The following is a 57,671-nucleotide window of genomic DNA, read 5'->3' on the forward strand; positions in this document are numbered from 1 at the left end:
CGCACCGGACAAACCCTCGATGGCAAGAATAAACTCAAGCAACCAAGCGGAGTTCTATCGACGGCCGAAGCGATTTCCGTATTGGCCGGCAGCATGGCACTCGCTGGCAGTTTTGGTAACGGCAAAGTCTCCGATGCCGATTTAGCGTCGGGAATCGAAGGCGCGATTGTCAAGGATGAAGAAAAAGACAAGGCGACTTGGCACGAATACTTGACCAACGTCATGAAAAAGCGTGGCGCTGAATGGCGAGGACTCTTTAACGCTTGTTCGGAATAGAGCCATGAGCTGGTCAATCGATGTGTTTGGCGTACGGCACTTGTCTCCCATGGGAGCATGGCACCTAGTGCAGTTTCTGGAGGAAAAGCGGCCCGATCTCATTCTGATCGAAGGTCTAGACGATGCTACGGACTTGATTCCAGATATAAGTCGCCAAGAAACCCGACCGCCAATTGCCATCTTGGCCTATACCGCCGATTTGCCTGTGCGAACCATCGTCTATCCTTTTGCAACTTACAGTCCCGAATATCAAGCGATCCAGTGGGGGCATGATCACGATGTCGCCGTCGAATTTTTTGACTTGCCGTCGTCAATCTTCCTAGGGCTTTATGATCGCGAACAGCAACAGATCGAAGCTGAGATCGTTCGACGACGTACGGAAACCTTTTCGGAATCCGACGCGGGGAAGTCTGATGAAGGTTGTAGCTTGCCCGAGACCAATGCCGATTCTTGGTTCGATCGCGATGAGTCGAGTTCGTCTGTGCGGCCACAAGTCACCTCGTCACATACACCCGAGCCGCCTCGTTCACTATTTGTTCAGATCGCCGATCGCGCGGGCGAGCGCGATTACGATACTTACTGGGAACGCAATTTCGAACATACACTCGGCTTAGGCACCTATCGCCATACAGCATTCCAACTTGGCGAGACCATCCGAGAACTTGAGGAAGATTCCCCCAAGTGGCGAGCCGAGAATCTCGTACGCGAAGCGTACATGCGTCGGCGTGTTGAGCAGTGCATCGCTCGTGGGATCAAGCCGGAGAAGATTGTGGCCGTTGTAGGAGCTTTTCATGCCAGTGTGTTAAGCGGCCAGCATCCGGCGATGTCCGATGCCGAGTTAACTCTGCTGCCTCGGCGTGAGAGCAAGCTGACGTTGATGCCATATTCGTATTACAAGCTCTCGTCGCAATCCGGATATGGTGCTGGGAATCATGCGCCTGCTTACTTTGAAATGCTCTGGAGAACGTTGGTCGAAGTGCAGGCGACGGGCGACTTATCGCGTCGTTACATGACTTGCGTAGCGCGAGAGTTGCGATCATCTGGTACGCACCGATCAACTGCGGAAGTCATCGAAGCAGTCCGCCTAGCAGAAACACTTTCGGCACTCAAAGGGGGAACGGCTCCCACTTTAAGCGATCTGCGCGACGCAGCCATTACCTTGCTTGGCCATGGAGAGCCCGCAACGGTTCGCGAGTCGTTAGCCAAGGTGGATGTTGGTACCGATATCGGGCAATTGCCCAGGGGAGTAAGCCAGACGTCGATTCAAGAGGACTTTGAACGCGAGCTGCGAACACTAAAGCTTGAGAAGTATCGCAAGACTATCGCAGAAATGCTCGACTTGGATCTGCGTGAGAATCGCCGCGTGCAATCTCGAGAAGCTGCCTTTCTTGATCTACATCGCTCCAGCTTCTTTCATCGCCTGCGCGTACTGAAGATTCCTTTTGCAATGCCGGAATCGATTCGCCAGGACAGTGCGACGTGGGCTGAGCGCTGGCGCTTGCAGTGGAGTCCCGAAAGTGAGATTGCGCTGGTGGAAGCGGTGTTGCTGGGAGAAACCGTCGAGCTAGCCACAGCCTACAAGATCAATAGCTTATTGAATGAATGTGAACGCATTCCTGATGCTTCAACGTTGGTCGGGGATGCTTGTCAATGTAATTTGATCGATTCCATGAATCAAGCTCGACGGAGATTGCAAGAATTGGCTGTTCACAGTCGCGATTTCGCTTTGCTGGCTTTTGCCGTTCATAACTTGAGTTCGGCGGTGCGTTATGGAGATGTCAGGCAGATTGATGCTCGACCATTACTCCCTTTAGTGCAAGAACTGTTCGCTCAAGCCACCTTGAATCTTATTTCTTCGTCGACTTGCGATGACAAAACGGCACCTCAATTGACTCGAGCCATAGACCTGATGAATCGGGTGGCTCTGGAGCTGCACGATCTTATTGAGGAGAGGCTTTGGATTACTGAATTGAGGAAGCTCTCGGATGCTGACGATCGAAATCCGATCTTATCAGGCTATGCGTGTGCTTTGCTATTGGAACGTGGGGAACTGGATAGCGACAATCTGTCGCGGGAAGTATCGCGGCGGTTATCACCTGGCATTGCGGCCGATTTGGGTGCGGGATGGTTTGAGGGGTTAGCCCAACGAAATCGATATTCGTTGCTGGCGAGGCAATCGCTGTGGGAACAGTTGGCCCAGTACATTGCAGAGCTCGAAGAAGATCAGTTTCGCCGAGCGGTCGTTTTCTTGAGACGTGCATTCGGCAGTTTCTCGGCTCGTGAGAAGCGCACGATTGCCGAAAACTTGGGCGAGATTTGGGGCATGAATACAGATACTACTGCCGAACTCCTAGAGAAGTCGCTGTCGGAGACGGAGGAAACGAAGTTAGCTGAACTTGATGAATTTGGATTCGATGATCTATGACGACGATGAAGTTTACTGCCGAACAGGCCGCTCGCTGGCGACTCATCCTAGGCAAACAAGCCGAGGAATCACTGCCCGGCTTCAGCGCAGCTTCGTGCGCACTCAGCGCCGATCAACAGGAGATGGATGAAGCACTTGAAGCCATCTATGGTGGCGAATCGGACGAGGAGATTTCCAAAGACGAATGGTTGCGCAAAGAGCATGGTATGCCCCATGGCTCTGCCAAGGGACGATCCAAGCCGCGCGTGGCCCGATGGCTCGATCAAGTGCGCAACTTCTTTCCAAAAGACATAGTGGTATTGTTGCAGCATGATGCTATCGAACGTAAAGGGATGAAGGAGCTATTGTTCGAACCGGAGATCATGGCCAACGTCGAACCATCGATCGACTTGGCAAGTGCCGTCTTGGAGCTTAAGCATTTGGTGCCTGAAAAAGCCAAAGACGCCGCTCGTGATCTCGTGCGACGTGTTGTCGAAGAGTTGCGAAAGAAACTTGAGTCGAGATTTGCTGCGGCAATTCGCGGCTCTATCGACCGCAATCAGCATTCCCCATTTCGATCGATGGCCAACCTCGATTGGCCCCGCACGATTCGTCGAAACTTGAAGAACTACAATCAGGACTTGAAGACCATTATTCCAGTCGACATTTCGTTCTTCATGCGAAAACGCCGGCAAAATGATTGGAATGTAATTATCGCCATGGACCAGTCGGGCTCTATGCACTCGTCGCTGATCTATGGCGGAGTCATGGGAGCGATTCTGGCGAGCATGCCCGCGGTTGAAACGCATGTGGTCGCATTCAATCATGAAGATGTTGTCGATCTTACCGAGTTATGCCACGATCCCGTCGACTTGTTGTTTGGAGTGCAACTGGGTGGTGCCGAAGATTATTGGAAGGCGACTTCGTACTGCGAACGCTTTATGCATACTCCGTCGAAAACGCTTTATATCTTGTTGGCCGACTTGCACGATACAAGTCCCAACGAAAGTCGTTTCGTCAAAAAAATGGAGTATCTGCTCGAGAGTGGTATTAAAGCCGTAACGTTGCTCGCAATCAGTGATTCGGGCAAACCCTCTCACAACGAAAATTTAGCCAACAAGCTTGCGAAGCTTGGCATGCCCTGTTTCGGCTGCATTCCTGATCGTCTACCGGATCTATTAGCTGAAGTACTAAGAGGAAACTCACTGGCCGAGTTCGCCACGCAAGCGTCCGACAAACGATAAAAACTTACTTGTTTTGTAAATAGCTCAATGCTCTTGCAAGATTGGTTATGCCTAATGGATAACAAACACTGCGAAGAATAAAACAGTACCAGATGCTTCCGTGAATTGAGCCAACCATGAATGGACACCGCGACAAGATCGAAGAAAATCTGCGACTGCATGTCGATCGGCTTGCGGGATTAATCGGTCCACGCACTTTGAGCAAACCTAAAACCATCCAAGCTACGATCGGCTACATCGAAGGCCAGTGGGCCAATATGGGGTACCAACACACTCGCGAGTGCTACGACGCATTGGGCGACGAGGCCACTAATTTGATCGTCGAACGTCTTGGCTCAAAACGATCGAATGAGATTGTCTTGCTCGGTGCCCACTACGACACAGTGTTTAGCACTCCTGGTGCCGATGACAATGCATCCGCAGTGGCGGTCTTGATAGAAGTCAGTCGACTACTCCGCGAGCACAACGGTCGCCGGACTGCACGATATGTCGCTTTCGCATGCGAAGAGCCACCCTACTTCAACCTCGGTTTGATGGGCAGCCAACATCACGCCCTTCTATCGCGCCAACGCGGCGACAAAATAGTTGGCATGTTATGCTTGGAAATGGTCGGGTACTACAGCCTGCTCAAAGGCTCCCAAAGTATTCCGCCTGGGATTCCACAGTTTCTGCATCGCTTCTTCCCGCAACGTGGCAATTTCCTTGCCGCCGTCGGCAACATGCCGTCGTGGAAACTATGTTGGCAGTTCCGTCGAGGTTTCAAACGCGGCACCCGGCGGATGCCACTGTTCTCAATTTGCTTGCCCGAAAAGATCAACGAAATTCGACTCAGCGACAACAGTTCGTTCTGGGACCAAGGCTATCCCGCTTTGATGCTGACCGACACCAGTTTCCTTCGCAATCCGAACTACCACCAAGCAACCGACACGCCTGAAACGCTCGACTACTCTCGTATGACCGAAATCACACTAGGGGTCGCGTCTGCCATACGCAAACTACTCGGTTAAAGTGAAGCAATCAAGTTCAGAAACCGTTCGGAAAAAACTTTTGGATTCCACCATGCCGCTGACAAAGGCTTTATGAAACTTTGGTTTGCGACGAACACAATTTGGCTAGGCAGGGTTCTGCGTTCGCGCAGAAGTTGACGGTTTAAAGCAACGAACGCGATTAAATCAATAAAACCTGATGAGCCTCCAGGGAACTCGGCGGCTCGACTTTAGATGCAAGCTTTCGGATGACGCTTTCTGGAACGGATTCATCTCGATCACGGTTCTGCTTGAGCAAGCATTTCCACGGCGGTTCGGTATAGACCAGTTCTACCCTGGCCTTGTAATCGTCGAAAAGTAAAAGCCATCGGCTACGTGTTTGGCCCATCAAATTCGTTGCGTTAAACGCGAATGACGTGCCGGTGCGAAGATATTGACGACAGCGCTCGGTAGCGATTTGGATAACTCTGCCTTGGTCATCCGTCGGATCGACCTTCATTTCCACGCGGATGCTGTCTAGAGACACTACGGGCAGATCCTGCCGATGTGTTGCCAGCCAGGTATCTTTACCACTGCCGGGAAGTCCGGACATCATTGTAACTTGGCATGAAAAATTGTCGTGCGGAACGTAGTGCAGATTGGGTTCGGCTTGGCGGAAGTATTCAAGTCGTGCATGGTCTGTTGTGAACGGATAGGGTGCGTCAAAGCAACGAATTTCCTCGGCAAGGATCTTGTAACAATGGAGGTTGTCTTCGGGGCGGTTCATCGTGTCGGTGTGCCGACCGCGAGTGTCGGCCAGCGCGAACAAGTACAGCAATCGGTTCTCGCTCAACCAAGACAAACGAACCACTTCTCGAGTCGTGTCTTCTCGCTCCAGCACAAACGCTGGCCGACCGTGGTTGCGAACCAGCGCACAGATTCGCTCGCGTTCTCCAAGTGGACACTCCAGTTCTCGAAGCACACTACGAACCAACTTTTCACCCTTCACGGCATGATTCGGCGAACGCACATGCCCGGTTTCGGGATCTAAGACCGTCGTCAATGGCTTAGCGGAATCGTGGAACAGCGCCGTGAGCAGCAAGGCTCGCCGGTCGACTTCAGCCAGCGAATCCCACTCATCGAGCCGCGTCAATTCACTGCAAACCATCCTGGTGTGCGTCCACACGTCCCCCTCAGCATGCCATAGTGCGTCTTGCTGGCAAGCCGCCATCGCTCGAGCCCAAGGCTGCGTTTCTGCCCACGCGATAATCGCGTCGTGGCTCTCTCGTGTCAACTCGTCCCAGTTCATTGCCAAATGTCCGCGTCATTAACTAATTCGTTCGGTGTCATCACTTGCTGCTGCCAATGTGTACTTTGCTTAATCTTCTCGACAAACTCCGGCCGCACGATCTTGGCTCGCCCAGTCACTTGTGTCTCGTTTTCAGTACGAAGATACAGCCCCTCAGCCAGATCATCTTGCTGGCCGGTGACCGGATTATCGAACTCGGCGCCGAACACCGACGGCCGAATCAATCCCTCCAACTCCGACCTTTTCAGTATCCCACGATGCACGATTGGAACCGACTCGATCCCGGTGCCGTCGAGCAGTTGCATTCGTCGCTCAAGCGTCAGGAAGACGTCCGCATGCTTGTCGTAGACATCAAACTCAAAGAAGTAGTGCGGCAAAGTCCGGTAGTGGATCGAATGCTTCGCATACATCCACTCGCCGTACAGAATAAACCGCTCCTCGAGCCGTTTTTCTAATATATCACGCTTGACCGTCGCCCACTGTTTGAAAAGATCGTACTGGGGGTGCATGCCCTCCGTGATCAGATGCCCTCGACACTGCAGCATCAACGCGCCACCGGCAAAATGGATACCCACGTTTGTTCCATCGATCTTCTCTTCGACAATCAACGACGCATCGGCCAGAAATTGAACCGATTCCCGCTCGCCGAGATGTTTGTCGTCGGAAGTCCCACGCGAACCAAACAGATGCGGTGTCCGCGGATACTTCACAAAATCCCCCCGCGAAGCGCCCATGATTGTTCTCCAGTCTACATTGAATAAAAAGAACCTACCGGAAACCATTCTCGACATATTGGTGTCAATTGGCTGTCAGTTTGCGTTTGAAACAGTACACAACCAATCACGGTGTGGGTCAAAAAAGTTAAGATCGTTATAGGCATGGACGCTTGGTTTCTGGCTACACAAGATTGTGAGCAATATACCACCGGTACTCGAAGCCGAAATGACGCCCGCCGTTAAAGCCTTCATGATCTGATTGCTTGAAGAAATTGACTCACTTACCCAACAAGTAAATACTCTCATACAAAAAGTTCAGCTACTTACCCCTCGCAATTCTTCGCTTCCGCCTAGCTCCGAGGATTCGCGCGCCAAGCCCACACGTCCGAAAAACAAGGTACCCAACGCGACGTCAAGCTTGGGAACTGCCGCCAATCTTCGCGATTTGACGACTGTCGTCGATCAATTGGTCGTAGCGGGAATTTCCGTTTCGTTGATTGAAACGTTCAGCAAGCTTGGCTGTTTCCGTTTGAAACCAGTGAGCTAATTCCGCGAGATCGTAGGTATCATCTTCGCGATGGCATGCAAGCTCGACGGGTACCTTGATCTTCTTCTTGCCTTGCTTTTCTTTGCTGTATGCCTCTAGCAAGAGTGCTACTGCCAGAAAAAATCGAAACTTCAATTCTCCAGCAACTGATTCGGAAGCCCAAGGCAGATGCTTCACCGCTCGACGCATGCCTCTATCCAAATCGCGGTTTCGTACTGATATCAGCAACAGATCGCCGATGGTTCCTAGATACTTGCGCTCACCCTTGATTTGGCCGTAGCCTTTTTCGGCTCTTGCGATGGCAGCCTCCTCTTGTCCCAAGCGCACCATCGATTTTACGATATGTCCATTCGTGAACTGGGGAACTTCGCCACACCTCATCTTCCCAGCGATCACCGGTTCCGCAAATTTCAATGCTTGTTCATCAGAATGAATGCGCGTGAGCAATTCGATTTGGCGATCTCGCTCGCAGGCCAAACAATCAGACATGCTATCGCGTTTCATTGCCAAGTACTTTTCCTGATAATCCATCGCTTGATCGTAGTCTCCCATACGCATCAAATTCCACGAGCGATAATAGTGCGCGGTTCGTTCCGAGCAGTTCATGCCTGCCAGCCGCTTCGCCATATCTTCTTGCAAGCGTACGATCTGTTCCCGTGAGACAGTGTCAAAAATAGGAATCAGCTCCAGCACGACCTTGTACTGCCAAATCAGCCCGTGCGGATCATCAAGTTCTTGGTTTTTGTCGAACTGAGCCAAGCACCAAGAAAAGCTGACGATTCCTTTCTCAGGAAACCCTTGTTCGCAAGCCGACGCGACATATTCTCGCCGAACTTCGTAGGCGATATCAATGTCGTTGTTTGAGTCGGCCAAACGAATCAATTCTTCATAGAACGCCAACTGTTCACGTGGACCAGCGGCGTTATAAATCGCTTGATATAGTCGACGATATTCTGCTTCCATCATAGGTCCCTGATAAAGTAGTCAATCAGCCCCGATAAGCCATTGCTTAATATTAGTCGTTCGTCTGCCGACAGCGGATAGTGCCCTAATAACAATGACTGTAAGTACGTGATTTCGATAATCTGCTTGAGCAGCTTCTGGTCGTGCAACTTCGAGAGCTTTTGAATAAGCCCATTGTTAAAATTCAGCACCAGTTGTGCATACGCGTCACCTTTTACTGCCGCTGAAACGCTCTCCAAAATACCACTCCACATTTCGTCAGCTACCTCCGTTGACTGATCAACGTAGCGGAAGAATCTGGCTGATTCGTTCGTGGTATACAGCGTTGGTAGTTCGATCGGCACAAAGCGTCTGACTTCAACTCGACATTTGTATTTCTGAAGCACCAAGTCCGCAAGCTTCACTAAGTCGAAGACCTGTTGACTCTCCTCAAAGGTCAGCTCTTTAAACTCCTTCACTAAATCATCGGCTTCGATGGGTTTGACATTTCGGTCAAGGAACTCAATGGCCACTCGATCGAGCAAATCCGAATCGTAAGTGTATCCACCGTTGAACAAGCAAAGGTTCTGAGCGCTAGCTACGCTGGAAATCTGGCGGAATTGATCAAGATCCTTCACATAGCGCAGCGAACTGTGTGTTCGAAAGTACTCTTCCAGCGTCGTTGTTCCATGGGATGTCTCAAACGGAAGCCATCGTATGAATAATCGAAAGAACTCTTCATCCTGAACGGCCAGCGATTTTATTGGCAAGTAGTGCAGTTGGATGACCTTATCCAATCTCGGCCGATCGAATTCTGCTAAGTTCGTCAGGTAGCTTTTCAGTTGACTTCCGATTTCACGTTGAGCGTCCAGCAGCGCGTCGTCGCTGTAGAAGGCATCTCTAGCTGCGTTAGGACGTAGCCGATTTGAGTTGACCACGCAACGAACAAAGAATGCCCACTCAGGGAGAAGGCCATCCATCGACTCCGACAGCAACATGTTTTTCAAATAAACTCGATGCGATTGACGTGTTGCAGGATTGACTGCGTGCGGCAAAATAAACGCAACGCCATCTAATTCGCCCGACTGGCTGCAGAAACCGACCGCATCCAGAAAGTCTACTCCAAAAACCGCACGACCGTATTCCAACCAGTTTGATTTCCGTTCCGACTCACTCGCAAATTTTTGACGCCATGGCGCAACTTCATTGATCTCATCAATCTGCTCTCCAATTTGGAACGTGATGACATACGGCAAATGATTGCCGAAGTGCTGTACCAACTGCCGTACACGCTCCGGTTCGAAATATTCCGCCTTCCCCTGCTTGGGTTGCAAGTAGACTCGAGTTCCCGGAGGAAGCTTTGAATCCAACTTGCGAATTGAGTAGGTACCGTTTGATCGACCCGTCCATTGCAGCGTCGGTGAATCCTGGTCAATGGATTGGGTGATTACGGTGATACTATCCGCGACAACAAACGCCGACAGCAGCCCAATACCAAACTGACCAATAAAGTCGTCACGTGAAAACTCGCCAGACTTGGAAGACTGACCGATGGTTGCAAGAAACTGATGAATCTCGGTCTCGGTCAATCCAATACCGTCCTCTTCGACCGTGATCGTGTTGTCCTGATCGTTTTGCACCACCTCAATGCGAATCTTTCCGACAAATTCGGGGTCATGTTGCCGACGCGCCGTGATCGCATCTACAGCATTTTGAAGCAGCTCCCGCACGAATACTTCCGGTCCAGAATACAAATGATCGGACAACAGGCGAATGACGCCATTGAGGTTGACTTGAAAGTTTTGTTCTGAGCTCATGCCAGTTTGATGCTTACGTTGAAATTGTTTTTATGAATCGCTAGAAGGCAACATACCAGCGGTGCATTAAAAACTAGGTTCCGGAGAGTAACGGGCAGCCTTCCAGGCAGGTGCCGATAGTATACCGTAGCTTGACATGCCAAGTAATCCACCATCCGCTTCAGTTCAGATTTCGCTTATCGCTTGGCAACGCGAGCGAACTATCCTGTGCAGAGTCACTTGTAAATCGTCGAGTGTAGTTCGCTTGCACCCAAGTCCTGGTGACAACGGCGATCAGCAGCAGTAGCAGAACGGAGCCGCCGATCGACTCAACGTTCGTAATGAGAAAAAGAAACGACGTATTGATGCCTTGATGATAAATCATCGCCACCAACAGATTGTGCCTTGATAGCAGAAAGTAGCTATCGATCAGCAGCGAATGTCCTACAAGGGCAAGGAACATGTGCACATTCAATTCGACCCCCAAGACAGCGAACAGTGGCAAATGCCAAATCCACCACAGCGTGGCAACCAATCCTGATGCAGTCAAACCGTGCCCTTGCCGTGCGAGTCGATCTAGGATGTATCCTCGCCATCCCGGCTCCTCCCCCAGCGGGCTGCCAATCATTCCAAGTACAAATTGAAGCGGAATCACCGCCAGCAGTCCCCAGCCAAGCTCATCCAGTGGCTCTGGACGCATCACCACTAAATACCCCCCCGAAACAAGTCCTGCGAAAACGGTGCTCAATACGGTGATTGCAATGGGAGTCAACGCAGCCACGAGATACCAATAGACAGAAAGCTCCTTGAATCGAATCTGATTGAAGACCTGCGCAACTAGCGTTGGATAGTTCGATACTCTGCCAATGACAAACAACGACAGCAACGGCGCAAAAGCACCCAGAGACTGACCGATAAACAAGGTGATTACGAAAGGGATGGGAAGCTGCAGTACTTCCAGTTTATGGAGCAATAAAGGCGTCCAGGCAATCCAAGCAATGGCGAACGCAATGAAATAGAACAACACAGGCCTCACTAAAAGTCGGTCGTTCTCGGGAGACAGAGATTCTCCAAACTTATCGTACATGGGACTTGAGTTTCCGCTACGTTCAACCCTCGGTCTGAAATGCAAAGTCTGCCTAACGATTCAAACTCGGATCAGCCATGTTTACATGGCTGTTTTTGATCCGCCAATCACCATAAACCTCGCATTCAGCGGGACCTAGTACCCCGAATAGATCGATTAAGTTCCAAGTCCGCTTAGGAACTAGGATGCACTTTCCAACTCGAACGTCGGTAACATCAACATCCACCTTGGATGGTAAGTACTTTTCGTCGTTCCAATAAAAAATCACGGTGTGCATACGAAATTTCTTGTCGAACGGAGGATACGTGATGGTGAACCTATCTCGCCCATTCTCGTAGTAGCTTTTCTCGGATGTCTCTTGGGTTGCGAAGCAAACATCTCGTCCAAGATATTCCGCAACCATTGCCTGGGCTGAATACGTATGCCAAAACAATACTGCCTGCAATACAAGGAAGAAAGCAAGCACAGTGATTGTCAGTATTGTACCAAATCTCAGTAGTCGACGCTTCATGATGGCATAGCCCTGCCTTTATGACATTGCAGTGCACAGTTCTACCAAGCAACCATCCATGTCTCGCACGTAGGCCACCGTCTGGCCCCAAGGTTTCGTTTCGGGAGCGCTGACTTGAGTTGCTCCAGCTTCGATTGCTCGGGCGTAAGACGCCGAGACGTCCGCGGTCACGAGTGCGATCTCGAAACCAAGCGGTGCTTTGTCAGGTGATGCCACAACAATTTCCTGGTTCAAGTGACTCTTGGCCAGTTCGACACTCGCGAAGGCAAGTCGAACTGATCCGGTCTCCAACTCGCCATAGGCCTTACCACCCTCCTCGCTGAGAAAACGCGTAGTTAGACCGAATGCACGCTCGTAGAAGGCGAGCGTTGCTTTCACATCATTGACGTACAAAATCACATAACCAAGCGACACGTCTGGTGCAGCCATTTCCTTCTCCAATCAGTCCTGAAACTGTGCTCCGCGAGTCGAATGTGACGACCACGTTCACACTCGACGAAATCTTGCGGGCCTGCATACGCACCTAATTTTCGCCCAGGACTTCAGGAAAGCAAGGCCGGGTACTTCGGCCTATCAAAAGTCACTTGACCAGATGTAGGCTCGACCTGTTGACTTATCATAGGCAATATGCTCCGTCTGATCTCGATCGGCAGGATTGATCCATTCGTATAGGTACCCATCTTCTACATTGACGGACGCTTCGTCGTTACTGTCCTCCGAGTGCTTGTTGTATCGATAAACGATGAACGCCGATTTCGCGCTCTTTGAGACTTTTGTCTGCGTCTCAATCCATTTCAAGAAGGCATCTTCCGATATGCTGAACTCGACGTAGGAGTTTGGGTTTCTGATACCTGGATTAATTGCAAACGCTACAGCAGTAGACTCAACTGGAAGCTGCCACTTCTTTACGTCGCTTGCCGACACATCATATCCCACTTCCCTACTGCAGCCACCTAGCATGATAAGCATGATGCTGAGCACAAATCGCAGCTTCAAAGTTTTCACGAAAGTCAATGCCTCACATAACTTGCCGTTTGCTCCGGCTGACATCCGGCTGGTGCCTAGCTTGAAAACACTACCAATCCCTTGGCTCGCGTCGTCCGGTGCACATCAATGTTCTTCGTCTTTACTTGAGCCCATAATCCAGTCTGTGCATACTCGCGCAACAGCACCAGAGAATAGCATCGAGTTGTGCGTATGCATTGTAGCCGAGGACTGCTCGACGTCGCTATGGTGCGTGCATGAAATCGGAACTGACAAGTCAAACCGCCCAGCAATTGTTCGTATCCTACATCCGGCAAGCGATGGTAATCGATATCCTGGCGTGGACATGAGGTACCGATGATCCAGCAGCGGAGCAAATGGCCATCGCATGAATCGAGGTATGAAACGCGTCGATGGCAATGCAGTTAATGGAGGAGCCAACAGAACAATTGGACCACGCCAGCCGGTATTTTCAATTGCGAGCCAAGCTGCAACGCAGCCGAGGCTGTGCGCGACGATTCCATTCGGACGGCGCGCAGTTAGGCTTTCTGAAAGACGGTCGACGATGCAGTCGAGTCCCAAGCCAACGCTTGGGTAGCGAAAAAGTGTCGCGTCAATAGAATCGCGACGCATTCGCCAAAGAAGTGGCCAAAACACATGCGAAGTTACTGCAAAACCATGAACGAGATGGATAGAAGTTTTTTTCAAAGAATTCAGTCGGTGTAGGAAGCGCAACTCGCACTCAAAGGTCAGTTTAGCGCGCGATGGATTGATTGCTATTGAATGCCTTTGAATCCGAATATAACTATGAGCAGGACGCCAAGGACCGCAAATTGGATCGGAAGAAGGCAAATTGTTGCGATGATCAAGCCGACTTTCTGGCTTGCACTTTGTTTGGTTGCGATCGCACCCACAACGCCGATAATTGGCCCCACAATCAACGCAACGTAAATCAACCTTCCGGGTAAGGTTCTCCCCCCGTCAACACGTCAGTGAAAACAAGCAGTGACAAGAGGAATGTACCAAACCCCCACATGCTATATGCAAGTGCAGGTCGGATAGACGATTGCAATCGCAACGGATTCGGAGGCCTTACATTGCTGTCGACTGAACTTGGCGACTGATACGGATTCATCTTGATATAAATTCAGCAGATGTCACGCACAAGAACCATCGTCCCGTTATCCGCCTTCACCAGCGTTTAACTTGGGGCCAGTCAATGCGTCTTTCATCAGCCATGCGAAGACTAGGCCAATTGGCAAGATCGAAATACATGCACCGAGGAAGGACTGTCGCTTCGCATAGTAGTCCCACAATCGCTCCGGATGTCCCGTAGCGCCCGTGACACCATCGAACGCTGCGTTGCTGTAATGTGGAAGCCAATATTGGACAGCGGCCGCAGGAGCAAAATAGTGCCCTCCTTCATAGGCGCAGCCTGACACTAACGCATAGCATGAATGGGCGATGTGGGTTGTACACGTCATGAGAGCGATCAACGAGTAACGCATATGCATTCCGAATTAAACAAGTTTGCGGTTTGAACTTTGAACAAGTCGAATCACCAAGCCAACCTGGGAGCGGGGTGAACGATCGCTTTGCTAACTACAAAACTTTGGCTCCTGCATGTCAAGCGGACTGTTGATTTAATCAGCCGGAACGCGTTAGGGGGCTGTTGATTTAGTGACTGTCGCCTTTCGCTCCGCGAAAGCAGCGTCCGTTAACGCTACTTTTGCGGAGCAGAAGGTGACGATATCTTGCCGAATCGGTGTAAATCATCAGCCTGTTAGCGTCTGGTTCATTCCCGTTAACCGGTGCTAATGCACTGCAGCCAGCAGGGGGGCCGCACCTCGCCTCGTATCAGTATGTCCGACTCGAGCGTTAGTTTTGAATTAGGACCAGTGCACATCGCCATTAAACGTGAATCCATAATCGCACCCATAGTACGCCAACGATAAGCGATCCGAGTAATATTGCCAGCAGTGAGAACCCAAGCACTGCATACATTCGCATGATGCGAAGACAGCGATTGCAGAAGAACTGTCTAGCGACTGGCGAAGCGGGAAACCGCGCCATCAGGCTATAAAACATTAACTTCGATCGTCCTTCGCGATACTCTCCACAACGTTCGCAAGTGCCAATGCTACCTGGCGCAGATGATTCACCCTCGATCACGACTATATATCCTTCCTCATCAAGAATGGTATCGGGAACCACAACGCCATCGATTAGCTATAGTTTCACGATCCGCGTTTCCGGTGCCTAAGTTCGCCGACGTATTGTCTGACCAAAGAATAGAAGGTCACTGCCATCGAAATCCCAGCAATCACTAACAGATGCCAGTGTACTTCATCCACCCTCGTCGTATACCGACCGACGAAAATTAGGCTCAATCCGTAGACAACCCCATAAAACCAAGGATTGCAGATGGCGAGTTTGCGATCGAAAGTAGCCGGAAATCACCATTCCCAAATTCCGCTTGCGCTACGGGAGAGTCCATAAGTTTTCAATCGGAAAATGTGCTCATGTAAGTCGGAGGTCTCGGGTGCGATCAATTTTATAAATTAGTCCGGCGGATCGAACCCGTGCGTTTCGGGTCGTACGACACAACCACCAGCACAGTCTTCTAAAAAGAAAACTTTCCCTCCAGTTGGCCAAGCTAACCTGGGATGTGGATACGGGTGGAACGAGTCGATTAGCTAACTACAAAAATCTGGTACCTGCTGGGTAAGCCAATCGGGAACCGAACCTCGCCTCGTGTCAGCCTTCCCACCGAGAACGTTAGGTTTGCAGTTAGCCAACGAATCTTTGCGCGAACTTCGTTCTCATAGGTGACACGACACGTAAGTACGGCCAACTAGGTTGACGAGCAGAGTAAAACTGCGTTTTGCAAGCTTGTTGAAATTTCTAATCTGTGCGAACCGCAGTGCGATCAGTTCGTTTTGCCGATCAATACGCTAGTCGCATTTTACCGAAAGCGTTCGCCGCCGTGTTGCGTCCCGACGCGGGACAATGGCTCTTTCAAGAAACAGTTTGCAACTCGAATGCCATTACCTTGTAATATACCTCCCGCAGCGGTCGTAGTGTGCAACCGACATTGCTGAAGAAGGTACCAACGTCGATGAAATAGTCGTGTATAGTGGAGACAGTGAGAACGCAGTCCAACCTAGTTAACTGCTAGACGAAGATTTGGATACTAAGACGAAGGCGACCTCTTCACCGCAGTTAAGTTGCAATCAGACAAGAACCCAGCCAAGCGTTATGCTAGAGCAAGCTGTTCAGTTCTTGAACACAAACGATAATCTACTACGCAACCCACGGTGAGCGATAGAAAAATGTCTCGATGCCTGATTATCTGCGTGGTGTTGACAAGTGGTTCGGGTTCCTTGTCAAAAGTAGAGCAAGTTAGCGATCATGCGGACGTCAGCTTGACACCCACTTCGTTTGCCGAGCTTCAATCAAGAACATTCAATGCGATCCCGCATATGCTCGACGAGCACACATTCTCAACAACTGAAACAGCGGAAGGCGGGCAAAGCACCATATTCACCAAATATCGAATTGGGAGAGACAGTGGTTCAATTGGGATTTGGGAATCAAAAATCATCCCACAGACATTCGCCGATGTAGCATACCTTCCTTTGAAGGGCTTGTACCTGGGCATCAAGGAAGTCCGTTTCGGGCCAATGGAAGCCTACTTGCTAGACGCAATTGGTAACCAAAGACAAATCCCCATAACTCATCCGATGGGATCACTTTTAGGAGTTTTCCCACAGTCAAGCGCTTTTGCAATATACGACTATGGAAGGCCTCCAGCGGGCCACAAGCTGACTGTACATCACGTCGGTAAAGACAAAGGAACAGCAGCTAGAGTTACTAAAACCGAGCTAGATGTTTACGCAGGCGGAGGCAACTGGCTGCTTTCCGTGGGCACCTTTGCTGACGAATCAAGAGGTGTTGTTGGATTGGTTTCTATAGATGGATACCCTCGATTGTGGAGGGTTTTGCCATCAGGTTGCGAGCCACTGGAGAAAGTTGCGCTGGATTACGCGTCGCAACTGTCGAAAAAAAATGGCTCAAGCAAAGCGGCCGTGTCGCCAAGGTTTGGATTTATAGCTGTGTTGTTGGATAACTTCTATGACAATGGTGCCAATGGAGCAACCCTCTGCCAGCTAACTGTATGGAGTCTCGAAAGCGGGAAGATAGTCTTGCAGATTCCTGATATTAACAAGGAGAAGGCAAGTTCATTTGAATTCATAGATGACAATCGATTAGTCTTGTTTGGATCAAGAAGTCGCACGATTGTCAACTTGACTGCCGGGGCGGATGGATTGATTGAACTTCCCACAACGATCAGCTTCGATTTCGACGAGACGATGCGGATTTCAGAAAGCTTGTATTTGTTAGTCCAAGGAGCCAGCGGAGGGAAAGCGACGATCCAATTCGATCGATTCGACAACAAGCTTCAAGAAGTAGAAGACAGTGACGAGTGAGTGCGACGGTTTTGAAACTATACCTAGAACCAAGCGTCAATGAGGCCGCGTTCAGTTGAACGCGGAAAGGTGATGTCAACGAGCAGATAAATTTGACCCACTTACGAGCATTTAGTTTTGACCCGGGGTTTTGATAGCGTTGCTTTTCGGGATTGCTCCTGTTCTTCGAGTTTCGTTGTTTTTGCTAGAGGTTATTTGTGCTCGACCAACGCGGGGCGTTTACCGCTCGCGAGCAGTTAGTTGCGATCCGCTTCGGAACAGCTACTGGCTGCTCCGCTCTTGCGCTTTTCCCGCAAGCGATAGCTCTCGCCGCGAATGTTCACCACCGTGCTGCGGTGAAGTAATCGGTCCAACGCCGCACTGGCCATCACTGAATCTTCTGCGAATACACTGGCCCATTCACCGAACGCCTTATTGCTCGTCAAGATGATCGGCTGGTTGCGTTCATAGCGATAACAGATCACTTGAAACAGCAAGCTCGCTTGCACCTTATCCAACTGCAAGTATCCCACTTCATCAATCAGCAACACCTTGGGCTGCATCAGCATGTTCAACTGACGATGCAACTGATTTCGTTCCATCGCCTTGCTCAGCTTACTGGCCAGGTCACTTGCCGATGTAAAGTACACGCGATGTCCCAACTCAGCGACCATCACCGTCAGCGATACTGCGAGCATCGTCTTACCAACTCCGGGTGGGCCCAAGAACACCACGTTACGTCCTTCGCTGATATAACGACAGGTCGCCAGTTCATCGATTAAGCGTTTATCCAGACCTGGCTGCGCCGTGAAGTCGAATTCACTCAATCGCTTGATGAAGGGGAACTTCGCGAACTGAAGGTTCAGTTGCACTCGTTTGCGATGTCGCTCTTTGAGTTCTCCATCAAGCAGATACCCTAAGAAGTGCGTGTATGACCAGTCTTGGGCTGCCGCCCTTTGGCTAGTCGCATCCAGATGCCCCCTAGCGACAGTTAAGCCAAGTAGCTCAAGTGCTTCGCTGGCTCGCTCCTGGTAGACTCTCGCACCGTCGCCTTCAGCGTGTAACTCTGGTGCAGTTCTTTGTTCTGTAATCTTAGTGCTCATGCGCATGCCTCCTCAAAGCTGTTTAAACTGCGAACTTCTACCGACTCATCAAGCTTTACATTGCAGTGCCGCTGGCCCACCACGGGGTGTTGATCCAGCGTGCATCGCCATAACTCTTCGATATGCTGGTCATTGGCCACACTCTGTCCGATACCCTCGGCCAATGGATGTTCGGCAATAATCGTGTCGTTGCACCGAATGATAATCTGCGTGCCTTGCATTTGAAGTTGCACGCATTGACCAATGTATTGCGGTGGCACACTGTATCGCGCACGGTTGTAAGATACGAACGTATCTTTGCTGACCTTGCGTTCGACTCTAATGCTCGACACATATGGCCTATTGGGATCAAGCTGTAGAAGTTGGTCTTTCTCTTGCTTCCAGAGTTGCACAGGCTGTTGACCAGTCGTGCCATGGGTACGTACGTTGGCTGTTTCATCAAGCCATTGCTGACCTTGCAGATTGAGCTCGTCAAGGCCCGTAAACTCGCGAGCGTTGAGGAAGTTGCCTTTGATGTAATCGACCATGCGTTCGACCTTGCCTTTGGTGCGAGGTCTGTAGGGGCGATGCGTTTTGACTTCGAAGCCGTGATGATCAGCGAAGTCCGCGAAAGTGCTGTTAAGTCGACCAGCACCCGAACGCACTTGGGCCATGTTGTCGTAGAGGATCGACTGCGGTACTCCTTGAAAGTACTCGAAGGCTTTCTGGTGACACTCGATGAGCGTGGGAATCTTCATGCTCGTTGTAAAGCGAATGAACATCTGCCGTGAGTAGCTCAAGACAATCACAAAGACGTAGATGTTGATGAGCTTACCGGTGGCGTCAGGGAATTTGCCCACGTGGCCCCAGTCGCATTGAGCTTGCTTGGCAGGCGGCGTTTCGAAACGCACGGTGGCAGAGGCAAGCTGCTTGGAGCGAGCCTTCAGCTTATTGATGTAGCGTCGCAAGGAGTGAATCCCACCGCTGTAGCCCATGGCTTCAATTTCTGGGAGTACGCGCGTCGCATCCAGATCGAATTGCTCGACCCGCGAGCGAATATACTCGCAGAAAGGGTCAATCTTTTTTGCTCGTGGCTTTCGCGGTTTGCGAGCATTTGCTGTTTGCAAGGGATGCTCGCCGCGAGCAATTGCGCGGACTGTGTTTCGTGAAAGGTTTGTATCTTTGGCAATAGAGCGAATAGATTGCTTATTGGCCAATCGTGATTTAACATCCATGTATTGATCCACCAAGATCATAGGAATGAAGACCTCCTGTCGAAGTTGCCTGAAACCAAATCAGGCGACCTAGGAAGCCGTGGTAAGCTGGGTGGTCTGGGTCGCCCTAGCTGCTGCGCAGCAGCTAGGGCAAATTCCTTCTCTAATCCCAGCTTGGTGGGTCAATTCCTAATTGCTCGCTACTGGGTCATTTCTTCATGCTCGATGACAGGTGATACTTCAGTGGATAAATTGAGCGGCGATATGGACCGTGGACGTTCGCAAAATCGTTGTCCTCGTTTCGCTGGGATCCATCAGAAAATCGTGAGTACGCTCTCCAGTCGGGGAATCCAAGCTAAGAGGGTTGTCCAACGCCAATCGGCGTGAATCGGCTAGCGTTGGAGGCATTGCCTTTGTATCCAACGATGCCTGGCCCCCGCGGTTTGGAAACGGTAGGCTTCATAAAAGCGTCGAGAGGAAAAGATGCCGAGTTTCGCTGGCCGATTTGGGATATACCAATAACAGTTGATGCGATCCGTTCGCTTTTGACATGTTCATTGCTGTTCGCTGCGGACAACATGACGCAGCAATTACGGGCCATGGGCGTTGCAGCCGTATTCTGCTCGCGGCAAATCAAACCAAATCCGTACTACCGAAATTTTTCGCCAAGCTTCCAAGTGTAGGCAAAGTCTTCCTAGCATATCTAAAACTACTCGCCAACAGCCACGATTGAGTGGTCATGTCTCGAGGTTTGCTGCAGGATAAATCAGAAGTTCAAAGTATGTTCTCGCAAAGGCGCAATGCTCGCCAAGTCTGCGAGTTATTCTACTTTGCGAGCTTCGCGCCTTTGCGTGCAACTCCGTTGTATCATCGTACGTTGCTGCTTTGTCGTCGCTAAGGTTTGCTTGCACTGATCCTTCGCATGCAGTGATCATGCTGCAGATTTACTTGACGATCAAGGCGAGCGTCTCTGCAAATAGACTTCGCCGTCTCTGATGCCGACAAATTCTAGGGCCTGCGCGGGGTTGACGCGGTCACGGTCTATCTCATCGGCAATAAAGAACTTTGGTTCACGCGATTCCTCATTGTTCACAAAAACCGTTGCACTCATCGAGACCGTTAGCACGCCGTCGGAATCAGTCTGCATCGAAGAGCGAATGGAAACGTCGTTACCAGATTGATTGCCTATCAAAATCTCCCTGTCCCTTAGCGGATTACCAAAGACATCAATACAATGTATCCGCAATTGCGGGATCTTTTCCAAAGCGAAATCGCCTAAGTTGATTGGCTCTGCGCCAGGTTCCACTTGGATCGGCCGCTTGATTTGATCAGGTCGCGTATAACCAGTGGTAGATGATCCCATATGAATCAACTGGAGGTTCGCCTTGCCCGGTGAAACATACACGGTGAAAACTCCAGCCTCATCGGTCTCACACCGGGAATACACTCTGGAGCTATCACTGCCGGCCGATACTAATGCTCCTACGACCGGCTTGCGATCGTCTTCTTTGATGATGCGCCCTCGCAGTTCCACGGAACTTACAAGTGGAATGGGCAACTCAAGCAGATCGCCAGTTGGTATTGTCAGGTCTGATGGCATCAAAGGAATGACCTCCTTTTCAAAGCCCCATCGCATGAAGTAAATTGTCAGACGTCCAGCAGCAATGGCTTCAATAGCAAACTCGCCATTCTCGTCAATCTCCACTTGGGCAAAACCCGAATAAGATCGATGGTGATCGCCATCAGGCAAACTTCTGAAAAGGTCCTCTGTTCGCAATGATAACAATGCGCCTTTATATCTTCCCGGTTCTGCTGTTTCCAGCCGACCGTAGATCCCTCCTATGGGAGCCAGTTCTGCGGTCATCTTCTTTTCCATGAGCCCGATGACTTGGTTGCCGTAGGCCGTCGACTTGGTAGCGATACTGCCCATCAAGTTATCGTTGTAAGCACTCCAGGTTACAGTACCTGATGCATTCGTCGTTGTACGAAGCATACCAAGGATCGGCTCGGGAGGCGTGCCCACCATCCCTTGATCTTGGTCTGCCGAAAATGATCCGTTGGGCATGTTGTAATGGAAGGGCTCAATTTCCATTCCGCCTATAGGGACTCCATCGGTATCTACAATAGTGACCTCAACATCGATGGTATCGAGCAACACGATCTTTGCATCGAGCCACTGGTTGCGTTTCCGAAGCTCATGTCCGAACGCGACGGGACGTAGACTGTAACCCGGCTTGTACAGCCATGCATGATACATAGCAGGAAAAGGTACATCTCCCGGAAAGGTGATTGCGTAGTTCCCTTGTGCGTCGGTGCGAGTAACAATCTTTTCGATAGTTCCATCCGACTTGCCAACTTCCGACACAATCAAGCAATCGTCGACGGGCTGTCCATTCTTGTCAACGACAGTGCCAGCCGCTTGGCGAGACGAAGTGTCCTGTTGCGATTCGTGACGTTGCTGCTGTGCAAGCAAGAGGTTGACTGGTAAGCAGCACCACATGAACGCCGCAAGCATGCAACAGATAGCTACCGAAGCTCGCATGGTGTGTAAGGCGAGACTCGCTCTAACCGGTAGCATGAAATGCACGGATATGCTTAAGCGAACATTCTCTGGTTGCAAGTCGAGAAGACTGGACGAAGCGGCACGACTCATGCGTTGGCCTTTAGATGAAGAGTGAGGTAAGCTGTGCGTGTTGGATGAGATTATACATGATAAGCTTCAGGTTGTTGGGCGGTGTTGGCAGTATCCGTTTGTCGTACCGTGTTTGGGTGGTTGATTAGCCGCTAGGGTAACGCCGCGAAATGAGTGTGCCATGGAACTGTAACGCGGCCCGATGGGAACGCGGTTAAACGAAGTTGATGCGAGATGATATGGCGAGTGTGCGTTGTAATGGTGCTCCCTCCCCGGTCGCTCGCGGTACTCGCGACCGACCCTCCCGAATCGGGAGGGTGAAGAAGAAACGCGTACGCCTACGGCTGACGGTTAAACGAAAACGATGCTGGATCAATTGGCGAGTGGGCGTTGTAATGATGCTCCCTCCCCGGTCGATCGCGGTACTCGCGGCCGACCCTCCCGCATCGGGAGGGTGAAGAGGAACGCGTACGCCTACGGCTGACGGTTAAACGAAAACGATGCTGGATCAATTGGCGAGTGGGCGTTGTAATGATGCTCCCTCCCCGGTCGATCGCGGTACTCGCGGCCGACCCTCCCGCATCGGGAGGGTGAAGAGGAACGCGTACGCCTACGGCTGACGGTTAAACGAAAACGATGCTGGATCAATTGGCGAGTGGGCGTTGTAATGGTGCTCCCTCCCCGGTCGCTCTCGGTACTCGCGGCCGACCCTCCCGAACCGGGAGGGTGAAGATGAAACGCGTACGCCTACGGCTGACGGTTAAACGAAAACGATGCGAGATCACATGGCGATTGTGCGTTGTAATGGTGCTCCCTCCCCGGTCGCTCGCGGTACTCGCGGCCGACCCTCCCGAATCGGGAGGGTGAAGAAGAAACGCGTACGCCTACGGCTGACGGTTAAACGAAAACGATGCGAGATCACATGGCGAGTGTGCGTTGTAATGGTGCTCCCTCCCCGGTCGCTCTCGGTACTCGCGGCCGACCCTCCCGAACCGGGAGGGTGAAGATGAAACGCGTACGCCTACGGCTGACGGTTAAACGAAAACGATGCGAGATCACATGGCGAGTGTGCGTTGTAACGATGCCCCCCTCCCCGGTCGCTCGCGGCACTCGCGGCCGACCCTCCCGAACCGGGAGGGTGAAGAAGAACGGAGTGTGCCTACTACCTTGGCGGCTAATCGAAGAGGCCCCGACGACTGACAACAAACCGCTATAATGATCACGGCGTGGAGTTTGATATGCGATAGCACCGCTCAGAAGCGTTATACAAATGAACTTGATTGAATTCCTTTTTAGCGGACCTCTCTTGGTTCCCTCGCTGTTCTTGATTACGGCTACAGTTTGGGGACTGGTGGCTTCGTTTCTTTCGTTCGACTCACACAGTCCAGCAGGTGGGCTGGATGATCTTACAGGCCAACTCCCGCATGGCTCTGCTGTGGATGGCCACATTGGCGATGCGGTTGATCCCAGCTCCATGCACGGTTCCGATCATGGCGGCGTCTTCGCATCGCTCACGCAGTGGCTGAATGTTCGCGAAATGCCGCTGATGTTTTGGCTGGCTACCTTCGCTTTGGTCTGGTGGTGCGTCTCGGTCGCTTGGTGGCTCTTGGTCGATCGCTGGTTTTTAGAGAAGCCCGGCATTCTCTGGTCAAGCGTGTTGATGCTGCGAAATGTGCTGTGTACCCTACCCATGACCAAAGTGGCGACTATCCCAATGAAAGGCTGGGAGACCAGCACTCATTTTGACGCTCGATCACTCGTTGGACGCGAATGCATTATCAGTAGCACAGAGGCGAATCCCAGTTTTGGTCAAGTGAAATTCAAGACCGACGGCGCTCCCCTGCTGCTGGACGTGCGAACCGATGGTAGCTTTCTTGCCCGCGGAGCTCGCGTTTGGATTACGCATTACGATCCTAAACGCCGGATTTATCAAGTTTCACCGATCGAACCGCCAAAGATTTTCCCCCCGGAATCGAATTCGAATTAAACTGATTCCGCAGTTCGCTTCAAAAGTACTTCTATCTTTAACTTACACCACTTGTTTTAGGCCGCGCAGATGGAATTCTTGATCACAGTTATTGTCGGTATCGTGGCGATTATCGCGGTGCTCGCAGGCATCCTCGGAATCGCCAGTCGCTTTTATGAAAAGGTGGGGCCAGACGAAGCGATTGTGCGTACCGGTGGCGGTACCATGAGAGTCACGACTGCTGGCGGTGCGTTCATCTTGCCGATTGTCCATCGTTCGGAACGGATGGATTTGACGCTGAAGAGTTTTGAGATCGCTCGCGAAGGTGCCGAAGGCTTGATCTGCAAGGACAACATCCGTGCCGATATTCGAGTTGCATTCTTTATTCGCATCGACAAGACGGATGACGAGATCAAAGAGGTCGCGCAATCGATCGGTCCGCGTCGGGCCAGTCAAATGGAAACGTTGCGTGAACTGTTCGATGCGAAATTCTCTGAGGCGTTGAAGACAGTGGGCAAGCAGTTTGAGTTTATCGAACTGTACGACAAACGTGAAAAGTTCAAGGAAGAAATCCTCAAAGTGATCGGGACCGACCTAAATGGTTATCGATTGGACGATGCTGCGATTGACTACCTCGAACAAACTCGACTCGAACTTCTGAATCCGAACAACATCTTAGATGCAGAGGGTATCAAGAAGATTACTGAACTGACATCGCTGGAGAAGATCAAGGAAAATTTCTTTACTCGCGAACGTGAGAAGACGCTGAAGAAGCAAGACGTCGAAGCGCAAGAGGCAATCCTTGAACTTGAACGTCAAAGGATCGAAGCGACCGAACGTCAGAAGCGTGAAGTTGCGGAGATCGAAGCTCGCGAGAATGCCGCTGCGGCGAAAGTGCGCGAGGAAAATCGGCTGCAATCAGAACGCGCGAGAATCACGACTGAAGAAGAAATCGGCGTGGCCGAAGAAAACAAGCAACGCCAGATCCTGGTCGCTCAACGTAACAAAGAACGCACCGACGCAGTGGAACAAGAACGCGTCGAGCGAGATCGCGCTTTAGAAGCCACTGAACGAATGCGATTGGTCGGCGTGGCGGATATCGAGAAAGAGAAAGCGATCGAAATCGAGAAACGCAACATTCAAGATGTCATTCGCGAACGAGTGAATGTTGAACGCGCGGTGGTTGAAGAAAAAGAGAAGATCAAAGACACCGAACAGTTTGCTGAAGCGGATCGTCGTCGTAAAGTCGAAGTGACCGCTGCAGAAATGCGAGCCGAACAGGAATTGGTGAAAGAGATCAAGGCGGCTGAAGCATCGAAGAAGGCAGCCGAGTTCGAAGGTGAGAAGGTCAAGATTAAGGCGGAGGCCAATCGCGAAGCAGCCGAACGTAACGCGGCTGCGATGAAGATCGTCGCCGATGCAACTACCGCGGAATATGCCGCTGAGGGACTTGCGAAGGCCCGCGTATTGGAAGCCAATGCCGCCGCGACAGAGAAGCAAGGTTTGGCCGAGGCTCTCGTGCTGAAACAAAAATTCTTGAGCGAAGCCGAAGGGATCTCCGAGAAAGCGTCTGCAATGAAGGAGCTGGACGGCATCGGACGCGAACACGAGGAGTTCAAGCTGCGTTTGGAGAAAGAAAAGCAAATCGAGATGACTGCCATCGCGGCTCAACAACAGATCGCTCAAGGGCAAGCAACCGTGTTGTCGGAAGCACTCAAGTCGGCGAACATCGATATCGTGGGGGGGGATGGCGACTTCTTCCGTCAAATATCGGCAGCCGTTCGTGGTGGCAAGACGCTCGATAGCTTTGTCGGAAACTCGAAAGTCGCATCAGATATCAAGAACACGTTCTTCACTGGCGATCCGGAACAGTTCCGCAATGGTGTGCAGCAGTTGATGGATCAATTTGGTGTCGGTTCAGATGACGTGCGAAATCTGAGTATTGCGGCCTTGGCCGGTAAACTGCTGACCAAAGAATCCTCTGCGCCGCTTCAGCAGAAATTGATCGACCTGCTGAGCACTGCGAGCCGATTGGGGATCACCAATCAAAAACTCTCGGAAGTGATTGCGCCGCAGGATTCGTCAGCCAGTTAACGAGGGACGGCTATGACGGATAATCAGCAACTTGCTGCGGGAACTTATGAAGTTCTGCGAAGCCGCCTGCGCGATGCTGCAGATGACTTGCGCGAGCGTTTCGAGAAGCTAAACCACGCTCGCAGCGAGGTGTTTGGTAACATCGAGACGCGGTTGATCTCGACCACGCATGTGACCACTGGCAACAACTGTATCGCTCGCGATCTGACGGCGATAAATGAAACGTTGCTGCTGGGAGTCAACGTGCAGTTTGGGTTGCGGACAGACATCACGCCCAGCGATGTGTTCGCGCACTTTCGCGTGGGCAAAGAACATGCGCACGAACTGTCGCTGGAGCCCATCTCGAACCAACAATTCTTGCGCGACTTTGCGGAACTATTTCGCTACTACAAGACGACGACTTTTGCGAGATTCTTTCACTCCGGTCCGCTGCTGTATATGGTCTTCCAAGTTGGGAAGACGGTAGACGATATCAAGGCGTTTAAGTGGTCGGTAGAAGCGGACGGTGTGGTCTATATCGACAATCGCAGTGCAAGTGAAGTGCGGTATCCGCCGCAGACCTCGTTCCAGTGGCGACGCGTGACACGTGATCAACACCGCACCGGCCAGCACCCGCATATTTCGATCGACGATATTATCTTTGTCGAGTGCGTGGGGGGGGACCTCACGATCAAGATCGAAGACAACACGACAGATGGTTCCGGGATCTACAACGAACCGGTAGACAATGCTGACCAAACGCTGGACGATGCGGAAATTTCGTATGCGATACTCGGCAACCTGGTGCTGCTGAAGGTTCGTCCATATCAAGAGCAAGCCTTTCGTCATTTCGTCTACAGTATTAAGCAACGCACGGTCATTCGATTGGACGCGATCGCTGACAGTTGCATTCTATTGCCCGACGATCACGGAATCATCTTCCCCCGCGGCTTTGTGTTACAGACAGGGGCACATAAATCGTTTGATCATGGCTTCGAGAACTTGCGTTTCGATCGCACCATCGCGGCTCCTAACGGCGAAGACTACTTGTACCTGTTTCTGGACCCGAACACGGGCACTTACGTACATTTGCGATACAACCTGATTCGTCAACAAGTGGACACGCCGCTGATCTGTCATGGTCAAGCGTTCTATGATGATGGGCGAATGATCACGATACGATCCAGTGACCAACCGGCTAAGCATCATGCGGTGCAGATCTGGCAAACTCCGTTCGTTGGTCCTAATTTTCAAGTGGCAGTTGCGACCGATTCGTTGTTATACAAGATCGGTAATCGCGAGTTGGTCAGAGCGATGGCCGAATGCCAAGAACTGTTGCAAGTCATTGACAAAGACGAAGCGTACTCTGATTTGTACGCCGATTTGCAAAAACGAGCGACCGATATGCTCGATAGCTACTTTTGGATAAGTCGCGAAGAAGCTTACTCGCTGTCGGATCCGTTGCGACAGATTCGTTCCGCGGCGGAAGCCGCCATTGAAGAGTACGAGAAGGTCACGCGAGTTCGCCAAGAAACCCAAGTTGCCTTTCAAGTGGTCGAAGCGAAATCTAAGGAAGTTCGCTCACGTATCGATCGCGAAAGATTTGAGTCGGTTGAAGCGTTCGTCAAGGCACTGAGTGAACTGCGCACATTGCGCGGTGAGATGATCGCGTTGCGAGATCGCAAGTACATTGACTTGGCGAGCGTTGAAGCACTGGAGCGGGGCGTGGTCGAGGCCAACGAGAATCTTGGCCGAAGAACGGTCGAATTCTTGTTGCGAGAATCTTCGCTGGTTCCGTACGCTCGCAAGATCGACGCTGCAGCACAGTTGACTTCAAAGATTCAAGGTGGCAAGGAAGGGCGCGAGTTGCAGAAACAACTCGACGAAATCAACTCCGATTTGAACTTGTTGGTGGAAACGGTTTCGCAACTGCAGATTGACGATGTGACTCAACGGACCAAGATTGTCGATCCGATCGGCGATCTTTTCGGTTCGCTGAACAAGGTCCGCGCTCAACTGGCGAATCGGACGCGGGAATTGTTGAGCGGGGAGATGGAAGCGGACTTCGCTTCGCAAACGAAACTGCTGGACCAAGCCGTAGCGGCTGCGATTGATTCTGCTGATTCACCTCAGCGGATCGACGAACTGCTGGCTGGCGTCATTTTGCAGATCGAGGAATTGGAAAGCCGATTTGCGGAATACGATGAGCTCTTGTCTCGCATGGAGCTCAAACGCCATGAAATCATAGCTGCGTTTGATGTCAAACGATCTGCCTTGATCGAACAGCGTTCACAGAAAGCCGAGCGTATTTCTGCTGCTGCAGGGCGCATCTTGGACAGTATTTTTGCACGAGCACTACGTACCGATAACGAGCAAGCGTTGCAGTCATTCTTGGCGGCGGACCCGATGGTCGCCAAGGTTCGGCAATTGGCGGAACAACTGCATGCACTGGGCGATACAGTCCGCATGGAAGATGTGCTTTCCAAACTCAAGTCGATCGGCGATGATGCGGTCCGTCAACTGCGAGATCGTCGCGATTTGTTCGGTGCTGGCGGTGATACGATCCGTCTGGGCAAACATGCCTTTAGCGTTAATCGTCAACCGATCGAGTTGACGATGGTCACGCGAGATGACGCTTTGTATTTGCATTTAACGGGCACTCAATTCTACGAAGCGTTGCATATACCCGAATTTGATGCCGCTCGCGATTTATGGAATCAGCCTTATAGGAGCGAATCGGAATCGATCTATCGAGCGGAATTTCTGGCGTTTGATATTTTCGAGACCTTGATCACTCGCGGTCAAAGCCTGCGGACTATCGGAAGCGACCATGATGTGACGGTCGTCGAGTATCAGAAGTTGGACGCTGCCGAGCAGACTCGCTTCATTCGCGAGTTGATGCAGTCCCGACACAGCGAAGGCTATCAACGTGGCGTGCATGATGCCGATACTGTTCAGATCTTGAACGCGCTTTTACGAATGCATGGTGATTTAGGCATCTTGCGATTCCCACCTGCAGTGCGTGGCAGTGCGGATTATGCTTGGTTTGATGCGATTCCCGCGATCGATCGTTTGCCTATCGAGCGTTGGATTCATTCGCATCGCCGGGTGAGTGATGTGTTAAAGCGGACTCCCAAATCGATACACTACGCCCGGTCCGTCGCGATCTTATTGAGAAAGTATGCGTCGCAGATAGTGCCCGCTGGTATGCGGAAGGATGCTGCACGGTATCTATTTACGCGTTTGTTTGATGCCGATCGAGCGACCGGCGATCTTCATGCTCCCTTGCCTTTTGTACCGCTGGCCAGTTTGCAGGCCAGTCGGATTGTGCGACAGATGAGCGACCATTTGCCCAGCGACGATTATGCGCAGCTTCGTCAAGCGATTGCGACAGCGCATGAGCAGCCGTATCGATCGTGGATCACCGCGCTAGCGGCAATCGATGGCTTTCTTGCGGAGCGCGCCGGGGACGAAGCATCCGGGCTTGAAGACCTGGGCCAGTACCGCTGTGAAGTAGCTGCGCTGCTACTGCTGGGAACGCCAAGTACGTTGTTGCCGGTCAATCAAGCTGTTTCGGCGGTGGAAGTGACCCATATGTTGGGTGACCATGCGCAGCTGCAGGGGGGGCGATTGAAGCTGCGATACCACGAGTTTATGAAGCGGTTGAGCAAGTATCGTAAACAAGACTTGAATCGCTTTGATGAGCTAGCCAAGTCGAAGATTGTGACACTGGCCCAGAAGTCGCGCGAGTTTGGCGTCGAGGACTTTCGCAGCAAAGTGCTGACTTCTTTCGTTCGCAATCGGTTGATCGATTCGGTCTATCTGCCGTTGATCGGCGACAATTTGGCCAAGCAAATGGGGGCTGCGGGCGAAAACAAACGCTCGGACCGCATGGGGCTGTTGTTGCTGGTCAGTCCACCAGGCTATGGAAAAACGACCTTAATGGAATATGTCGCGAATCGCTTGGGATTGGTCTTTATGAAAATCAACGGACCAGCGATTGGCCATGCGGTCACATCGTTAGATCCGTCAGAGGCCAAGAACGCGGCGGCTCGAGAGGAAGTTGAGCGGATGAATCTTGCGTTCGAGATGGGTGACAACGTGATGTTGTATCTGGATGACATCCAGCACTGCCATTCGGAATTATTGCAAAAGTTCATTTCGTTATGTGATGGATCGCGGCGGATTGAAGGCGTCTGGAGAGGGCAAGCGAAGACATATGACTTGCGAGGCAGAAAGTTCGTGGTTGTCATGGCGGGCAATCCTTATACCGAAAGCGGCGAGCGCTTTCAGATTCCCGACATGTTGGCCAATCGTGCAGACGTGTACAACTTGGGTGAGATGATCGGTAACTCCTCAGATGTCTTCGAACTGAGTTACTTGGAGAATGCCTTGACTAGCAACGCTGCATTGCAACCTTTGACGCGAGCGACTGCCTCTGATCAGTTGAAGGTTTACAATGCAGCGATACGCAATTCCGACGAACCGTTGGATCTAGAGTCAAATATCGGGCCGGATCAGTTGCGTGATATCCTTGCAATCTTACGCAAGTTAGTTGTGGTGCGGGATATTGTGCTGAAAGTGAATCGGCAGTACATACGCAGTGCTGCGCAAGCCGACGCGTATCGGACAGAGCCTCCGTTTAAGTTACAAGGCAGTTATCGCAACATGAATCGGATCACGGAAAAGCTGATGCCGATTATGAACGACGATGAACTGATGGCAACAATCCTGGCGACGTATGAGCAAGACGTGCAAACGTTGACTAGCGATGCGGAAGCGAACTGGTTGAAGTTCAAGGAGTTGCTGGGGATTCAGACGTCGGAAGACAAGCTGCGTTGGTCGGACATCAAGTATGCTTTCACTGAGAGTACAAAGTTAGCCGGAATCGAAGGTGACGACCGTGCCGCGCAGGTTTTAAAATCATTGCAGGGTTTACGTGACGGTTTGGAGTCGATCAGGCGAGTGATTTCGGACGGATTGGATTTGGGTGAGCGGAAGTAGGCCGGTAACAAGCAAAACTAGCTCAGCGCCGGAACATCGGTCGCTTGAGCTGAGCGACGTTGAGGGACACATCGGACTGTGGCTGATTGGCTTGGCGCAGTTCCGGCGATTGGTGGCTGTGATGTCGAAGAGGGGCGTTTGACCGCGTTGGGTATCGCCCCGCGTTGGGGATGTTGTGAGGCGATAACGCGGCCCGCTGGGCACGCGGTTAAACGAAGGAACGCGTACGCCTTCGGCTGACGGTTAAACGAAAACGATGTTGGATCAATTGGTGTGTGGGCGTTGAAATGACGCACCCTCCCCGGTCGCTCGTGGAACTCGCGGCCGACCCTCCCGCATCGGGAGGGTGAAGAAGAACGCGTACGCCTGCTGTTTGTAGTACCGCCTTTAGGCGGAATGGCATTGTGTTTTCAACGAGCATCCGGCTAAAGCCGGGACTACGAACTAAGACCGGCTAAAGCCGGGACTACGAACAGCGCTCGCTCCCCGGTCGCTCGTGGAACTCGCGGCCGACCCTCCCGTATCGGGTGGGTGAAGAAGACACGCTAGTTGATAAAATCCTGTTCGGCTTCCACATGGACTTCCGCTTCGCCGACATCGTCCAAGTCCACATGGATCACCATCGGCTCGCAACAGACCGGGCAGTCCTCGGTGTAATCCTGATGGTGGCCAGCCGACACGTCGATCGGAATAATTATTTCTTCGCCACAGTGGCTGCAGATATAGGTAACTTCGTCACGCATTAGAACACCTTCGTGGTTTGATACGGGAGGATCGACACACCTATCCCAATTATATGCCTTGCCGGCCACCGGAGACAGAGAATCGCACGTTTTAGGAAAATCTTTCGCGAAAAACAATCCATCACTGCATTGAAATCCGCGTTGATGGCCTACCGCATAACTCGTGCCGAATGCAACCAGCCGATTTGCTGTTTTCGCTGGAATTTCTCAAGCTAGAATGCTGTCGCATCAGTACATATTTATACGTTCCAAATATCGAGTAGTATCTGCGATGAGATTGGGTTTAGCATTCCGAGCGTTTTTTGGCGCACTGTTCAATCAAGAGAAGGCGACTGCGATCGACAGCGCACTGGCCGATCCCCAGGGTACACAGAAGAAGATCGCCGTGGCTCCCACCGATTCCTCTGATATACGCAAGGAACAAAGCATTGCACCGAAGACCATGGAGCTTGCAAGCGCTAGAAGTGATGCACTGACCTTGTTGTCGGTACTGCAACGCGAAGCACGATTGATCGATTTGGTCCAAGAGCCGTTGAACAATTATAGTGACGCTCAAGTCGGAGCGGCCGCACGGGAAGTGCTGCAGCAAACCCACAAGGTTTTGCAACGCATGTTTGATATTCAGCCATTGTGTGAGCAATCGGAAGGTTCACAAATCGATCGCCCACAAGATTTTGCCGCCACTCGTTGGAAGGCGATCGGCGATGCTAGTTCCAAGGCAAAGGTCACGGTCGTGCATCCAGGCTGGATTGCCAAATCTGTTCAAATACCGGTTTGGAATGGCCCCAAGGACGATCGGCTGGTACTTATGCCTACCGAGGTAGAATAGTTAAACGTGCCGGAGTTTGGCGGATCGCATTTTATTGCGTGTAATTCTCGGCCCCGTTCCTTTCGCTTATACTGATGCGATATGCAACCCGATAGTCACTTTTCCAGCCAGCATGTCTGAACAGATCCACGACGAAATCGAACAGCTTCGTGATCAAATACGCCAGCACGATCATAGCTATTACGTTTTGGCTACCCCGACTATCAGCGACACGCAGTACGACCAGCTTCTGCAGCGGCTGGTTGAACTGGAACGGCAGCATCCTCAATATGCCGATCCGAATAGTCCTTCGGTTCGCATCGGCGACCAGCCAGTGGCGCATTTGAAGCAAGTTGAACATCGGCTGCCGATGCTCTCGATTGAGAACACTTATAACGAGGGCGAGCTGCGCGATTTCATTCGTCGCACCATGCAGATGTTGCCCAATCAGACAATTGTCTGGGTTGTTGAATGGAAGATTGACGGCGTTGCGGCTTCGCTGGTTTATGAGCAAGGCCAACTGAAGATAGGAGTGACGCGGGGAAATGGTGTGATTGGAGATGACATCACACACAATATGCGTACCGTTCGGAATTTGCCTATTGTCGTCAAATCAGCCGAGGTGCCTGATTACTTTGAGGTGCGTGGCGAGATCTACATGAACAACGAAGATCTCGTGTCGCTCAATCAAGCGCGAGCGGCTGCGGGTGAGCCCATCTTCAAGAATACGCGCAATGTCACTGCTGGCACGGTCCGTCTGTTAGATCCGAAGATCGCTGCGCAGCGCAATTTACGCTTCTTGGTACACGGTATCGGCTATTGCAGCCAACTGCCAACGGCGACATATCAAGACTTTCTAAGTTTGGCGCAGCAGTGGGGCTTCACCACAACGCCAGAGCCGATTGCGTTCACGGATGTTGATCGCATGATCGAGCATTGTGCATTGCGTATGGAGCGAATGCATGAGTTGGACTTTGAAGTTGATGGGATTGTGATCAAAGTCAACAGTTTTGCGCAGCGTGAAGAGCTGGGCATGCGCTCGAAAAGTCCGCGATGGGTGATCGCTTATAAGATCGAAAAGTATGAAGCGGAAACGCTGGTTGAAGACATTACCGTACAAGTTGGAAAGACCGGCGCGATTACTCCAGTGGCTGCGCTGAAGCCTGTGGAGCTTGCGGGGACGACCGTATCACGCTGCTCGCTGCATAACTTTGATGAGATTCACCGCAAAGATATTCGGATCGGGGACTGGGTCACCGTCGAGAAAGCGGGGAAGATCATTCCTCACATTGTGCGAGTCGAGAAGCATCGTCGCCAAACGGAGCTCGCTCAATTGCCCGTGCCCAGCCATTGCCCTTCGTGCGGCGAACCGTTGGTGCGTGACGAAGGCGGCGTTTATGTACGATGTCCTGCATTAAGCTGCCCAGAGCAGTGGCGACAGAAGCTGCGTTACTTTGCCACGCGAGATTGCATGGATATCGAAGGGCTTGGTGACAAGCTGATAGATATGTTGGTCAGCCATCGGATGGTTTTGAACTACCGTGACTTGTACCAGTTGACGGCCGAGCGTGTCGCGAAACTACCTCGGATGGGAATGACGTCAGCCAGCAAACTGGTGGAACAAATTGCGGCGAGTCGTCAGCGAGAATTGGCTCAGGTGTTGAACGCCATTTCCATTCGCCATGTGGGCAAGCGCACGGCAGAGATTTTGGCTCATCAGTTCCGATCCATGGATGCACTTATGTCCGCTTCGATGGAAGAATTGACGCAGACCAATGAAGTCGGTTCCATTATTGCAGCCAGTATCTACGATTATTTGCACAGCGAGGGTGGGCAGTCGGTGATTGAACAATTGCGTTCCAGCGGCGTCAATCTGCAACAATCGGTCGATGAGTCCGCTGATGGCGATGCTCGTTTTGAAGGTCTGACGTTTGTGTTGACGGGAACATTATCCAAACCGCGTCGCGACGTGCAAAAGGCGATAGAATCTGCAGGTGGGAAAGTCAGTGGGAGCGTGTCGAAGAATACCAACTTCGTGGTCGCTGGCGAGGAAGCTGGCAGCAAGTTGCAGCAGGCTCAAAAGTTGAATGTTCGAGTGCTGAGTGAAACCGAATTGGAAGAGATGCTGAAATGATCGAGCTGAAAGACTTCGGAAAAGACTACGGCGAGTTTACGGCGGTCGATTGTGTGAATCTGAAAATCGACGAAGGCGAGTTGTTTGGGTTTATTGGCCCCAACGGTGCAGGCAAGAGCACTTCGATTCGCTTTTTGGCAACGCTACTGCGGGCGACGCGGGGCGATGGAACGGTGAATGGCTACAGTGTCAGTAAATCACCGTTGGACGTTCGGCGCAGCATTGGATACATGCCGGATGATTTCGGCGTGTATGATGGCATGAAGGTCTGGGAGTTCTTGGATTTCTTTGCAGTGGCCTACAAGATTCCTCGCTCGCAGCGCAAGAAGACGATTCTCGATGTGCTTGAGTTGTTGGATTTGGGACATAAACGCGATGACTATGTCAATGGATTGTCGCGGGGGATGAAGCAGCGGTTATGTCTAGCCAAGACGCTTGTGCATGACCCTCCGGTATTGATCCTTGACGAACCTACCAGCGGTTTGGATCCCAGGGCGCGGGTGGAGGTCAAGTTGTTATTGAAAGAGTTGAAGCGGATGGGCAAGACGATCTTGATCAGCAGCCACATTCTTGCCGAGCTTGCGGACTTCTGTTCTTCGATTGGGATCATTGAACGAGGCAAGCTGTTGATGCATGGCACGATTGAATCGGTGTACAAGCAGATTCAGCGGAATCATATGGTTGACATTCGATTGAACGAGGACACAGAGCGAGCGGCATCTTTGTTGCGATCCAATCCGCTGCTTCGATCGTTGACCAACATTCCCGAGGGCTTGCGAGTCGAGTTAGAGACGGATGAAGTAGGTGTCGCGCAGGTCTTGCGAAGTTTGATGGAAGCCAATATTGCCGTCCGTTCGTATCACGACAAAGACCCAACATTGGAAGATGTCTTCATGATGGTCACCAAAGGCTTGGTAAATTGAGAGAGTGTCTGCGGAACGATTAGCGATCTGCTGTCTGCGATTTGCAGTCGCTTAAAATCCGCGGAACGGTTGACTGTACGAGGCAGGTCGATCATGATGTCGTGAATTCTTATTTCCCAATAAGTTACCGGATCATCGCCATGAAAGCCCCTCAAAAGGAAACGACTCCATTGCCGACGAGGCAAATTGTTGTCGATCTGTATGGTGATTTACGAGCGATCGCAAAGCGGTGTTTGGCTCATCGGCGTCCAGATCGGCTGTTGCAGACAACCGGTCTGGTCCATGAGGCATACTTGCGTTTATCCGAGCGTGGGCAGCGGAGCGAAGGGACTCGCCAGGGCACTTTATTTCCGCTGCGACCGAAGCGATGCGGCGTCTAGTGATTGATAGATTCCGGCACGACACCTGTAAAAAGCGCGGTGGCGAATTTAGGCGGTTGCCTTTGGAATTGGACCATCTGGTTCCTGCCCAACGAGGTCTGGATGAAGGTCAGTGGCAAGACTTTCTAGAGTTGTTGGAGGCGTTGGAAGTGGAAGATCCTATTACGGCTGGGCTAGTGCGTTTACGGGTCTTTGGCTATCACAGCGTCGAGGAGGCTGGTAAGACTTTAGGGCTATCGCGATCGACGGCGTATGAACATTGGGTCTTCGCATGCCGTTGGTTCAAGACGAACGGTGGCGAGTCGCAGGCACTATCGGCTCACGAAGATTAGGCGAGACAGTGGAAGCATTTGATTCGCAGAAGCCGATCGAACAAGATGCGCGTCGTACACTAAGAGAGCTGTTCATTGAAGCGAACAGAATCACTGATCAGCAAGCCCAGGCCGCTTGGCTGGATCATGCATGCTTAGGGGATCATAAGCTGCGCGAAAGACTTCAGAAGCTGTTGCATCCGACCGAAATTAGCAATGTAGATCTGTTACATGCCGCAATTGAAAACAAGCGGCCGCCCAACAACCGCTCAGACAACACGGATGTCGAGCAGACTCAGCACCGGGTCGCTGGCGAAATGATCCTTACGATAAGCGCGGACCGAGTGGGCCCGTATCGTTTGATCCGCCGAATCGGTCAAGGTGGAATGAGTGTTGTCTATCTGGCGGAGAAAAATAAGTCACCATCGGATTTGGTCGCAATAAAGATCTTTGGGGTTGCAAGAGCGCTAGAAGAAGACTTAGAGCGTTTCATTCGCGAGCAAAAGATCTTAGCCAGACTGAATCACGCTCAGTTCACACGGCTATTAGACAATGGGAAATTGCCAACGGGCGAAGCTTACTTTGTGATGGAATATGTTCCTGGCGAGCCAATAACAGATTTTTGTCGATCGCATAAGTTGACATTGAACGAAATGATTCGATTGATGGTATCCGTTTGCAATGCGGTAAGTTATGCACATCAGCAAGGCGTTATCCATCGTGACTTGAAGCCGACGAATATTCTGGTGGAAGGTACTGCGCGGGATTTCCGGGTGAAAGTTATTGATTTTGGCATTGCGAAAGACACGCAAGCTTCAGTTTCTCAAGTCGCGTTAACTAGTTCGCAGCAGATATTGGGAACGCCGCTTTACATGAGTCCCGAACATCTCCAGCCGCAAACGCACATGATTGATACGCGCAGCGACATTTTCTCGCTTGGCTGTATCCTGTACCAAATGGTATGCGGTAGAGCGCCTTATGATACGCCACAAGTCCAGAAGTTTGGTATCTTCGAGATACAACGCTTGCTGCTCAGCACAGACCCTGTTCCGTCCTTTCCGCGGCAGAATAGCGGATTTGAAAAGGAACTGCAGTGGATTGTGGCCAAGGCATTAGAGAAGGAGAAGGATCGCCGGTACTCATCGGTTGCGATGTTTGCTGAGGATCTATCTCGCTATTTGATGGGGCAACCGGTATTCGCAGGCCCGCCTTCTGGGATATACTTACTGAAGAAGTTCTTAGGCCGTCATCGAAAGACGGCCGCAGTTTTTGCATTAACGCTGGTTACGCTGCTGGCGTCGACTATCTTCAGCCTTAGGCAAGCCAATTTTGCTCAGATCGCTGGCCTTGAAGCTAGGCGGTCAGAGAATCTGGCCATGATGTCCAAAAGAGAAGCTGAGATGGCGAGCCTGCGGGCTGAGTCCGCAAGAAGTCAAGCCGAGCAAGAGCTCTACTACGCGGAAATGAAGTGGGCGTCAGATGCCGCTTGGAATGGTGATATCGCGTTAGCGAACAGGATCCTTGCACGCCATGATCCGACATTGCATCCCAAAGCTTGGGTAGGCCCTGAGTGGCGATTGCTGAATTCGATCCTGCATCGCGATGCCCAAGCCGTGGCTGAATGTGGGGCACCTGTCATTCAGGTGTCCCTTTCGCCAAATAGAAAACATCTCGCTGTTACGTTAGACAACTATGTCGTCCAGTTGTGGGACCCTAGTTCGTTTGCGCTTCAGAACACGCTAAACACCAATTCCAGCCAGATGGGATTCGCTTGGGATTCGACTTCCCAGCGCTTCGCGACGGGTGGAGCAGATGGTATGGTTTCTGTTTTCGAGCTTTCGGAGTCTGGCGAAGAACCTCGTTTGGATGTAGCAAGAACAGCTTACTTCAAAGCTCATGAAGATGAGATAAACTCAATTGCGTTCACGTCAGATGGAAAGCAAATCGTCACAGCAAGCGACGACAAATCGATTTGTGTATGGAACACAATGCAATGGAACTTGGTTCAGCGAGTGGACGCTCACCAACGTTCGGTCGAAGAAGTGGCACTTTCAAGTGATAATCGGCGTCTTGTTTCTGCCGGCAGCGATGGATTTTTCTCCATCTGGAATTTCCCAAGCTTGCGAAAAGTAGATACATGGAACCTTGAAGATGCACGAGTGCAAACGATAGCCGTGAACCAAAGTGGTGATTGGCTGGTCGCTGGTGATGTAAGGGGAAACGTATTGGTCTCGGAGGTTACCGGGAAGAAGAGACACAACAAGTTCGAGTACATGGACGGGATAGAGCAGTTGATCATCCTTGCGGACAATCAAAGCATCGCGACGGCCGACCGTGGTGGGCGAGTCAAGATTCATCGATTAAATCGCGACCACCCATCACTTGAGCATACGAGCAGTTATCTTGATCGCTGGCAGGTTGCTGATGAAAGGGTCGCGAGTTTATGTGAGTTGTCCAGCAAGTTGCTGGTCGTTGGAGATCGAAGTGGCAAAATAAGTAAATGGTCGATCGAGAACTCAGCATTTCAACGGCTTGCAAGTGCAACGGTGGCGATGTGCAAGCTTTCAGATACACGACTATTGCTGAGTATGAATGATGGAATAGCCGTGCATGATTTTCAAGTCGACGCTAGCCAGCGATTTTCAATCGAACCGGGGTATGAGGTTGGGAACTTAGCCTACGCAGTTGACGCGAATCGTGTTGCCATGGTGGGCGAAGGGCTACTGGATGTTTGGGATCTAAACACGTCGGAACTGTTGTCGCGCTGGCAGGTCCAACCGGGGGAATCTACGGTAGCGATCTCCAAGGATGGGACCACGGTAATGTATGGCTCCTGGTTGGACCGGACTTTGGCGTGCTTCAAGGTGGGTGATTCCAATCGTATCCTGGAAATACCAGTCGAATTGACACGACGCGTTGACCTCGTCGGTGCCAACGAAATCGGACTTGTGAATTTGAACGACCTGTTTGTTTATCCGCTTTCCGGAAACAATCCACGCCTCCGATTATCGGGACATGATTCGACATTGTCGGATTTCGTCATGCTTGACATGAACCGTATCTTGACCGTCGGTCACGATCGACGATTGAACATTTGGGACATTGAAGATGGTCGGCTCATGATTTCGATAGAGGCTGATTCCAGTCCGGTGCACGCCGTGCGGCTGAATAGTGCCGGCAGTCGTCTAGCCACAGGATCTGCTGGCGGCAAGATTAAGCTTTGGGATACAAGCAGTATTCCGATTCGGGAGGTACTTTGCTTACCGGTTGACAGCGGGGTGAGTCAGGTCGAATTTGCGATGCAGGATCAGGTCCTTGTCGCAAGGCTGTTCAACGAGGAAGTCGTGTGCTTTGATGCTCGATTGCCCTATCAACCGTAGTTTGCTGCCAAGTCATCTTCTCAAACGCGGCCGTCCGCAGCCTGTTTAAACTCTGAAGTCTGAGGAGATCTCTCTCATTTTCCGGACAAGTAGCAGTCGGTTTGCGGATGTAGTTACAGAGATTCTCTTCATGAATTCCATCGTTGATAGTCTTAGAATCGCAATCCGTCTCGTAGGCCGGTCCCTAACCAAGCAAGACCACAGTTCAGTGTATGAATAGGCAAGCTCTCGTTCTATCGACGGTCGCTCCAGAGTGGTTTGGTGACGATCTGCTTCCCAGCCTGCTCAAATTCGAAATCGCCAATGCATCTAGTGTTGATGGGGATTGGGTTAACGCCGTCTATGGTGGCGTAGAATTCACCGGTGCTCCTGCGGAAGTTTTTAGCATTTACTTGAAGTCATTACTAAGCAATGGCGTTTCGATCTTGCCGGCGGCAACTTTTCTGTCATCCAAGATATGCCGACTAGCCTTGCAATTCGCTTTACGCCAACGGCGATTCCGAAGCGAATCTCTATCCGAATGCTAGGTATCGCAACGCTAGTTGCTGTGAGACGGTTTTTCCACCGATCGACAGCACCTTACTCCTACACCTCCCAACAATAAAAATACCGCTTCTCTCGTGTCCAAAACTATCACAAGGTTGTTGAGATTGAGTCGTCGCAAAACGGATTCAGTCTCGGAGTTCGTGTTCGCATTCAACCAGACAGGCACTGATCAATGCTTCGAAGTACTGTTGGGGGAGTGTATAGAGATTCCGATCTATCTAACGCAGTCGTTCGCAGGAATAGATCTCGTCATGCGCGGGGTCAGTGCGGTTGCGGTAACGGTCTTCTATTCTGGACTGCGAAACCAATCAGCAACCCCAGTTCGCGTTTCTGTAGCGCCTCATTTTGATGTGCTGAGCAGACAGATCGACACGGAGCAGCGGTATATTCGGATCGAAGGTATCATTCCTGCCTTTCCGCTTAACGAACCACTTCAGATTATCCACGACGATCCAATACTATTGGGCACAATCACTTTTCAGTCTGGACTGGACGGCGACATTACAAGGCTACAGCTTTCCTTTCGCAACACAACGCCGTCTGCCAATCTGCTTGGAGATGCTGTGGAAATAACAAAGATTGCATTTCGGGCTGGCGAACTACGAACCGTCAAACGCCAACGTCGGCCAACTATCGCGACCCTTGGGACCTTGAGCGGTTTGATACCCTGGCTGGCGAAGCTGCGACCGATGGTCATCGCTGACCGGAAGCGAACGAAGCTTAGTCACTGCATCAACGATTAGTCTGTCCACCCAAACGCCCCTTACTCACTCTGGCACCAGCGCATGCGTTTGGCAAAATCGGCCTGGAAATCGGGGCGATGGCGACTGACTGTGGTGCGTGGGTCAAAGTCCGCGGTGGCGGGTAAATCGCGATACCACCCGTCCGCCTGACGCTCGAACTGGCCTCCCCAACCTGGTTGGCTGGGATCTCGCGGATCATTCCCCCCGAAGGGCAAAAAGAAAAACCAAGCCGGTGTGTCCCCTTCCTTCATGCAGCCATGAGGATTTGGCGATGTCCAAGTTTTGGTAGGATAAAGTGCGCCCAGCGGCCCTCGATTCAACACGTTGGAAGCGATCCACTCTTGGCTGGTCAAGCTTTCATCACCCGTCAAGTAAACTCCGCGATAAGTGCCCGTGCGCTTGTCACGCCCCGCAGGAGCTGACGCGAGGATATAGTGCATGCCAGGGAATTCCGTTCGCATCCAGTCGGCGATTCCATCTTGATCGTTAATGTCGTAAACGCGAAACTTCTGAACAAAGTCCGCCAATCCCGCTTCCCCGCGATCCGATTTGACTCGCCAAAGCACTTGCGCTAAATCCGTTTGGCCTCCCCAGACACTGATATTTAACGGATCGCGAGCGTCTCCTGCGTCAATGCATTGCAGTAGATATCGTGAGCCTTCAGTGTCATGCCCCGAACCAATATGATCTCGCTCGCGAAACTTGTTGCCTGACCGAACCGTCGATCTCAGTTGGTCGGCTGCCGGCCATCCCTGAGCATGCTGAGATAAATTCGGTAAGACCGCATCATACGCGTCGATCACTTGCAGAATCAAATCCGGTCGCGTGATGGCTTCTTTCAATTCACCACGTGTCCCTGACGCGCTGGCAACGATCGCTTCGATGCGAAATTCGTTGGCGTACAACATCAGCCGGATCAACGATTGCATATCGTCTGGATCACCGCCGATGTCAGTCAACACGGCCAACCGCGGCTTGTGACTGTGCTCTTGGGCCAACGAGCTTGCATGGACAACACAGCCAGCCAGCAGGGTAAGCAGAACGAATTTATTGAGCAGGTATGGGATCTTCACGATGGATCGGGGTGCCTTCCCAAATAGCGGTATCGGTGTCTTCATCATATTGCAAAATGCGATGAGCACTGTCGGGGACCATCGACAGGTTTATCTCCGGCAAGAACGCGCGTAGCTTGGACACGATCGCCGCCGACTCGGGCTGCTGAATCAAGTTGTTCCATTCGTGGGGATCGCTGGACAAGTCATAAAGTTCTTCCGAACCATCCGCATATACGATGTATCGATGCGTCGCATCGCGGACGCTGTGATTGTCGCGGTTGTGGGTCGTGATGGCAGGCCATGGTCGAGCTGCATTAGCGTCTGCGAGTTGGGGGGCGAGCGAATGGCCTTCCAGATGAGGCACGTTGGGAGCGTCGATCAACTCCATCAGAGTTGGGTAGACATCCAATAATTCTGCTGGGCTAGTGCAGACTTGACCGCCATGGATTCCAGGTCCCGCAAAGATCAAAGGAACGCGGGTCGAACGTTCCCACAGCGTGTTCTTGCCTGTGATTTCCTTTTCCCCCAAATGCCAACCATGATCGGACCAGAGCACTATGATCGTGTTATCACTCAGCCCCTGCTGCTCCAGCGTTTCAACCAACCGAGCGATCTGCGAATCCACAAAGGATGTACACGCCAAGTAAGAACGACACAGATTGCGCCATTGGTTGTTTTGCTCCAGCCAAGCTAACCGCGGCTCGGGCAACGACCAATGAAGGTACCACGAAAAGTGAGGTGTATCTGCTCGGTCCTTGCTAACGATGGTTGGCAAGAGTTGATCGTTGTCAGGAATCTTTTGGTACCAATGGTCGTTTACATAGCATGGTACGTGCGGAAGGAAGTAGCCAACCGACAGAAAGAATGGTTGCGTCGGATCGCGACCGTCAGTCAAGTATTGAATGGCCCAGTCGGTTGTCTTATAGTCGCCTTTGTCTTCATCGCGATGTTCAAAGACGCCCCAGTCCATGAGTGGGTTGTTATACGGTGGTGTTTCGGGGATCAATCGTTTCGCTGGCTTCGCTCCGACCGAAGCACCTGGTCCCCAGATGTCGAATTCACGCGACTTCAGTTCTTCATCTCGTGGTGGTGAATGGTAGATCTTGCCCACTGCGGCCGTCGTATAACCCGCAGCTTGCACGGCCCGAGGTAGGGTTATTACCTCGCGCAGCTCGTCCACGCTCCAGTGTTGCGGCATCAATCCATAGACGCCGGTAGAACTGGGACGCAGACCTGTCAGCAAGCTGGTACGCGACGAATTGCACAACGGAGCTTGGCAGTGCGCGTTGCTGAAAAGTGTGCCACGTTTGGCCAGAGCGTCGATCGCGGGCGTTGATGCCAACGGATGTCCACCCATACATCCGATCCAGTCGTTCTGGTCGTCGATGGCGATCATCAAGATATTGGGCCGCGGTGCATCCTGGCTGTAAGCAGGCGAGGAAGCAAACAGCACCCAAAACAAAATTACGTGTGAAAATAGTTTTCTCATGCCGCACATTGTAACAAAATTTTAGTGATGAAAACCCGCCCTGCCGCCGCCGCGCGACCAGGAACCTTTGTGCTACAATGGAAGCAGCCCGGCGCTGGAGATCTGCTCACAGCCACGGGTTTTTCCTACCTCAATGCTAGCCGCGCCCATCGCCCACCTCACTGCTTCGTTCCATAGGTTCGTCATGCCTTCATTTGCAAGTTCTTTCCTGTCGTTGCAACGGGTTGTCATATGTGCAGTCATTTCCTTCGTCGCCTCGTCCTTCGCATTGACTCTTGTATTGATTTGCGGCATCAATTCCCATGCCCACGCGGCCGATTTGGAACGGCCAACTTTGGCACCTGCCACGTTGTATCGAGCGATCAACTTGAATGGCCCCGAGTTGGTCATTGACGGCCAGAAATGGTTGTCAGACAAATCGGCGAACATCAAAGCGAACGGAAACAGCTTCGACGCACAGTCCATCGAATTGGTGCCTCCGACCGACGATATGCGGGCGCAAATGATTCGCAGTAGTCGCTGGGGCAAAAGCTTAACGATCGACGTTCAAGAGATTCCAGCGGGAGTTTATCAGGTCTTTGTCTACTGTTGGGAGGACAATGACCCTGAGAAATTTGCGATCAAGTTGAACCAGCGAAATGTGGTATTGGAATACGATAGTGGCTCTGCTGGTAAGTGGAAACGCTTAGGGCCTTGGCGTACGGTCGTCCGCGATGGAGTATTGCAAGTTGCCGCTTATGGTGGAGCTGCAAATTTCTCCGGAATTGAAATCTGGGCTGGCGATGGGCCGGTACCAGACCCGTTGGAGCAACAATTTGCGCTGGCACCTTCCGACGAGCAGTTGCAGTTTTTTGAAAGCCGCATTCGGCCGCTGCTGATTGATCATTGTTACGGCTGTCATAGTCTGGAAGCTGGCGAACCGGCGGGGGGCTTGTTGTTGGATTCTCGCGTTGGGGTCATTCAAGGCGGAGTGACCGATCGCGCGGTCTTACCTGGTTTACCTGACCACAGTTTGTTGATCAAAGCGGTGCGGCACGAGATTCCTAGTCTTACCATGCCTCCCGATGAAAAATTAAGCCCAGAACAAATCGCAGATCTGGAAGCTTGGGTTCGCATGCGAGCTCCAGACCCGCGGACCGAGGATACGATTGCAGCTTATAAAGCCATGTCGTCGATCGATTGGGATAAGGCACGCGATTTCTGGTCGTTGAAGCCCATCGTGGACCAACCATTGCCACAAGTGGAAGACCAAGATTGGCCGTTGTCTGGTTTGGATCGATTTGTATTGCAGAAGCTGGAAGAAGCTCAACTGCAACCAGCGGCGAATGCCCAGCGGCGAGTGCTGATTCGTCGCGCCACGTTTGACTTGATAGGACTGCCACCCACTCCAGAGGAAATTGAAGCGTTTGTGAATGACCAATCGCCAGATGCCTTTGACAAGGTCGTCGATCGATTGCTCGCTTCCAGGCATTATGGCGAACGTTGGGGACGCTATTGGTTAGACATTGTGCGCTACAGCGACACCGCTGGCGATAACTCCGACTTCCCAATTCCACAGATGTATCTATACCGCAATTGGGTGATTGATGCGATCAATGCTGATCTACCATATGACCAGTTCATCATGCAGCAAATTGCAGGTGATTTAATGGGCGGCGAAACGAAAGAGCAGGTGCGGCGGCAAACGATTGCCACCGGATACATCTCGAATGCACGTCGTTTTGGTTCACGCGTTGACGATTATCCTCAGCACTTAACGATCGAGGACACGATCGATAACCTTGGCAAGACTTTCTTGGCGACCACGATCAATTGCGCGCGATGTCATAATCACAAATTTGATCCCGTGACTGCAGAAGACTACTACGCCATCTACGGCTTTTTCCACAGCACGCGGTATCCTTGGCCTGGCATTGAATTGGATCAGAAGCAACGCGATTTTGTGAAGCTAGATGGTTCGGATGAAACAATCTATGCGGTTGCGGAAGCGAAATTAGCAGAAGATGTCGCGGTGCAAATCAAGGGCGATCCTGGTAAAGCAGGGCCCGTCGTGCCACGCCGTTTCCTTTCTGTCTTGGGCGGTGAAGCGTTACCTGCAGAAGACTCCTCCAGTGGTCGATTAAACCTAGCTCGTTGGATTGCCGATGCGCAGAATCCACTGACCGCGCGTGTCATGGCAAATCGTATTTGGGCCAAGCATTTTGGACGAGGCTTGGTAGCAACGGCCAACGATTTTGGACGACAAGGCAAACCGCCCTCGCATCCCGAGTTGCTTGATTGGCTGGCCAAGCAGTTTATTGAATCAGGTTGGTCGATGAAAAGCTTGCACCGCACGATCATGCTCTCACGTACTTATCAACAAAGCAGTAATCGATCCGACAAGATGCTGGAAGTAGACCCAACGAACATCTTGCTAAGTGCTTTTCCAAGGCAACGTTTGGACGCGGAGTCGATCCGCGATACGTTACTGCTAGTAAGCGGCCAACTCGATCTAACGCCTGGCGAAGCGCATCCGTTTCCGCCGTCGTCGGAGTGGAAGTATACGCAGCATAATCCATTCAAAGCGGTTTATGAATCGAATCGACGTAGCGTCTATCTGATGACTCAGCGAATACAACGGCATCCCTACTTGGCTATCTTTGACGGTCCAGACCCTGCCACCAGCACTCCGATGCGATTGACAAGTACGACGCCAATCCAAGCGTTGTATTTGCTCAATGACAAGTTTGTTCACGATGCAGCCAGCGGCTTGGCGGCAAAGAGCTTGAGTTGGGAGTTGTCGCCGCCGGAGCGGTTGCAGCGCGTTTGGCAGGAGCTCTTTGCACGGCCGATCACTGACGACGAATTGGCGACAGTCCTGGCATCCATGGAGCGTTTGCAAACCGAGTATACTGCGGCTGGAGTGGCAGAAGCGGAGATGACGACCGCTATTTGGAAGGCTGTGCTACGCTCCCTGTTCCGTTTGAACGAGTTCGTTTATATCGACTAGTGCCGGTAACTTGGTCTACCGCAAAACAAGTTTCCAATCACAATAGATAGCTGGAAATATGTTTGGCCAAGGCAAGCTGCAGTCGCTCAGGATAACTCAATGGACTCTTTCGATTTTCTGCGAATCTCGGTCGCTTCACCGCCGGTGCATGTTGGAAATGCCGCCGCGAACGCGAATGAAACGCTTAACTTCGCACTTAAATGCCATTCAAGCGATGTCGTGTTGTTCCCAGAGCTGAATTTGTCAGGCTATACCTGCGGCGATTTGTTCGCACAAGAATTTTTGCTCGACTCCTGTCTGGAACAAATCGCTTGGCTATGTGAAGCGAACCACCGCGTCCGGCAGATGTGGGTCGTGGGCCTGCCTCTGCGGATTCAACAACAGCTTTATAATTGCGCGGCGGTGATCTGCGAAGGCAAATTGCGTGGTGTGGTCCCCAAGACTTACTTGCCGACCTACCAAGAGTTCTATGAATCGCGTTGGTTTCAGTCGGCGACCGTTCTGAACGATAGGGTGTACCACTACGATGGTTATGAAGTTCCGCTAGGTACAGACTTGCTCTTTCAGAATGGCGAAGCTCGGATTGGAATCGAGATCTGCGAGGATCTGTGGATGCCAATTCCACCTAGCTCACTGCATGCGTTAGCGGGTGCGAATGTGTTGCTGAATTTGTCTGCCAGCAACGAGACGATTGGCAAAGCGGCTTGGCGGAAACAGTTGGTCACCAGTCAAGCGGGGCGCTGTGTGGCCGCATACGCGTATGCTAGTGCTGGCCCAACCGAATCGACCACCGATGTGGTCTTCGGCGGCCACTGCATGATTTGCGAGTTGGGCACGCTGCTGGTGGAATCGCCACGCGTAGGTACCGATTGGCTTGCAGCAAGACAAGGAACAATTATTACCGCCGACGTCGACTTGCACCGCATCGGTCATGACCGTCAAGTCATGCAGACATCGCTGCAGGGAGCCAGTCAACATGTCCCAATCGACTATCGCATTGTCGATTGTAACCTGCCTTTAACCGATCGACGTTTGCAGCGAACGTTTCGAGGCCAGCCATTCGTACCAGCACAGTCCGCAGAGCTGGCGGCGCGATGCCAAGAGATCTTGCAGATTCAGAAAGCAGCCTTGGCTAAAAGACTTGAACAACTGCCAGCCAGCTTGCCGCTGACAATTGGCGTCAGTGGCGGCTTGGATTCCACGCTCGCCTTGCTGGTCGCCGTCGAAACGTGCGATGATTGCGGCTATGATCGAAAACGCATCGTAGGGCTAACGATGCCTGGATTTGGTACCAGCAAACAGACTCGCGACAATGCGGTCGCCTTGATGGAATCGCTGGGCATCACGCATCAAAGTATCGATATTCGAGCGACTTGCCTGGAGATCTTCCGAGGTATGCAGCATGCCCCGTTTGGTCTGGCATTGGACGGTAAATCGGTCGAACAATTGCAAAGCGAGTTAGAGAATTTACCCGACGACAATCGTCACGATTTGGTGTTTGAGAATGTTCAAGCACGAACCCGCACGATGCTGCTCATGAATCGCGGGTTTGTTTTAGGGACTGGAGATTTATCCGAATCAGCATTGGGTTGGTCGACCTACAATGGCGATCATATGTCGATGTATAACGTCAATTGCGGAGTCCCCAAGACCTTGGTCCGATTCTTGGTTCGTCACATTGCCGAGCATGATTTTCAGGCACCGATTCGTGAAGTGCTTCTTGAGATTGCTGCGATGCCGATATCGCCAGAGCTATTGCCGTTGCGAGCTGACGGAAATGTGTCGCAAGCGACTGAGTCGACTATCGGTCCCTATGAATTGCATGACTTCTTTCTCTATCATTTTGTGCGGACGGGAGCTTCGCCAGAGCGGCTGCGTTTTTTGGCGGCCCATGCAAAATTCGAGACGGAATATACTGCGCAGGAGATCGAACGCACCTTGCGAATCTTCTTAAAACGTTTTTTTGCGAACCAATTCAAGCGCAGTTGTATTCCCGATGGGCCAAAAGTAGGCACAATATCACTATCACCGCGGGGCGATTGGCGGATGCCCAGCGATGCTTCTTCCGAAGACTTTATCAATTCGTTGGATCAAACGGAGTGAAAGTGTGACCGACTTAGCCGCCGATTCGAAAGTGATTGATTCCACGTTGAAAGGGCACTTTGTCAGCGTTGCAGAGCTGACAGGCGTTGAACTTGCCGAAAACGAAGCTGCACCTCAGTCTCGATTTTCCATTCAGCTTCAGTTGTGCGACAACCGACGCAATCAACAACTGCTGCAGGGAGTCGGTTCCGATTTGACCTCCGCCGTGCAAGCCGCGCTGCGACCGATCTGCATCGCTGCGATCAATCTAGATCTGGAGCAAAGGTTGCGATCCGATGGCGCGACACAATGGACGGCTGTGACGACAGCGAACTTGAAGAACGCGAAGCGACAAGGGGTGGGGAAGTTTGTTGCTACGGATAGGGCCGTCGGAGCTGTGATGGCAAGTCTACGAGCGATCCATTACGCGGGACTATTGAATGCCCAGTTCCGCGCCAACAACCAAAAGCAACTGCGGCAGGTGGCCAGGCAGACCCTGGACGAACTGATCGATACCTTGGGGCTTGGGAGTCTATCAAGCAGACAGGATTGCGAAGCTGAAAGTGTGCTGCTTGAACAAATGAATCGAATCGCGTCGGCAGCCGTCCTGACAGCCGCAAATCACCCTCAGCGTGATTCGATCCTGAGTTTATATGACACAAGTTCGTGGCTGTATGACAGCGATGGAAAGCGACGTGATAGTTTCACTCAGACGGACCATTGGCTAGCTTGGTATCCCGGTTTAGAAAATGGAGAGTTGACTGCACGCGAAGTCATCGATTCGATGCCTGCAGCCACGGACCATGAAATCCCGTGGATTGTCCGGTTACTTGAAAATCCAGAAAGCTGGCTGAGATTCCGTGGCGCAGTGATGTTATCGGATCACGATATCATGCATGTCCTGCTTGGACGCGGTTTGCAGGATCAAGATGAAGCGTTCGTGATTGGTTTTGCGATGGGGACCGCCAAACGCCGCAGCCGTCTCCAGTCAGCAATTTTGCGTTGGTTCATGAGCCGCTGGTATCCAGAGCCTTATCGTGTGCCGAAGTACTTGTTGCCCTCGTTTGACCTGGGGTTTGAGTGTGGTCGGCAGACGGGTGCAAAGGATTTGTTCCGACGTTGTTTTGATGAGTATCTTGATATGCCGCTAGCGCAGAGTAGAGCGGCCTGCGGCATCGATGTAGAAGTCTTGCGGAAGTTTTTTCGTCGCGAGCAGGTAGCGATTCCGATGACGATTGCTTCGATTCGGTTGCCTGTGTAGAGCGATGGTTGAACGAAGGCGATGCTCTACGTAGGCCGGCAACAAGGTCGCTTGTGTACTTGCTGAAACTGCGTAAAGCTTATCATGAACAGGCTGAGTGGGTTGCTGACGTTGAATGGATTTAAGCGACTGATGTTCCGGCGCTATGGTGGACTTTGCTTGCTTCGCCTTACGAGATCAGCACGGTTTCGTTTTACCGCGTTGGGCATCGCCCCGCGTTTGGAAGTATAACGCGGAAGTAACGCGGCCCGATGGGCACGCGGTTAAACGACGTTTCCCCTGTTTCGGTCATCATTGAGGATCGCCATAATCGCACACGCCTCATAATCGCTACAATGCATTGATTTTCTGCAGTCCTCAAGAATTCAATGATGAATCGACGCTGCATGTCGCTATCTAGAGGGCATTTCTAAATACGCGTTCTCTCGCCGCCTAGCTGCAGATTGAATCCTAGCGAAGTACGCTTCAATCACGTTTGCTTCCTTCTCTTGTTGAACAACCAACCATGCGACGCTTCAGTCCCCGACATCGCATCGTACTAACCTTGGTTGTCCTATCGATCAGCCCCGTGCTGGTTGCCGGATCGATGGGCAAGATCGATTTAATGGGCGCTTCGAAAATGACTGAGCGGCAGGAGGCCGTACAGCAGATCGCACGCGCGGCCGTTCAACATTTGGAGAAAAATGGCCCGGTTGGCTTTCAAGCAATGGTGCGGAACCTGCTCGCAAGCCAGCCTGTCGTTACTGAGTTCTCCATCTCCCGCATCGACGGCGTAAAACTGTGCAACATCGATATGCGGAAGGAACCTGGCAATCATTCGACGATTGCTTCCTACGTCAACTCGTTCTTCGGAGACCAAAGCCGCTTGCAGTTTCCCATCAGTCGCAATGATAAGCCGTGGTTGAAAGTGGAGGCCGCCTTTTCCAACGCATCTTGGAGCGATTCGGGGCTTGGCAGTCTGCTTTCCGTCATCGCCATCGTCGTAGGCATCAATTCCTTTACATTCGGATTGTACCTGCGACGCATGCTGTCGTTCATGGATCCCAAGAACGCGGTTCCAAAGCGAGTACGAAACACTTTGGACACCATCGCCAGCGGGATCGTGCTGCTGGATAGTGAAGGCCGAATCATGGTCATCAATGACTCGTTTTCCGCAGCTTGCCAAAAGACGCGTGATGAATGCATCGGTGGAACTCTGGATCAGTTCGAATGGCATCTGGTGAACGACACGATTTCGCCATGGCAGAAAGCTTTCGAATCGAAAACGCCTTGTATGCTGACGGTCGAACTGAAAACGCCAAAGAACAAGCTGCAAATCTTCAACGCGAACGCGACGCCGGTCTTTGATGCCTCCGATGGTTTGGCCGGCGTGCTTGTCAGTTTCGAGAACGTCACAGAGATCGAAGCTCAGCGAAAAGACTTGCTGAAGGCGTTCCGCGAACTGGAAATGAACAAAGAGCAGATTCGCCGTCAAAACGAAGCACTCAAGGAACTCGCTTCACGAGATGCCCTAACAGGCGCATTCAATCGTCGCGCTTTGTTCGAATATCTGGATGAATGTTGGTTGAAGAAAGATACGTTTGAAAACGGTGTCATCGGTATCATGATGGACGTCGACCACTTCAAGAAGCTGAACGACGTACACGGTCACGCCGTCGGCGACTCGGTACTAAAAGATGTCGTGCGAGTTGCCAGAAAAGCGGTCGCTTCGGAAGGCTTCTTGGCGCGATACGGTGGTGAAGAGTTCTGTATCGTGTTGCCTAATCGTACAATCGAAGATGGAATTGGAGTTGCAGAACGAGTCCGAATTGCGATCGAAACCGAATTAGCTATCCCTTACGCAGTTACCTCCAGCGTGGGCGTTTCGTCAAGCGACTTTGGTGCTAGCTCGGGGCAGGGCCTGATTGACCAGGCCGACAAGGGTTTGTATGCGGCCAAGCATGCTGGTCGTAATCAAACGCAGACTTACTCGACGGAGATTGAGAAGCTTGCTGAAAAGAAGACTGGTTCGAGTGCCAGCGACGCGAAGTTCCAACGCAAGGAGATGGAGATCTCGTATCAAGCGGCCGTTTCATTGCACACCGCTTTGCTGTACAAGCACGCTCCCAGTGCCTACCACTCGCAACGTGTCGCTGAAATATCGTTGGGAATTGCGCGAGGCCTGTTGGGGGTACGAGACTTGTATATGTTGGAGGTCGCGGCGCTGCTGCACGATATCGGAAAGATCGCTGCTCCGGACGATGTGCTGGCCGATCACCATCTTGGCAAGTTCTCGATCGACCAACCGCAGTTGCGTGTTTATGCAGAAGACGGCGTGCGAATCATCCGCGCTTCGTTTGATTGCAATGATCTTGCCAACATCATTCGCTACCACTTGTGCCGCTACGATGGTCAGCATTCGATGACGGACGACTTAGTTGGTCCCGATATCCCCCTGTCTGCTAGAATCGTCAGTATTGCCAATGCGTACGATGAGATGGTCAACTGCGCCGATGCTGAGCACACGATTTCGCACGCTGAGGCGATCCTGCGATTGCAATTGGGCGCTGGTACCAAATTTGACCCAGAGCTAGTCGCTCGGTTTGCGAATCAAGAAACGGGTTGGCGTTTGGATGGTTCGCATTTGTTATCAGATGACGGCCAAAATCGAGAGATCATCGATCTGGGATACAACCTGGAACAAGCGATGCACGCCTATGATGGCGGCGATGTCAGTAAGCTGCAGCGATGCTTGGAGCTCATTGCCGAGATAAGCCGTCGACTAGACTTTGTGAACATCTCTCGCATCGCTTCGGAGCTGCGTGCAAACCTGGATCGCAAAACAGCAGCGGACCTCGACGGCTTCATTCCCGTACTTCAAGATTTGATCGAAAGCTGCAGCGCGATCCTGCGTGGGTACTTGCGAAACGTCGCTTCGCGGGGTACAGCGCCAGATCAATCAAGGCCATTGCTCAAGTCGCAAAGCTAAATCGATTGACTAGAAAGGCAGTTTGCCTTTGGTCGGATTTGGTTTGTATTGATGGTCGCGCCCCTTTTTCATCTCCGCTCGAATCAGATAATCCGTCTTCACGTTAGGGTCCTTCTGCTGATCCTCCTCCGTAAGGTCGACTTTGCGAAAGATCCCTATCTTCTCCTCGCCGCTGACGACGCGTCCAAAGACGGTCACCGATTCGCCAATTACTGGCAGCGCGGCCGAAGCAATCATGAACTGAGACGAAGCGGTGGATGTATCGATTTCTCCCCCCTCGCCCTTTACGCTCAAGGCAAAGAACAGACTGCCTCGAAAGATCCCACGGGCGTCCGGCAACTCCGCTTCGCTGGCAATTGAGTAACCTGCGTTGCCTGTTCCATTGCCGATCTTGCAACCGGTTTGAACTCCGAAGTGCGGCACAACGCGAAAGATACGCATCCGATTGTAGAAACTGTTTTGGACCAGATACATGAAATTCGCGACCGCATCCGGTGCTTGGTCCTCAAACAATTCCACCTGCAACAGTCCCTTGCTCGTGATCAGTTCTACTACAGGGTTGTCTCGCGACTTGTCAAGCTCGCGTTGTTCCAATTCCGCTTGCCAAGCCTCCTTGGCTCGATCAATGTTCCGATACATCGCTTGCATCATGGCTGGCAAGGTTGCGGCCGCGGAGTATTGGTCCCAAGCGTCCTTCGCTAACTCGAAATCATTGTTTGCATAACCAATGAAACCGATCGCTGAGAGCAGCGGTGCATCCAGTTCCACAGGTGGCAACTCTAGGACAGTCTTAGCGGCTTGAAGCACGTGGTCGACTCGATCCAGTTGCCCTTCCTTGCGAACAATCTCCATGAGCGTTAGGCCAAGGTTATTGAATTTAGTTGGCTCACTGCGATAGATTTCAGCCATCTCATCAAGCCACTCTCGCATATGCACTTGCGAGCGCCGGAAAACCTGATCCCACTGGATGACCTGCTTTAAATCCTTGTCATAATTCGGCTCCGCGAGATGATAGCGTGAAAAGACCCGACGCAACTCTTTGACGTCATCGCGAAAGGTGTCGACGCGGCGTTGATAGCTGGTTTGAATTTCCGGTGATACGTCATCAGGCAGGACGCCAAATCGGCTATCACGGTCCGCGATCGATTGTTCCATCAAGTCCGCTTCCTGCTTGCGTTGCATCTCTTGTTGCATCAACAATTCGGAAAACGTAAGTTCATCTTTGGCCTGCTCCTCCTGGCCCAGCGTGATGGCAGGTTGATAGGCCAAAGCGATCAAGACAAACACGCGAAGAATCCAAGGCTTCATGAGATCCATCAAATTAACAAGGTTAAGGGTGAGAGGAAGATTCACGGGCACTCACCACTATCATACGGTGGTACATGGCCATTAAGTTCAGCGAGGGCGTTCCCAGCCGCGCGCTGCTCGGCATCTTTTTTGTTCTTGCCACTAGCGGCTGTAAAGACGCGGTTGCCCAGTTCAGCGGCAACCGCAAACACTTTATCATGGTCGGGGCCAGCTTGACGTAGCAGAAGATAACGCGGTGTCAGACCTAGCTCGCGTTGGCAATAATGTTGCAAGATCGATTTGTAGTTCCCGATGCCCGCATCTTCGTCAGCCGTAATTAACTCCTCATGCATCGACGTCTCGATAAACCGTTGAGCTGCTTCCAGGCCCCCGTCGAGGAAGACGGCCGCAATCAACGCTTCATACACGTCGCTCAATAGCGAGCGAGGCAGGACCGCTTTCAACATCCCACGACCTAGAATGAGGTACGCTTCCAAACCCATGCGTCGAGCGACTTTGGCACAAATCCTCCGCGACACAATGTTGGATTTGATCTTGGTTAGCTCGCCTTCCAGCAAATCGGGGTGATGGCGATAAAGATGATCGCAGATCACCATACCAAGAATACTGTCGCCTAAGAACTCTAACCGTTCGTTGCTTTCCACGCGGCGGCTTGCTCCCGAAGCATGCGTCAGAGCCGCTTGCAGGAGTTGAATGTCTCGAAACTTATAGCCAATCTTCTGTTGGCAATCCACAAGCTTTTCTTCGATCGACAACTGACTCATCAACAGGGCATCCATCTCGCATAAACCATTCCAAGACAAAACGAATTGCCAGAGCGCTTGCTGGGAGGATGGGACACTGGCCCCCGCCTGAGGTGGACCAGAGTCTCATGCTTCAATACGGAGCACGTCTGCGACCAACAGTATAACTTGTTCGGCACAAATGTTTCAGCCCACATAACCGTACAATTTTTCGCTTAAAAATCGGCGGCAAGCTCAACCGCAACGTCGAGCTAACCTATTTTTGAGGGTGTTTTGCAACTTGAAACCGCCAACTGCCATGAATATGCCACTTCTGACGCCATCGAATTACGCTTTGAGTCGCTTCTTTGGAGTTGGCTGCCGAATGCCGCTTGCACCGTCCGTGCCGGAAGAAAATGCCCTGCTCTATGCCATCGAATCCAGCTATCGCAATGCGGCGATCGATGCTCCAAAACAATGGCAACCAATGGCCGTGGAACGCATCCGCAAAGAAACTCGTGACGTGAAGTCGTTCTATCTGGTGCCAACGCAATCCAGACCGCTGCCGGCTTTCCAAGCTGGGCAACACCTTCTGATCAGCAATCGGAATCATCCCGCTGCCGCCCAACAAAAGTCGCTCAGCCGCTGTTACACGCTCTCTGGAATCTCCAATCCAACCTTCTGGCGTATCTCCGTCAAACGCCAATCGCCGATCGCCAGCGATAGCGACCATGTTGCCAGCAGTTTTAGTAACTTCCTACACGATCATGTGCGAGTTGGCGATACGCTGCAAGTCAAAGGACCCAGTGGTCGTTTCACTTTGCAAGCCGCCGGAGCTTCGCCCGTCATGCTGTTCGCCGCTGGGATTGGTATCACACCGATGATCTCGATGGCTCAACAAGCGCTAAACGAACATCCCGATCGTTCCGTCGGTATCCTTTATCAGTCGCAAACGCCCGATCAGACGGCTCTGGCGAAAGAGCTGATTGAGCTGGCGAGGTATCATCGAAATCTTAAGCTCATCTTCGCATTTTCAAAGCTTGATCCACAACAGCCTTTCGACAATGAGTTGCCGAATATTGGGTTTATTGGTGGCCGAGCGAACGCCATTCAACTTGTCGCCCAAATCGATGCGGCAGCTAGAGGGAACTGTTACTTGTGTGGACCTTGTCAATGGATGGCGGCCATGATTACGGGACTCAAGTCGCATGGATTCGAGGATTCGCAAATCCATTTTGAATCCTTTGGCAGCGAGCTTGTGTTAAAGGATTCAAGTGCCGATGAGCAATCGTTAAGCCACGACGCGCCCGCTTCGAGCTTTAAAGTGAAGCTCGCCGAGGCCGACACTCAGATCAATTTCGAACCCAAGGGCGGTTCGCTGTTGGACCAACTGCAAAAGGCAGGAGCAGACGTGGCGGGAGGTTGTCGAGCGGGCAACTGCGGCACGTGCATGACACGACTGATTAAAGGCCAAGTGGATCCGGGCAAGCACTCCTGCTCCGACTTAGCAGAGGGTTGGATACTTCCTTGCGTAGCCACGCCGCAATCCGACGTTGAACTGCAAGTGTAAAACCACGATTGCTGGACGCAGCGATCGCGAGCTTGATCGTCGTTGCTTCTGATGCGAACACGTTTCTTATTCACCCTCCCGACTCGGGAGGGTCGGCTTCTACCGTAGGCCGGTAACAAGCAAAGCCACCGCCAGCGCCGGAACATCGGTCGCTTGAATCTGGTCAACGTCACCAACCCACTCAGCCCATTCATGATCGGCTTTGCGCAGCTCCGGCAACAGCACAAGCGACCTTGTTCCGGCCTACATCGAACCGCTTGACGCGTTCGCTATGGCACCTATGACCGCTTGAACGATCAGGCCCTAGTCGATACATCGTAGAAGCCGTACATCATAAACGCTACCCAATCCATGAAGTCTTCTCGATGCACCGTCGAATTAGGGCCCACCGTTAAGGTCACTAAACTCCAGTCGCCATTGACCGTGAATCGATATCCAATCTTTTGCTTTGAGTTCCCTTGGTCACTGCGCATCGAATCATGATGAGCCCGCACAGGAGGGGGCGGATTGCTATTCAGCTTTGCCAACGGGACTCGTATTTGTAACGTCGCCCACTGGTCATCGTGTTGAGCTTTAATAAACCATTGGCTTGAGTTGCCAAGCTTAACCGTCACTTCGTCGGAGTTATCGGACACTAAGTCGAACATGCCAGATTCCTGCACACATTCCATGACTGCAACAGCAATTTCATCCATTCCAATCAATAGAGCATCGTCGTCTTGGTCACTCTGTTGAGCATCACGAAACGGAGCTTCAAAGCTACCGATGGCAGGCGGATCAGCAACCATCGTCGCTTCGGAAGACGGGCCAACGATCGCTTGGTAGAAATTTTCAATCGTCTGCTGGCGCTGCAGTTGGCTCATCGACGAAAGTATGTCCAGCAACTCTCGCTTATTCACCGTCTCGCCATTCAAGACCGCGTCAAAAATGTAGCGTCCCAAATCCGGCACCTCCTGAAGCTTGCCGACCGCGGGTGGAAGCCCATTTGCTTCTACCAGTTCGACTGCCTGCCGCTGGCGATACGGACCAGTTGCGAGC

The 57,671-nt window shown here is 51.8% G+C and carries 39 protein-coding genes and 1 pseudogene (2 of these 40 cut by a window edge); 22 read left to right on the plus strand and 18 right to left on the minus strand.

What is annotated here, in order from left to right:
* The 4 genes from SH302x_RS11580 to SH302x_RS11595 all read left to right on the plus strand — a co-directional run.
* A protein-coding gene (locus SH302x_RS11580; protein ID WP_479368848.1) for an ATP-binding protein crosses the window boundary here: on the plus strand, positions 1-276 show its 3' portion. 849 nt of this gene lie to the left of the window's left edge; 276 of the gene's 1,125 nt are visible here — the last part of the coding sequence; the start codon falls outside the window, past its left edge; it ends in the stop codon at positions 274-276.
* 4 nt (positions 277-280) lie between these two features.
* Positions 281-2,701, plus strand: coding sequence for a DUF5682 family protein (locus SH302x_RS11585; protein WP_479368849.1), 2,421 nt, complete (start codon positions 281-283; stop codon positions 2,699-2,701).
* Entirely contained in the window at positions 2,698-3,924 is a 1,227-nt protein-coding gene (locus SH302x_RS11590; RefSeq protein WP_479368850.1) for a VWA domain-containing protein, read from the plus strand. Before SH302x_RS11585 ends, SH302x_RS11590 begins: the two co-directional genes overlap by 4 nt.
* Before the next feature lie 116 nt (positions 3,925-4,040).
* Complete coding sequence (locus tag SH302x_RS11595) at positions 4,041-4,931, plus strand: M28 family peptidase (protein WP_479368851.1); 891 nt, start codon at positions 4,041-4,043, stop codon at positions 4,929-4,931.
* Positions 4,932-5,091: 160 nt separating this feature from the next.
* Here the strand turns inward: SH302x_RS11595 and SH302x_RS11600 are convergent, their stop codons facing one another.
* From SH302x_RS11600 to SH302x_RS11635, 8 genes are all read right to left on the minus strand, one after another.
* Positions 5,092-6,198, minus strand: a complete 1,107-nt coding sequence (locus SH302x_RS11600) for an AAA family ATPase (protein ID WP_479368852.1) — start codon at positions 6,196-6,198, stop codon at positions 5,092-5,094.
* A complete protein-coding gene (locus SH302x_RS11605; protein ID WP_479368853.1) occupies positions 6,195-6,932 on the minus strand; it encodes an RNA ligase family protein in 738 nt (245 codons plus the stop codon). The genes SH302x_RS11600 and SH302x_RS11605 overlap by 4 nt, the downstream gene beginning before the upstream one ends.
* A 394-nt stretch (positions 6,933-7,326) precedes the next feature.
* Positions 7,327-8,427, minus strand: a complete 1,101-nt coding sequence (locus tag SH302x_RS11610; protein WP_479368854.1) for a hypothetical protein — start codon at positions 8,425-8,427, stop codon at positions 7,327-7,329.
* On the minus strand, positions 8,424-10,220 hold the full coding sequence (locus SH302x_RS11615) for an HSP90 family protein (RefSeq protein WP_479368855.1): 1,797 nt from the start codon (positions 10,218-10,220) through the stop codon (positions 8,424-8,426). The genes SH302x_RS11610 and SH302x_RS11615 overlap by 4 nt, the downstream gene beginning before the upstream one ends.
* Positions 10,221-10,380: 160 nt before the next feature.
* A complete protein-coding gene (locus SH302x_RS11620) occupies positions 10,381-11,286 on the minus strand; it encodes a CPBP family intramembrane glutamic endopeptidase (protein ID WP_479368856.1) in 906 nt (301 codons plus the stop codon).
* Between the two features lie 52 nt (positions 11,287-11,338).
* A complete protein-coding gene (locus tag SH302x_RS11625; protein ID WP_479368857.1) occupies positions 11,339-11,797 on the minus strand; it encodes a hypothetical protein in 459 nt (152 codons plus the stop codon).
* Between the two features lie 18 nt (positions 11,798-11,815).
* The gene (locus SH302x_RS11630; protein WP_479368858.1) at positions 11,816-12,226 is read right to left on the minus strand and encodes a VOC family protein; all 411 of its coding nucleotides are present in this window, start codon (positions 12,224-12,226) and stop codon (positions 11,816-11,818) included.
* A 144-nt stretch (positions 12,227-12,370) separates the two neighbouring features.
* Positions 12,371-12,802 (minus strand): hypothetical protein, encoded by a 432-nt coding sequence (locus tag SH302x_RS11635; protein WP_479368859.1) that lies wholly within the window; start codon positions 12,800-12,802, stop codon positions 12,371-12,373.
* Between the two features lie 392 nt (positions 12,803-13,194).
* Here SH302x_RS11635 and SH302x_RS11640 point away from each other — a divergent pair, with 392 nt between their 5' ends.
* Positions 13,195-13,401 (plus strand): hypothetical protein, encoded by a 207-nt coding sequence (locus tag SH302x_RS11640; protein WP_479368860.1) that lies wholly within the window; start codon positions 13,195-13,197, stop codon positions 13,399-13,401.
* A gap of 561 nt (positions 13,402-13,962) precedes the next feature.
* Here SH302x_RS11640 and SH302x_RS11645 read toward each other — a convergent pair.
* The gene (locus tag SH302x_RS11645; RefSeq protein WP_479368861.1) at positions 13,963-14,265 is read right to left on the minus strand and encodes a hypothetical protein; all 303 of its coding nucleotides are present in this window, start codon (positions 14,263-14,265) and stop codon (positions 13,963-13,965) included.
* 1,848 nt (positions 14,266-16,113) lie between these two features.
* On the opposite strand from SH302x_RS11645, the gene SH302x_RS11650 reads away from it, so the two are divergent.
* The gene (locus SH302x_RS11650) at positions 16,114-17,271 is read left to right on the plus strand and encodes a hypothetical protein (protein ID WP_479368862.1); all 1,158 of its coding nucleotides are present in this window, start codon (positions 16,114-16,116) and stop codon (positions 17,269-17,271) included.
* 236 nt (positions 17,272-17,507) lie between these two features.
* On the opposite strand, the gene istB is transcribed toward SH302x_RS11650, so the two are convergent.
* Positions 17,508-18,353, minus strand: coding sequence for an IS21-like element helper ATPase IstB (gene istB, locus SH302x_RS11655; protein WP_479363697.1), 846 nt, complete (start codon positions 18,351-18,353; stop codon positions 17,508-17,510).
* Positions 18,350-19,567 (minus strand): IS21 family transposase, encoded by a 1,218-nt coding sequence (gene istA, locus SH302x_RS11660; protein WP_479363699.1) that lies wholly within the window; start codon positions 19,565-19,567, stop codon positions 18,350-18,352. The genes istB and istA overlap by 4 nt, the downstream gene beginning before the upstream one ends.
* A 362-nt stretch (positions 19,568-19,929) precedes the next feature.
* Between istA and SH302x_RS11665 the strand changes: the two genes are divergently transcribed.
* Entirely contained in the window at positions 19,930-20,229 is a 300-nt protein-coding gene (locus SH302x_RS11665; protein ID WP_479368863.1) for a type I-G CRISPR-associated protein, Cas3-extension family, read from the plus strand.
* Between the two features lie 272 nt (positions 20,230-20,501).
* Here SH302x_RS11665 and SH302x_RS11670 read toward each other — a convergent pair whose 3' ends face one another.
* Positions 20,502-22,199: a hypothetical protein gene (locus SH302x_RS11670; RefSeq protein WP_479368864.1), complete on the minus strand. Its 1,698-nt coding sequence runs from the start codon at positions 22,197-22,199 to the stop codon at positions 20,502-20,504.
* 1,249 nt (positions 22,200-23,448) lie between these two features.
* Here SH302x_RS11670 and SH302x_RS11675 point away from each other — a divergent pair.
* The 3 genes from SH302x_RS11675 (at position 23,449) to SH302x_RS11685 (ending at position 31,221) form a co-directional block, all read left to right on the plus strand.
* The gene (locus tag SH302x_RS11675; RefSeq protein ID WP_479368865.1) at positions 23,449-24,165 is read left to right on the plus strand and encodes a hypothetical protein; all 717 of its coding nucleotides are present in this window, start codon (positions 23,449-23,451) and stop codon (positions 24,163-24,165) included.
* Between the two features lie 69 nt (positions 24,166-24,234).
* Complete coding sequence (locus SH302x_RS11680) at positions 24,235-26,238, plus strand: flotillin family protein (protein ID WP_479368866.1); 2,004 nt, start codon at positions 24,235-24,237, stop codon at positions 26,236-26,238.
* A 12-nt stretch (positions 26,239-26,250) separates the two neighbouring features.
* Positions 26,251-31,221, plus strand: coding sequence for a DNA repair ATPase (locus SH302x_RS11685; protein WP_479368867.1), 4,971 nt, complete (start codon positions 26,251-26,253; stop codon positions 31,219-31,221).
* 545 nt (positions 31,222-31,766) lie between these two features.
* On the opposite strand, the gene SH302x_RS11690 is transcribed toward SH302x_RS11685, so the two are convergent.
* Positions 31,767-31,964, minus strand: coding sequence for a zinc ribbon domain-containing protein (locus SH302x_RS11690; RefSeq protein ID WP_479368868.1), 198 nt, complete (start codon positions 31,962-31,964; stop codon positions 31,767-31,769).
* Between the two features lie 271 nt (positions 31,965-32,235).
* Between SH302x_RS11690 and SH302x_RS11695 the strand changes: the two genes are divergently transcribed.
* The 7 genes and pseudogenes from SH302x_RS11695 to SH302x_RS11725 all read left to right on the plus strand — a co-directional run bounded on the left by SH302x_RS11695 (position 32,236) and on the right by SH302x_RS11725 (position 41,189).
* Positions 32,236-32,793 (plus strand): DUF2760 domain-containing protein, encoded by a 558-nt coding sequence (locus tag SH302x_RS11695; RefSeq protein WP_479368869.1) that lies wholly within the window; start codon positions 32,236-32,238, stop codon positions 32,791-32,793.
* 112 nt (positions 32,794-32,905) lie between these two features.
* Positions 32,906-34,906, plus strand: coding sequence for an NAD-dependent DNA ligase LigA (ligA, locus tag SH302x_RS11700; protein ID WP_479368870.1), 2,001 nt, complete (start codon positions 32,906-32,908; stop codon positions 34,904-34,906).
* The gene (locus SH302x_RS11705; RefSeq protein WP_479368871.1) at positions 34,903-35,829 is read left to right on the plus strand and encodes an ABC transporter ATP-binding protein; all 927 of its coding nucleotides are present in this window, start codon (positions 34,903-34,905) and stop codon (positions 35,827-35,829) included. The genes ligA and SH302x_RS11705 overlap by 4 nt, the downstream gene beginning before the upstream one ends.
* Before the next feature lie 140 nt (positions 35,830-35,969).
* Positions 35,970-36,541, plus strand: a pseudogene (locus SH302x_RS11710) (ECF-type sigma factor).
* Positions 36,481-39,900: a protein kinase domain-containing protein gene (locus SH302x_RS11715; RefSeq protein WP_479368872.1), complete on the plus strand. Its 3,420-nt coding sequence runs from the start codon at positions 36,481-36,483 to the stop codon at positions 39,898-39,900. The pseudogene SH302x_RS11710 and the gene SH302x_RS11715 overlap by 61 nt, the downstream one beginning before the upstream one ends.
* 212 nt (positions 39,901-40,112) lie before the next feature.
* Positions 40,113-40,427, plus strand: coding sequence for a hypothetical protein (locus SH302x_RS11720; RefSeq protein WP_479368873.1), 315 nt, complete (start codon positions 40,113-40,115; stop codon positions 40,425-40,427).
* Positions 40,428-40,550: 123 nt separating this feature from the next.
* A complete protein-coding gene (locus tag SH302x_RS11725; protein ID WP_479368874.1) occupies positions 40,551-41,189 on the plus strand; it encodes a hypothetical protein in 639 nt (212 codons plus the stop codon).
* Between the two features lie 20 nt (positions 41,190-41,209).
* Here the strand turns inward: SH302x_RS11725 and SH302x_RS11730 are convergent, their stop codons facing one another.
* Together SH302x_RS11730 and SH302x_RS11735 are read right to left on the minus strand one after the other, a co-directional pair.
* Entirely contained in the window at positions 41,210-42,262 is a 1,053-nt protein-coding gene (locus SH302x_RS11730) for a DUF1593 domain-containing protein (RefSeq protein ID WP_479368875.1), read from the minus strand.
* Positions 42,237-43,733, minus strand: coding sequence for a sulfatase (locus tag SH302x_RS11735; RefSeq protein WP_479368876.1), 1,497 nt, complete (start codon positions 43,731-43,733; stop codon positions 42,237-42,239). Before SH302x_RS11735 ends, SH302x_RS11730 begins: the two co-directional genes overlap by 26 nt.
* 184 nt (positions 43,734-43,917) lie before the next feature.
* On the opposite strand from SH302x_RS11735, the gene SH302x_RS11740 reads away from it, so the two are divergent.
* From SH302x_RS11740 to SH302x_RS11755, 4 genes are all read left to right on the plus strand, one after another.
* Complete coding sequence (locus SH302x_RS11740; RefSeq protein ID WP_479368877.1) at positions 43,918-46,722, plus strand: DUF1553 domain-containing protein; 2,805 nt, start codon at positions 43,918-43,920, stop codon at positions 46,720-46,722.
* Between the two features lie 99 nt (positions 46,723-46,821).
* Positions 46,822-48,825, plus strand: coding sequence for an NAD(+) synthase (locus SH302x_RS11745; RefSeq protein WP_479368878.1), 2,004 nt, complete (start codon positions 46,822-46,824; stop codon positions 48,823-48,825).
* A 4-nt stretch (positions 48,826-48,829) separates the two neighbouring features.
* Positions 48,830-50,065 (plus strand): hypothetical protein, encoded by a 1,236-nt coding sequence (locus SH302x_RS11750; RefSeq protein ID WP_479368879.1) that lies wholly within the window; start codon positions 48,830-48,832, stop codon positions 50,063-50,065.
* A 505-nt stretch (positions 50,066-50,570) separates the two neighbouring features.
* A complete protein-coding gene (locus tag SH302x_RS11755; RefSeq protein ID WP_479368880.1) occupies positions 50,571-53,033 on the plus strand; it encodes a diguanylate cyclase in 2,463 nt (820 codons plus the stop codon).
* 9 nt (positions 53,034-53,042) lie between these two features.
* On the opposite strand, the gene SH302x_RS11760 is transcribed toward SH302x_RS11755, so the two are convergent.
* The gene (locus SH302x_RS11760; RefSeq protein ID WP_479368881.1) at positions 53,043-54,350 is read right to left on the minus strand and encodes a peptidylprolyl isomerase; all 1,308 of its coding nucleotides are present in this window, start codon (positions 54,348-54,350) and stop codon (positions 53,043-53,045) included.
* Between the two features lie 32 nt (positions 54,351-54,382).
* Entirely contained in the window at positions 54,383-55,105 is a 723-nt protein-coding gene (gene rnc / locus SH302x_RS11765) for a ribonuclease III (protein ID WP_479368882.1), read from the minus strand.
* 277 nt (positions 55,106-55,382) lie between these two features.
* Between rnc and SH302x_RS11770 the strand changes: the two genes are divergently transcribed.
* The gene (locus SH302x_RS11770) at positions 55,383-56,633 is read left to right on the plus strand and encodes a 2Fe-2S iron-sulfur cluster-binding protein (protein WP_479368883.1); all 1,251 of its coding nucleotides are present in this window, start codon (positions 55,383-55,385) and stop codon (positions 56,631-56,633) included.
* Between the two features lie 296 nt (positions 56,634-56,929).
* Here the strand turns inward: SH302x_RS11770 and uvrA are convergent, their stop codons facing one another.
* Positions 56,930-57,671 carry the end of an excinuclease ABC subunit UvrA gene (gene uvrA, locus SH302x_RS11775; RefSeq protein WP_479368884.1) on the minus strand. It continues 6,053 nt past the right edge of the window, so the window shows 742 of its 6,795 coding nt (coding positions 6,054-6,795); its start codon lies beyond the right edge, outside the window — the gene reads right to left on this strand; the stop codon is at positions 56,930-56,932.

Source organism: Njordella calcicola, assembly GCF_056494125.1.

Bases quoted from the DNA above. Each gene is read 5' to 3' on its own strand.
- SH302x_RS11620 (WP_479368856.1), bottom strand. From the start codon at position 11,286: ATGTACGATAAGTTTGGAGAATCTCTGTCTCCCGAGAACGACCGACTT.
- SH302x_RS11705 (WP_479368871.1), top strand. From the start codon at position 34,903: ATGATCGAGCTGAAAGACTTCGGAAAAGACTACGGCGAGTTTACGGCG.
- SH302x_RS11680 (WP_479368866.1), top strand. From the start codon at position 24,235: ATGGAATTCTTGATCACAGTTATTGTCGGTATCGTGGCGATTATCGCG.
- SH302x_RS11650 (WP_479368862.1), top strand. From the start codon at position 16,114: ATGTCTCGATGCCTGATTATCTGCGTGGTGTTGACAAGTGGTTCGGGT.
- SH302x_RS11595 (WP_479368851.1), top strand. From the start codon at position 4,041: ATGAATGGACACCGCGACAAGATCGAAGAAAATCTGCGACTGCATGTC.
- istB (WP_479363697.1), bottom strand. From the start codon at position 18,353: ATGAGCACTAAGATTACAGAACAAAGAACTGCACCAGAGTTACACGCT.
- SH302x_RS11720 (WP_479368873.1), top strand. From the start codon at position 40,113: ATGAATAGGCAAGCTCTCGTTCTATCGACGGTCGCTCCAGAGTGGTTT.
- SH302x_RS11585 (WP_479368849.1), top strand. From the start codon at position 281: ATGAGCTGGTCAATCGATGTGTTTGGCGTACGGCACTTGTCTCCCATG.
- ligA (WP_479368870.1), top strand. From the start codon at position 32,906: ATGTCTGAACAGATCCACGACGAAATCGAACAGCTTCGTGATCAAATA.
- SH302x_RS11610 (WP_479368854.1), bottom strand. From the start codon at position 8,427: ATGATGGAAGCAGAATATCGTCGACTATATCAAGCGATTTATAACGCC.
- SH302x_RS11695 (WP_479368869.1), top strand. From the start codon at position 32,236: ATGAGATTGGGTTTAGCATTCCGAGCGTTTTTTGGCGCACTGTTCAAT.
- SH302x_RS11690 (WP_479368868.1), bottom strand. From the start codon at position 31,964: ATGCGTGACGAAGTTACCTATATCTGCAGCCACTGTGGCGAAGAAATA.
- SH302x_RS11600 (WP_479368852.1), bottom strand. From the start codon at position 6,198: ATGAACTGGGACGAGTTGACACGAGAGAGCCACGACGCGATTATCGCG.
- SH302x_RS11615 (WP_479368855.1), bottom strand. From the start codon at position 10,220: ATGAGCTCAGAACAAAACTTTCAAGTCAACCTCAATGGCGTCATTCGC.
- rnc (WP_479368882.1), bottom strand. From the start codon at position 55,105: ATGAGTCAGTTGTCGATCGAAGAAAAGCTTGTGGATTGCCAACAGAAG.
- SH302x_RS11685 (WP_479368867.1), top strand. From the start codon at position 26,251: ATGACGGATAATCAGCAACTTGCTGCGGGAACTTATGAAGTTCTGCGA.
- SH302x_RS11630 (WP_479368858.1), bottom strand. From the start codon at position 12,226: ATGGCTGCACCAGACGTGTCGCTTGGTTATGTGATTTTGTACGTCAAT.
- SH302x_RS11625 (WP_479368857.1), bottom strand. From the start codon at position 11,797: ATGAAGCGTCGACTACTGAGATTTGGTACAATACTGACAATCACTGTG.
- SH302x_RS11755 (WP_479368880.1), top strand. From the start codon at position 50,571: ATGCGACGCTTCAGTCCCCGACATCGCATCGTACTAACCTTGGTTGTC.
- SH302x_RS11770 (WP_479368883.1), top strand. From the start codon at position 55,383: ATGAATATGCCACTTCTGACGCCATCGAATTACGCTTTGAGTCGCTTC.
- SH302x_RS11675 (WP_479368865.1), top strand. From the start codon at position 23,449: ATGAACTTGATTGAATTCCTTTTTAGCGGACCTCTCTTGGTTCCCTCG.
- SH302x_RS11735 (WP_479368876.1), bottom strand. From the start codon at position 43,733: ATGAGAAAACTATTTTCACACGTAATTTTGTTTTGGGTGCTGTTTGCT.
- SH302x_RS11760 (WP_479368881.1), bottom strand. From the start codon at position 54,350: ATGGATCTCATGAAGCCTTGGATTCTTCGCGTGTTTGTCTTGATCGCT.
- SH302x_RS11715 (WP_479368872.1), top strand. From the start codon at position 36,481: ATGCCGTTGGTTCAAGACGAACGGTGGCGAGTCGCAGGCACTATCGGC.
- SH302x_RS11605 (WP_479368853.1), bottom strand. From the start codon at position 6,932: ATGGGCGCTTCGCGGGGGGATTTTGTGAAGTATCCGCGGACACCGCAT.
- SH302x_RS11745 (WP_479368878.1), top strand. From the start codon at position 46,822: ATGGACTCTTTCGATTTTCTGCGAATCTCGGTCGCTTCACCGCCGGTG.
- SH302x_RS11645 (WP_479368861.1), bottom strand. From the start codon at position 14,265: ATGACGTGTACAACCCACATCGCCCATTCATGCTATGCGTTAGTGTCA.
- SH302x_RS11640 (WP_479368860.1), top strand. From the start codon at position 13,195: ATGGCAATGCAGTTAATGGAGGAGCCAACAGAACAATTGGACCACGCC.
- SH302x_RS11670 (WP_479368864.1), bottom strand. From the start codon at position 22,199: ATGAGTCGTGCCGCTTCGTCCAGTCTTCTCGACTTGCAACCAGAGAAT.
- istA (WP_479363699.1), bottom strand. From the start codon at position 19,567: ATGGATGTTAAATCACGATTGGCCAATAAGCAATCTATTCGCTCTATT.
- SH302x_RS11590 (WP_479368850.1), top strand. From the start codon at position 2,698: ATGACGACGATGAAGTTTACTGCCGAACAGGCCGCTCGCTGGCGACTC.
- SH302x_RS11740 (WP_479368877.1), top strand. From the start codon at position 43,918: ATGCCTTCATTTGCAAGTTCTTTCCTGTCGTTGCAACGGGTTGTCATA.